Here is a 56,779-nt window from a genome sequence, read left to right as displayed (position 1 = left end):
CTTTTTGCCGGGTTTGTTGAGCTCGCTCAGTGCGCCGTAAAGGGTGGTCGTTTTGCCTGAGCCGGTCGGCCCGGTGACCAAAATCATGCCATGAGGGCGTTTGAGCTGACGGCGGAAACGGGCAAGAATATCGGCCGGCATGCCAATCTGATCCAGACTTAAAATACCGGCTGACTGATCCAGCAGACGCATCACGACAGATTCACCGTACTGCACCGGCATGGTCGACACACGGACATCCACCGAGTGGCCGCGAACCGTCACATTAAAACGGCCATCCTGCGGCAAACGTTTTTCAGAAATATCCAGTCCGCTCATCAGTTTAAGGCGCAGCACCAGAGCAGAGGCAATGGCAGATTCGTTCAGCAGGGTTTCATGGAGCACGCCATCGATACGCTGACGAATCCGCAGTACGCTGGCATCGGGTTCGATATGAATATCCGAGGCGCCCACCTGAATGGCATCTTCGAACAGCGAATTGATCAGCTTAACGACAGTGACTTCTTCATTGTCGTAATTATCGACACTGAAACTGAAGTCACTGTTTGCCTGATGCTCGGCGTGCAACTGCTCGGCAAAAGAGGCAATTTCCTTGGTACGACGATAATAGCGATCAAACGAGGCAATCAGCTGATGTTCCGGGGCAATCACCAGCTCAACCCGGAACTGATGCAGCTGGTTCAGCACCGCTTCCTGGGCGGCCAGGTCGGCCGGATCGCTCATGGCCACCCGGACCGTATCGCCCCGGTGGCTGATCACTAACGCCCTCAGACGACGGGCATGCACTTCCGGTAACAGGCCAACGGCTTCACTGTCGACCGCCACCCGGTTCAGGTCGATCAGCGGGATATCCAACTGACGGGACAGGAAGGCCAGCAATTGCTGCTCGCCCAAAAAACCCATGCTGATCAGGGTGTCACCCAGCTTGCGGCCGGTACTGCGTTGCTGATCCAGTGCCAGATCGAGCTGTTCTTGCCGGACGATGCCTTCTTCAACCAGAAGATCGCCCAGACGTTTGCGTAATCTCAGCTGCATCGGTTCAGCCCTCCTGTGTCTTCAGTGCGGCAAGACGCTGGCGAATGAACTGCTGTGACTGGCCGGAAACCTGCCCCAGTTTCAGCGCCTTGGTATAGGCCGCGATCGCTTTGGCGTTGTCCTGACTGCGGTCAAGGGCTATCCCCAGCCCCAGCCACCAGCGTCCGTCAAACGGTTCGGCATCCACCAGTTGCTGATAGCTGCTCAGTGCCAGTGGCTGATGATTGAGTTGCTGGGCCAGCGCACCGCGCAAGGCCAGGAATTCACTGACAGGCTGCGACGGCAGTTCGCTGAGCACATCCAGCGCCACTTCCGGTTGGGATTCCTGCGTCAGCAGTTTGGCCATCGTCAGGCGCAAGTCCTGCTGGTTGGGCTGCTTGGCCAGTCCCTGCTGCAGTGTCAGCATCGCACGCCTGACATCTCCGCGGCCGTAATACAGGGCCGACAAACGCTGGCGGGCATCAATCCAGCCGGGCTGGTATTCCAGCGCCGATTTCAGATAGTTGGTGGCCTTGAGCGTGTCTCCTTCCGCTAAGGCTTTCATCGCCTTATCGTAATCCGTCTGGGCAAGCTGCGCTGGCGACAGGGCAATGCTTTCAATCAACAAGCCGGACTCACCTTCAGCCAAGGGTTCGGCCATTGCTGTATCCGTGTCGGTGGTTTTGAACTCAGTGTCATCCATGGCCGCCTTATCAGCCGCCGCCGGTGCCGTTTTCGCCGTACGCACAGGGGCAGCAACGCGGGAGACGGTTGGCACCACAGCCGGTTTAACCCCGGGTGTGGTCTCTGTCTGACTGGCGATCGGCGCAACGGGCGTTTTTTTCACAACAGGCAGTACAGTGGCTTGGGTTGGGCCGGCCGGTGCGGGTTTGCTGTCAGGCAGTTTGCTGTCAGGCAACTGGCTCACAGGCGCGGTCTTGGCAGCGGGTTCGGCCTTGGTATACAGAAAATCCCCGACCGGGTCCGGGCCGGATGGGATGGCCGCAGACGCTGCCGGCGTGTCAGCGGGTACCGGTATGCTTTCAGCAGCGGAGCGGCTCTCCGCGCGGCTGTGCCCGAACCACCAGCCTGTCGCACCAGCCGTCCCTGAGATCAGCAATCCGGCAAGCAGCCAGCGCGGCCACAGTGCCTTTGGCAAAGGTTTGACCCGGACAGGCTTCAGATCCGGCGCCTCTTGCTGTGCCTGGCTCTGGCTCAAACTATTGAGCATTTTATTGACTTCACTCATGCTCAGCTCCACCCCCATAAGATTGGATAGTGCCAGCGTGGCTGGCGCGCGGTTTGGGTGTCTGTGATTGCTGCCTGCACCGCTTTGCGGCTGATCATGTCATCACCTGCGCTGCAGGCCATGATCAAGGCTTTATGGCACAACTGGTTGACCAGCCTGGGGATACCGCCACTGGCGTGCCAGATCTCTTTCTGTCGTGCCAGCGGCATTAACTCTGGATCTCCGCCCGCTTTGCTCAGGCGATGCTCGATATAAGACGCCGTTTCCGCCATATCCAGCGGACGGAGCACAGCGCGAAAGGTAATGCGCTGGCGAAACTGGCGCAGCTGCGGGGTGGCTAATCGTTCATCCAGCTCAGGCTGGCCCAGCAGCACGATATGCAAGAGCTTTTCCTGTTCGGTTTCCAGATTGCCCAGCAGCCGTAAGGCCTCCAGCGCCTCGTCCGGCAACGCCTGGGCTTCATCGAGCAACACCACGACAGTGCGTCCGCCGCGCTTGCGCTCGATCAGTGACTGGTGCAGCAATTCGGTCAGGGTCAGCCCGTCACCGTCCGGCTGCAATCCCAGCTCCTTGGCCAGTGCAGCCCGTAGCTCCCGCCCGCTCATGGCCGGCGTCGGCAGATAAGCCAGATCATATTGCTCGGGCAACTGCCGGACCAGCATCCGGCAGACCAGGGTTTTCCCTGTCCCGACTTCCCCGGAGATCTGGATAAACCCTTCCCCCATCGCCAGTGCAGACAGGGTCATTTTGATCGCTTCCAAATGCGGCGGCAGGGCATGAAACAGCCCGGTATCCGGCGTTAACCGGAAAGGAAACTGCTCAAATCCGAAGTGCGACAGATACATGGGGTTATCCTTGATCCGGGAACCATTTCTCAACCAGCGCGCGCGAGCGTTCAATTTCCTGCTGCCAGGTCTGATCGCCCACCACTGTGGGTTTAAGCAAAATCACCAGCTCGGTTTTGGTCTGGACTTTATTGATGTTGCGGAACAAATAGCCAAGCCCGGGAATATCACCAAGCAAAGGTACTTTGGTCTGCTGATCTTTCAGCGACGATTTCATCAAGCCGCCTATCACCACCACATCACCGCTGCTGGCATGAATCACGGAATCAGACTCACGCACTGAGCTTCGGGCCAGCGGCAGGCTGTAGGTGCCAAAGGTGTCACCCAGCGCGATTTCCTTCACTTCTTCGGTGACTTCGACCACAGTCGGGTGAACATGGAGCAGGACGCCGCCGTCATCATCAATCTGGGGCGTCACATCAAGTGAGATGCCCGAGAAGAAAGGCGTCAGCACCACTTCCGGCGAGGCCACGCCGCCATCGGTCACGGCTTCCCCGCCGTCCACTTCAGTGACGAAATACTGATCGCCGCCGACCTTGATCACCGCTTTCTGGTTATTGGCAGCAGTCACACGCGGGCTGGACAGCACATTCAGATCGCCCTGCGTCTGCAGAAAACTCAGGACTGCAGAGAAATTACTGTCTGAGATGGTAATGTTGGTTTGCCCGCCCAGCAAATTGGCAATCTCGCTGCCACCCGGCAAATCACCTGGGCCGGTACGGCCAAAAATAATGCCGGTGCCACCGATGGTTTTGGTAATGTTGCTCCAGTTAATGCCCTGCTGATAACTGTCGTTGAGGGTCACTTCCATGATCTTGGCTTCCAGCACCACCTGGCGCTGAAGACGCTTTTTCGAGACGCCGAGAAATTCGCGCACTTCACGCAATTCATTCGGAAAGGCTTTCACTGTCAGCAAACTGGCCTGCGGCGACACCACAATACTGCGCCCCTGCCCGGTTCCTATCATGGCCTGAACCGCCTTTTGCAACTGGCCCCAGAAATCACTGTCAGAGCGCGTTTCTATCCGGGTGCCGCCTGTGGAGTAGGATGAGCGATCACCGCTATTACTGCCACGGTTGCGGTTGTCGTCGTATTCGTCGTTGTTACGATTGCGGCGATTGTCCGACTGATTATCAATACTGTTATCCGGGCTGCTGATGGAGCCTGTGGTCAGGGATGTCAGAGAGAGACCACGCCGTTGCAGCTGCAGGTAGTCCACAGGAATCACTTCCGTCCGCAATGTAGCAGGGAATACCTGAATCATGTTGCCCTTGCGCTGGATATCATATCCATAGATATCCGACGCGACGTTCAGCACTTCATCTAAGGTCACATCCTGCAGAGTGAGCGTCACCCGGCCGCTGACTTCAGGGTGGATCACCATATTAAATGCCGTACCGCGAACCAGACTGGAGAAAAAGGCGCGGGCGTCCACAGCGCGGGCATTGACTCGGAACCGCCGCTCGTACGCACTGCGGCCAGATCCGGAACGACTCAGGCTGGGCATCAGATCCGCGCTGACGGCCGATGGCAAGTCAGTCAGAGGCCGACTCTGCGCCTCATTTTTAGCCTGATTCAAGGCTTCCTGCACCTCAACCGGTTGATTGTGGCCCATGTTTGTCGCGCAGGCCGTCAGCAGGGTTGTTGTTATCCCAATGAACAATAAGCGCATGTCAAAATTCACTTTTCTGATTCATTTATTTTTATTTCTTCGTTATACAGGGCCAGGCGCCACTGTCGGCTGCCGCGCTGAAGAATCACCGCCTCTCCGTCAACGGCTTTCAGGGTATAACCACTGATCGCCTCACCCGGCAAAACCACCTGATTATTCAAAATCACACTGCACTGATCCTGCTCCGGGCAAACAATTCCCTCCAGTGAGGGTAACCGCTGTGTCGCTGTTTTCTTGACTGATGGCACCTGCCACCCCAAGGGAGCGGTCGGATCGCTTTCAGCGAGAGCCGCGGTACTGACCAGGAGAGATAACAGCAATACAAAGCTTTGTTTAGCCACCGATGAAATCCTTACTTTCGCCCAAAGTATATACATCAATATGTATATCAGAGAGTGGGTATTTGTCGACCTGATAATCCAAACTTCGCCAATAGTATTTCACTGGCAAGGCTTCCAGCTGCTGTAAGTACTTAACCAGGTCAAAATAGCTGCCACGCAGCGTCAGCCGGACAGGGTGGATGTAATAGCCGGCATCTTCACCGTTGATCAACTGGCCCGGCGGCAGAGATTCCAGCGACACCAGTTTCAGGTGCTGAGAATGCTGCAGCACCTGATCCATCAATGTGGCCATCTGGGCCGGGGTGACCAGGCTGGCAACACGTTCTTTCAGCTCTGTGTCCAGCCGGGCATTACTGCCTTGCAACTGACGGATTTTCTCATCCAGCACCTGATCGGGATCATCGCTCAGCAGTCGCCGAATCCGAATCAGATCACCGTCATTTTTGATCAGGCTGGCTTGTAGCGATTGCTGCTGCCTTTCCACCGCTCTCAGTGATTGCTGGATGGGTTCCAGTAAAAACTGATAACCGGCCAGTACCAGCATCAACCAGCCCGTGATAGCCACCAGCCACTGTTCGCGCCGGTTCAGCAATTCGAACCGGGTCACCAGAGAAGACCAGATATTCATGGGTTTTCCTCTGTTTTGCGTTGTGCATGCAACATAAAGGTCACGATGTTTTCTTCATTTCGCCCCAGGGACATCACTTCAAAGCGGCGATCGGCCAGCTCAGGGTATCGGGAAAAACTCTGCAGCCAGCCGGGCACCGCATTGGGGTGCCTGGCCACGCCTTCCAGATCCAGCTGCTGTCCCTGTACATGGATGCGGCTCACCGAGATATCCTGACTGGCAGCCTGAGCCAGCTGCTGCAACATCTTGGCATAGCCGGACTGCAGGCTGTTATCGTGCATGGCTATCGCCTTGAGCGTGGCCTGCTTGGCCGCGAGGTGCTGTTCCAGCTCACCGCTCAGTTTGACTTTTAATTCGCTCGGCAGATGACGGGCCAGCGCGGCTTTGGCGTTATCCAGCTCTGTCTGCTTTTGCGTCAGCTGGGCTTGCTGCTGTGTCAGCAACTGGGTGGCCCTGTATTCCTGCCAGCTTTGCCATCCGGCCAGCGAGCCGATCACCACAGCCCCCGCCGCCCAGCCCGCCACTAAGTTAGGCAGGGTGAGCCAGTTCGACTGGGGTTTCAGACTGTCACTGTACAGATTCACTAGCGGCTGCTGCAGCTGAGCGGCCCAGGCAACCCGGGTATCAAAGTCCGTCAGTTCAGCGGGTGCACCACTGACGGTTGCGACCGGCACATTGAGCCGTTGCCGCAATGCGTCAGCCAACTGCTCATTATCATCGCTGTCACAACTGACCAGCACCTGGGCAATCGGGGCATCCCGCAGCTGGGCACTCAGAAAATCCAGAGAACGCTGCAGTTCAAGCGCCAGTCCGTCTATCTGCAGATCAGCCTGTTCCAGACCAATCAGAGGCTGAGAAAAACCACGCAACTGACGCTGAAAACACATCACTTGCTGTTTGAAGGCGGTCAGGTGCAGGCCAGAATGCTGTCGGGAATGAAGGATCAGCTGGCTCTGTTTTTCTGCCGTCATCTGACCCAGTACCACTTCATCCACAGTGATCAGTTCAGGTTCACAGCCATTTGCCAGGCAAGCCAGTACCAGTTGCTGAACCAGAGAGCGCTGCGCTACCAGCACCTGCAGTCTGTCTTTGATTGGCTCTTCAAACCCATCAGCCACCAGATTTGCGGGCGGTTCAGTCACCAGATCTTTGACCAGAAACGGTAAGGCACTGGCCAGTTCATGGCGGGGTAAAGCCGGCTTATCAATGACCAGGCTTTGATATAAACCATGACCGAGTACCAAACGAATGCTGCAGCCGTTTAACTGGTGTGTGTTGATCAATTGCGCGATGGCAGTCGTCCAGCTTTCACGTGAAGCCACCGCCACACTGTCACTGATCCAGCTTTTTCCGTCTTCAGCCAGACAGACGAGTGTCAGTTTCCCTTCGAAAACAGCAACACTGGCCACTTTACTGACAGTTTTCCGGCTTAGGAGCTTTTTCATCAGCATGGTAATAACCCGTTTTACTTTGCGTTCGTTGTTAACCCGCGACGACATTCTTTGGAGAGATGCTATTGACCAATAATGTCAATAATTTGACCCATGATACTGACAGGAATTTACCGTGTATAGAGAAAATCCTGTAAAAAATGTAAGGTTTCCACTTAGATAACATTATCTGCGCTTTTTGTTACTCATTTGACTCACACTCATCTCCGGGGCAAAAAAGCGCCCCTGCCCGCCATTAATCCCCAACTGCTGCAGCACCTGCCATTCCCGGTCATTTTCGACCCCGACAGCAATCACTTCGACCCCGGAATTGGCGCAGGCGCCCAGCATACTGCGGACAAATAGCTGATTTTCCTGTCGCTGATCTATCTCACGAATCAGGCTTCGGTGCAGCTTAATATACTGGACGTTGACATCCTTGATGTAATGGGTGCTGACGATGGTTCTCCCGGCCTGATCCACACCCAGCCGGCAACCGAGGCCCGTGACCATTTTGAGAAAGGTGCGCACGGCATCAATATGGCGTGACAGGTTCCGCTCCGGGACTTCAATGCTCAGCCGTTTCAGGACAGGTCTGGGGGTTTGCAGCAGTTCATCCCGGAACCAGCGGATAAACCCTTTATCGAGCAGAGATTCGATGCTGACGTTAATCGCAAAATTATCCAGGGTCGGGCCATTTTTGAGCAGATCCAGTGCCTGACTGATGACCTGTTTATCCATACGCACATGAAAGCCCACCTGCTCAACCGCAGGCAGAAAACGGGAAGCTTTGATCATCACACCGTTTTCGTCGTTGATCCGCGCCAATAATTCACGGTGCAGCGGCACATTTTCCCCGGCGAGATAGGCAGGCTGCTGGTACAGAATTGGTCCGCCCTGACTGAAGACAGCATCCAGCAGCGTCCGCCAGCGTACGCTGCCCCGGGTATCTTCGCCCAGCACATCCTTCTGGAAGGCGTACCAGCTGTTCGTGCCCTGCAATTGTGCACTGCGCAGCGCCATATCGGCCTCATCCATGATGCGGCCACGCCGCTCGCCACTGGCAAAATAGGTCATGCCGATATGGCACCAGTTCTCACGCGACAACGGCGCGGAAGGCGTCAGTCGTTCCAGCCCTTTCAGCAGCTGATTCACGAACTGATTGACCTCCTTGCTGGGCTGTTGCAGCAGCATGATGGCAAATTCGGCATCAAAATAGCGCGACAGCACGCTGTCCGGATAGCGCTGGACCATATTTGACAATACCATGCCGACATCCTGGATCAGTTCATCGGCAACAAGCTTGCCCTTTGCCAGCAGCAACTCCTCCCAGTCGGCGATACGGATCAGAATCACAGCGCCATGGTTATCCTGATCCTGAACCACAGATTGCAGCCGGCTGTCGAACAGTACCCGATTGGCCGAGCCTGTCAGCTGATCCAGGAAGGTATGGGTACGAATGAAGGTATCAAAGCGGCTGCGCTCCTGTCTGGCATCTTTCAGCTCGGAGATCAGCTTGTCCAATGCCAGACTTGCCGTATCCGGCCATTCCAGATCGGTGCCTTTGGCAAAATCATCCAGCTTTCCGGCCAGCAACATTCTTCCCCGCTCTTCAAGCAGCTCAGAGCCCTGCAACTGCCGTTTAAGCCAGTTTACGCCCCAGACCAGGCCGGCAATAATGATCATGATCGCCAGACTGATGGAAGACATCGCCCCCAGCGAGTAGGTTAATTCGGTATAGGGCGGCACCGACTGGATACTGACAAAGTAACCTGGGTTCAGGGTCAGCGGGTATTCCGTGTGATAAAGAATGTTGGGATCATCGATCTTCTGTAAACCCTGAAACTGGTAGACAGAGCCGGCATCGTTGCTGACATCCAGCGACACCACATTACTGGCTTTGAGGAGTTTCGGCAGCCAGCGGGCCAGGGATTGCGAGCCTTGCGGATCGGCCATTTCCTGATCGATCACGTCAACCACGCCGCCCAGATAGTGATGCAGATAATCCTGCCCGAGCTGACGAAAACTGACAGCACCGCCAATAAAAATGACAAACATGGCGCAAATGACAATGAGGGTCACGAAAGCAACCAGTCGATTGGTCAGCTTCATCCCTGAGGCTTTTCTCATGCAAGGTCCAACTTTATCTGAAAAACAATTCCAAACCGCCTGGCTCTGTGGTCAACTCTGATACAGAGAACAATAAAAACCAAAACGCCTGTTTATACTGGAAAATACCATCGGCTCTCAAACACTGCAGTGCTCAGACCGACACTTTCCTTACTTGGCTCACCGCCCAGGCAATATGTAACCCCAAAGCGGAGAGATATGGACTGGATCACCTGCACCAAAAGTTTTGTCGCCGTGGTTGAGCAGGGCTCACTGGCCCAGGCTGCAAGCGCCCTCAACACCTCAAGCTCAGCCCTGTCCAAGCGGCTTTCATGGTTGGAAAAACAGCTGGGTGTTCAGCTTCTTAAACGCACGACACGGAATCTGACCGTCACAGACGCCGGCAAGGTGTTTTATCGGCGCAGTGTCCATTTACTTGATGACTGGCAGCAGATACTGGCAGAAACCACCTCCACCTATGGTGAAGTTCAAGGGGTACTGCGTATTGGTGCCCCGCTGGCGACGGGCAGCCGGGTCCTGGTGCATTATCTGGCCGAATTCTTACAGACGTATCCCAATATCCAGGTCGAACTGCATACAGTGACCCCGGGCCAGTTGCCGGATCTCAACCTGGATGTCTTTATCAGCCGCGAGCTGACTGATTTTAACTCCACCAGCTATATTGCCACGAAACTCTTCAGTTTTCAGGCGGGTTTCTATGCCTCACCCAGTTATCTCGAAGACAGGCCGGTGATCGAAACCCCGGAGCAACTGGCGCAGCACAACTGCCTGTTATTCGGCAGTCATGGCCATGAACAGGAACATGTCTTTGAAAATAACCGTCGCTTACGTTTGCGGGGAAATTTTACGACCCAGAACCCGGAAGCACTGGTCGCCGCTGCAGTCGCCGGTATGGGGCTAATTCTGGTGGGAGAAAATACAGTCAAACGCGAGCTCAGCAATGGCTTGCTGATCCCTGTCTTGCCGGAACTCAAGCAGCCGTTAAATGCAGCCTACGCCTACTACCCTAAACTCAATTACAACCACACCAAAACCAAGCTGTTTATTGATTTTATTAAACAAAAAGCCTCACCCGGCCAGACAGCTCAATCGGCCAATCCACACTATCTGTGACCGGCACAGTGCGATCACAAATTTCAGGCAATAAAAAAGCAGCATTAACGCTGCTTTTTTTAACAACTTGTCCCGTCCTAAATACAGGCAAGGATCAGAATGGAATATCGTCGTCGAAATCCATTGGCGGCTCATTATACTGAGGCTGAGCTTGCTTCGGCGCAGACTGCTGCTGAGGCGCATAATTTTGTTGTTGTGACTGCTGAGCCGGTTGCTGAGGTTGTCCCCAGCCGCCCTGCTGCTGCTGGCCACCCATCGGGGCACCCTGGCCCTGGCCACCGGCACGGCCGCCCAGCATTTGCATCACACCGTTGAAGCCTTGAACAACCACTTCGGTCGTGAAGCGGTCCTGACCGCTTTGATCCTGCCACTTACGGGTTTGCAGCTGACCTTCAATGTAAACTTGAGAGCCTTTACGCAAGTACTCACCAGCCACTTCAGCCAGCTTGCCGAACAACGCAACACGGTGCCATTCTGTTTTTTCTCGCTGTTCGCCGGTCGCTTTATCACGCCAGCTTTCAGAAGTCGCGATGGTGATATTTGCGACTGCACCGCCGTTCGGCATATAACGGATTTCAGGATCTTGTCCTAAGTTACCTACCAGGATAACTTTATTTACGCCACGACTGGCCATAGTTCACTCCAGGTTTTCGCTGTTGAGGCTGCCAATCATGACACCCTTCACTCATTCAAAGTTTATACTTAATCGCCGAGTTTAACATGGGCTGCCCTCCGAGTCATCGGGCTACGTCATGCTTCCCGTGTCTTGACCGGACGCATAAAAGACGATCAAAGCACTGTGTTTTTGTACAGTCAAGTCTTTTAAGCCCCTCAGGGCTATGCAATAATGCCAATCCTATTGATTCAAGCGCTGATGACTGCAACTATGGATAAGATCGAAGTCAGGGGTGCACGCACCCACAACCTTAAAAACATTAACCTGACTATCCCCCGGGATAAGCTGATTGTGATCACAGGTTTATCAGGTTCCGGTAAGTCTTCTCTGGCATTCGACACCCTGTATGCCGAAGGTCAGCGCCGTTACGTCGAATCATTGTCGGCCTACGCCCGCCAGTTTCTGTCGCTGATGGAAAAACCGGACGTCGACCACATTGAAGGTCTGTCGCCAGCCATCTCGATTGAGCAGAAATCGACCTCACATAACCCGCGCTCGACGGTCGGTACCATTACCGAAATCTATGACTATCTGCGCTTGCTGTATGCCCGTGTCGGCGAACCGCGCTGTCCGACGCACGATGTGCCCCTCGCTGCGCAAACCGTCAGCCAGATGGTCGACAAAGTACTGGCACTGCCGGAAGGCAGCAAGCTGATGCTGCTGGCCCCTATCGTCAAAGAGCGTAAGGGCGAGCACCTGAAAACCTTAGCCAACCTGTCGGCGCAAGGCTATATCCGGGCCAGGATCGACGGCGAAGTCTGCGATCTGTCCGATCCGCCGACGCTGGAATTACACAAGAAACACACCATAGAAGTGGTGGTGGATCGCTTTAAAGTGCGTGATGATCTGCAGCAGCGGCTGGCCGAATCGTTTGAAACCGCGCTGGAGCTGTCCGGCGGCACTGTGGTCGTCAGTCCCATGGACGACAATGACATGGCCGAGCTGATTTTCTCAGCCAACTTTGCCTGCCCGCATTGCGGCTACAGCATGCGTGAGCTGGAACCGCGTCTGTTTTCCTTCAATAACCCGGCCGGTGCCTGCGGCACGTGCGACGGACTGGGGGTACAACAGTATTTCGACCCGTCCCGTGTGATTCAGAACAGCGAACTCAGCTTGTCCGGCGGTGCCATCCGGGGCTGGGACAAGCGCAATTACTACTACTTTCAGATGCTGACGTCGCTGGCTGAACATTACGATTTTGATGTTGAGGCGCCGTTCAGCAGCCTGCCGAAGAAAGTACAGAACGTCTTGCTGCAGGGTTCCGGCACCACAAATATTGAGTTTAAATACATTAATGATCGCGGCGATGTGACCGTCCGCCGTCACCCGTTTGAAGGCATTCTGAATAACATGGAACGCCGCTACCGGGAAACCGAGTCCAATGCCGTGCGCGAAGAGCTGGTGAAGTACATTTCCACCAAGCCTTGCGCCAGCTGTCACGGCTCCCGACTGCGCGAAGAAGCACGTCATGTCTTCATTGACAGCACCAATTTGCCGGCGATCAGCGAGATGAGTATCAGCCAGGCGCTGACCTTCTTTACCGAACTGACCCTGGAAGGACAGCGTGCGCAGATTGCCGATAAAATCCTCAAAGAAATCAATGACCGCCTGACCTTCCTGGTCAATGTTGGCCTCAACTACCTCAACCTGTCGCGCAGTGCGGAAACCTTGTCCGGCGGTGAGGCTCAGCGGATCCGTCTCGCCAGCCAGATTGGCGCTGGTCTGGTCGGCGTGATGTATGTGCTCGATGAGCCTTCCATCGGCCTCCACCAGCGGGATAACGAGCGCCTGCTGGGTACCCTGACCCGGCTGCGCGATCTGGGGAACACTGTCCTGGTGGTCGAACACGACGAAGACGCGATCCGCAGTGCCGATTACATCATCGATATCGGCCCGGGCGCCGGTGTGCACGGCGGGCAGATCATCGCCGAAGGCACCATGGAAGATATTCTGAATTCAGAAGATTCCTTAACCGGCCAGTACCTGAGCGGCAAGAAACAGATTGAAGTGCCCGTTGAACGCGTGCCTGTCGATCCGGCTAAAACGGTTCTGCTCACAGGCGCCACGGGCAACAACCTGAAACAGGTCGATGTGTCGATTCCGGTGGGCTTGCTGACCTGTGTGACCGGGGTATCCGGCTCGGGCAAGTCCACGCTGATCAACGACACTTTCTTCAAAATTGCGCACCATCAACTCAATGGGGCCACCACAGGCGAACCGGCACCTTATGTGGATATTCAGGGGCTGGAGCACTTTGATAAAGTGATCGATATCGATCAGAGTCCGATCGGCCGGACGCCGCGTTCTAACCCTGCAACTTACACCGGCATTTTTACCCCCATCAGGGAGCTATTCTCGGGCACCCAGGAGTCTCGCTCCCGGGGCTATAAACCGGGCCGCTTCAGCTTCAACGTCAAAGGCGGCCGCTGTGAGGCCTGTCAGGGCGACGGGGTGATCAAAGTGGAAATGCACTTCCTGCCCGATGTTTACGTGCCCTGTGATAGCTGCAAAGGGAAACGCTACAATCGTGAGACCCTGGAAGTGAAATACAAAGGCCAGTCCATTGATGAAGTGCTGGAAATGACAGTGGAAGATGCGCGGGTATTTTTTGATCCTGTGCCAGCCATTGCGCGAAAACTGCAAACCCTGATGGATGTCGGACTATCCTATATCCGCCTGGGGCAAGCGGCGACCACGCTGTCCGGCGGCGAAGCGCAGCGGGTGAAACTGGCGCGCGAGCTGTCCAAGCGTGATACAGGGAAAACCCTGTATATTCTCGATGAACCAACAACGGGCTTGCACTTCCATGATATCCAGCAGTTGCTGAGTGTCCTGCACCGACTGCGCGATCACGGCAACACCATCGTGGTAATTGAGCATAATCTGGACGTCATTAAAACCGCAGACTGGATCATTGATTTGGGACCGGAAGGTGGCAGCGGTGGCGGCGAGATCATCGCAACCGGTACGCCGGAACAGGTTGCCGAGGTCGCCGGTTCGCATACGGCCCGCTTCCTCAAACCCCTGCTGCCTGCTTTAACGGCAAAACAGCAGGCATAATTACACACATTACCCCTGTCAGGCTGAGTGTTCAGCCTGACGTTTTGTCTATTCGCCGAGGGACCGGACACTGTGACCGTCATTCAACTCAGGGGCACGAGACTGGCCGCTGCCACCATCAGTAAACCGCTGACACGGCCTTTTATTCTGGCGCTGACTTTTCTGTTTCTGCTGTCGATGCACTATTTTCAGCATAATCAGGGAGGCGCCGGCCTGGAGTTACCCTTTAATATCAGCAGCTGGATCCCCTTCAGCTTTGCCATTGCCATCGGCCTGCTGGAGATCAGCCGACAGAAAATCTTGCGTTACTCTCGTTTGACGCTGGTTCTCTTATGCTGCTGCGTGATGTTGTCTGTCCCTATGCTGTATCCGGAATCCCGGCCGGAAGGCGCCATCAACAGAGTCCTTGCCCTCTGGGCTGGCTGGTTGTTTTTCGTGGCACTGCAGCAGTTTGCTTTCAGCCAGAAACAGCGTCAGCAAATACTCTGGTTGCTCTTAAAAGCGGTCTGGCTGCAAGCCGCGCTGGCCTGGTATCAGTTTCTGTGGATCTCGCCGGACAATGGCATCGGCTATAACACGGATCTCAACCGGCCCTACGGTATTTTTCAGCAACCCAACGTGATGGCCAGCTTCCTGGCCACCGGGCTCGTTCTTTCAGCTTACCTGCTGGCACGGCAGCCGATGGTTCAGGGCCGCTGGACGCTCTCCCACCTCGGTCTTCAGTTAACGCCTGTCGCGGTGATCCCCATGCTGTTCGTGCTCAGCTCACGAACCGGCTGGATTGCCAGTGTGGCGGGGGTTTTGCTTATCCTGCCCTACCTGATACAGTTTGCTGCCCGTGTACAGTGGCGAGTGTGGCTGATGATGCTGGTCATGGGATTAAGCGTGACCTGGAATCTGACCAGCAGCCTGAACTGGAATCCGCAGCCGGGCAGAGTATCGCTGGAAAGTGCCCGCTCAGTTATCTACCCGCAAGCCATGGACATGTTCCTGCACTCCCCGATCACGGGCGTCGGCTACGGCAATTTTGAGTCCGCTTACCTGATGCAGACAGCACAAGCACATCAGGCTGATCCTGAAACGCCCTATGGTTTACCCGGGCTGGATCATCCCCATAACGAGTTGCTTTTCTGGGCCAGTGAAGGGGGTATTTTACCTGTACTGGCGCTGCTGATAGCGGCGGCGGCAGTGCTGGCCAAAATTCGTCGCGCGCCGGCCAACACCCATCTGGCTCTGGTCGCGCTCCTGTTCCCAATCACACTGCATACCCAGCTTGAATACCCCTTTTACCACTCGCTGATCCACTGGATAATTTTTGTTTTCCTGATCTATTGGGTAGATGCCCTGAGCGCGAAATATTTCAAGCACACACTGCGATTCTATAAACCCTTCAGAATCAGCGCCATGCTGTTGCCTGTTGTCGTCAGCCTCTTTATGGCCTCGACCTTATATTCAGGTGCCATGCTGACCCGCTTTGAATCATCGACGCCACCCGATTTAACAGCCTTGGATAAGGTCAATAACACCTGGGCCTGGCGCAACCGGTTTGAATGGGATCTGTATCAGACTCAGTTGAAAATCGGCATTCAGCAGAATAATCCTGAGCTGCTAACAGACTTCATCCACTGGGCAAACCAAAAAGCCAAAGAGCTGCCCAGACCCATTCTGTATCAGTATCTGATCAAAGCCCATCAGGCATTAGCCAACACCGAGCAAGCTGAACAGGTTCGGGAAGAAGCCCGGTATCTTTTCCCGGGAATGGATTTCAGCGATGAAGCGTCACCGCCGTTTCCCAAGCCAAAAACCGTAACTGCCTCGCCCCAGATAGCACAGGCTCAAGGGCAAGCAGACCAAGACTGAAGACAAGGACATAAGACTTCCCCAAAAAAAGCGGCTGCCCGGGCAGCCGCTTTCTTTCCTGCGCTGATACTTATTTCAGCACCTCTTCCAGCGCTTTCAGGCACAGTGCGATATTCTCTTTACGCGCACCGTATCCCATCAGTCCGATGCGCCATGCTTTGCCGGCCAATGCCCCCAGCCCGGCACCGATCTCCAGGTTGTAATCTTCCAGCAGGGCCTGTCGCACTTTCGCATCATCGGCCCCGTCTGGAATATAAATCGCATTGAGTTGCGGCAGACGGCTTTGCTCATCCACCACAAAGCGGATCCCCATCGCTTCCAGGCCATCGCGCAATAACTGGTGCATCTTGGCATGGCGCTGCCACGCATTCTCCAGCCCTTCATGTTGCAGACGAACCAAGGCTTCGTGCAATGCATACAAGCTGTTGACCGGAGCGGTATGGTGATAGCTGCGCTTCCCTTCACCACTCCAGTAGGCTAACACCAGGCTTTGATCCAGAAACCAGCTCTGAACCGGTGTCTTGCGCTGCTGAATTTTCTCGACCGCCCGCGGCGAAAAAGTCAGCGGTGACAGGCCCGGCACACAGGACAGACATTTCTGGCTCCCTGAGTACACGGCATCCAGTTGCCATTCATCAACCTTCAGCGGCACCCCGCCCAATGAGGTCACCGCATCAACAATGGTCAGGCAGTCATGTTCCCGGGCTAAACGGGATAAGGTTTTTGCATCGCTCAGCGCACCGGTTGAGGTTTCCGCGTGCACAAAGGCCAGTATTTTGGCATCCGGATGAGCTTTAAGTGCCGCTTCAACCGCTTGCGGATCAACCGGTTCTCCCCATGCATTATCCACCAGCACAGCTTCACCGCCGCAGCGCACCACATTCTCCCGCATCCGCTCGCCAAAGACCCCGTTACGGCAGACAATTACCTTCTCACCCGGCTCGACCAGATTCACGAAACAGGCTTCCATTCCCGCACTGCCCGGCGCAGAGACCGCTATAGTAAATGGGTTGGTGGTCTGAAATGCATACTGGAGCAGTTGCTTAAGCTCATCCATCATTCCAATGAACAGCGGGTCAAGATGGCCGACCGTCGGGCGACTGAGCGCCTGCAACACCTGCGGATAAATGTCTGACGGGCCGGGTCCCATCAGGATGCGTTGAGGTGGGTAAAAACTTTGAATTGTCATCAGGCTTCTCCATCTGCACAGACACGTAAGTTACTTATAATTCAGTGCATTATTTATAGTTGGCAACAGTAGCTTTCGCAGGGTATTTCTAACGAGCATAACAGAACAACCCTTACCTGGAACCAGGCAGGCAAATTTATGCAAAGTCAGTAACAATCTTGGCACATAAAAATGCATTCAAGCATTGACAAAGCCCCCCTCTCATATTCAATAAGGGCAATTTTTGTTCACCCTGAGAAAGCTCATTTTTCAGGTGAAAACGGAAGAGGCGCGTTATCCAGGTATCTATGCGGCGGGGCCCCACCCCAAAGCACCATAGAGAGGGGGAGCAACGCCGAGATACGGTAAGACAGGGGGCTTGCCGTATCGGCTTTGAAGGTTGAATCCTTCTGGCTGTCACCTGCATCATCCAGTGCAGGTGGAGAGCTTCTGGTAGCAGCAGTCTTAGTACGTCTCGCCTAATGGCTCTTCTGACACTCAAGTCGGAAAGATTCCCCAAATTTTGCCCCATGTTTACGCTTTGTTAAGTGGGAGATCACATTGAGCCCTGTAATTTCTTCTTCAGCGTTGAACGCTGAAATCACAGTCGCAAAATTTGGCGGCACTAGTGTGGCTGATTTCGTTGCAATGAGCCGTAGTGCTAAGATCGTAATCAATAATCCGACAACCAAACTGGTGTTGATCAGCGCGTGTTCCGGTGTGACTAATATTTTAGTCGAATTGGCCAATGGCGTAGCCGATGCCGAACACCGACACGCTCTGGTAGAGCGTCTGCGCGCGATTCACCAAAGTGTTCTGGCGGATTTACAGCAACCAGAGATGATTGCTGAGCACATTGATGCGCTTCTCGATCAGGTGAGTGAACTGGCCGTTAAAGCTGCGGAGCATAAATCCGCCGAGTTAACCGACCAACTGGTTGCCAACGGTGAATTGCTGTCGACCTACCTGTTTACTCAAATTATGAATGAGCTGGGTGCTGATGCGATACGTTACGATATCCGTGAGGTCATGCGCACAGACAGCCGTTTTGGCAAAGCCAGTCCAGAGCCAGAAATGATTCGTCAGCTGACAGAGGAAAAACTGTTACCTCTGCTGCAATCGAAGATCGTTGTTTCTCAGGGGTTCATCGGCAGTGATGAACAAGGGCGTACCACGACACTTGGCCGCGGCGGCAGTGATTACAGTGCTGCATTGATGGCCGAAGCGGTGGATGCCGGCACGCTGGAAATCTGGACTGATGTCCCTGGCATGTACACCACAGATCCGCGTATTGCACCCAAAGCAACGCCAATCAAAGAAATCAGCTTCAGCGAAGCCTCGGAGATGGCGAACTTTGGTGCCAAGATCTTGCATCCATCAACACTGATCCCGGCCGTTCGCCGTCAGATCCCTGTGTTTGTCGGATCGTCAAGAGCCCCCGAGCAGGGTGGCACCTGGATCCGCAAGTCCGTGACGGAAGCACCGCTGTTCCGTGCGCTGGCACTGCGTTCCAACCAGACACTGATCACCCTGACCAGCCTGAATATGTTCCATGCTTACGGCTTCCTGGCCGAAGTCTTCCGGATTCTGGCTGAGCATAAGGTCTCTGTTGATCTGATTTCGACCTCTGAAGTCAGCGTCTCTCTGACCATGGATCAGACCGATACGGGCGGCGGCGCACCGACGCTGCCTCCGGGAGCGCACGCTGCGCTCAGCGAGCTGTGCCGTGTAGAGATTGAACAGGATCTGTGCCTGATTTCACTGATTGGTAACCGCATGAGCCAGACAGCCGGCTCAGTCAGTACTGTGTTCGATACACTGGACGACTACAAGCTGCGTATGATCTGCTACGGTGCCAGCCCGCACAATCTGTGCTTCCTGGTCAAAACCGAGCATGCCATGCCGATTGCTCAGAATCTGCACCGTAAGATTTTTGAGTAATTTCACCTTCAGTTCCAATGAAAAAAGGCGCTCATTGAGCGCCTTTTTGTCTTCAGTGAACAGCCATCACAGATTGGGCCCCAGCCACTTCTCCGCTTCGAGATCGTCCCAGCCTTTACGCTCGGCGTAGCTTTCCATCTGGTCACGCTGGATCTGTGCGACGGCAAAATAGCGCGATTCAGGATGCGAGAAGTACCAGCCTGAAACGGCCGCCCCAGGCCACATGGCGTAGCTTTCTGTCAGAATCATGCCGGTATTGGCTTCCGCATCCAGCAATTTCCAGATCTCGCCTTTCTCTGTGTGTTCCGGACAAGCAGGATAGCCGGGTGCAGGCCGGATACCCTGGTATTTCTCACGGATCAGATCTTCGTTGCTCAGGTTCTCATCCGGTGCATAGCCCCAGATGTCCTTACGGACCGTTTCGTGCATGAATTCCGCAAAGGCTTCGGCAAGACGATCAGCCACCGCTTGGATCATAATCGCGTTGTAATCATCGCCTTTGGCTTTGAACTGATCGGCAATCTCATATTCACCGATACCGCCGGTTACCGCAAAGGCTCCGATCCAGTCGGCTTTACCGCTTTCTTTCGGGGCAATGTAATCCGACAGACAGTAATTCGGCCCTTTGGGTTTTTCTGTCTGCTGGCGCAGTCCGCGCAAGGTTGTCAGCACCTGGGTTCGGCTCTCATCGGTGTAGACTTCAATGTCATCACCAATATTATTGGCCGGGAACAGCCCACAAACGCCATTAGCCTTTATCATGCCGCTGGCTTCGATGTCGTCCAGCAGCTGATTGGCATCGTCAAATAAGCGCTGGGCTTCCTGACCCACAACTTCATGGCGCAAAATGGTGGGATATTTGCCGCTCAGCGACCAGGTCATAAAGAAAGGCGTCCAGTCGATATAACGGCGCAGGGTCGCGATATCAAAATCCTTGAAGACGTGAATGCCCGGCTTATGCGGTGCGGGCGGGGTGTAGCGATTCCAGTCAATCGCCACTTTATTGGCGCGGGCCGCTTCCAGGCTGACAGGGGCACTTCGTGGACGCTTACGGGCATGTTGCTCCCGCACCACCTCATATTCCTGATCCAGACGCTCAACAAAGGCCGGGCGCTGAGCATCCGACAGAAGTGCCGAACAGACCCCGACAGCACGCGAGGCATTTGAAACATAAACCACAGGGGCATGGTAGTTTTGCTCAATTTTGACGGCGGTATGGGCCTTGGAGGTTGTGGCCCCGCCAATCAGCAGAGGCAGATCAAAACCCTGCCGCTCCATTTCTTTGGCAACATGCACCATTTCATCGAGCGAAGGCGTGATCAACCCGGAGAGGCCGATAATATCGACCTTCTCTTCTCTGGCCACTTTCAGGATCTTGTCGCAAGACACCATGACCCCCAGGTCAATGATCTCGTAGTTATTACACTGCAACACCACACCGACAATATTTTTGCCGATATCGTGCACATCGCCCTTCACCGTGGCGAGCAGTATTTTGCCGTTGGTGCGCCCGGCTTGCTTTTCAGCATTGATGTAAGGCTCGAGATAGGCGACCGCCTGTTTCATGACCCGGGCTGATTTCACCACCTGGGGCAGGAACATTTTCCCTTCACCGAACAGATCACCGACGATGTTCATCCCCGCCATCAAAGGCCCTTCGATGACCTCTAACGGTTTTTCTGCGTTCTGACGGGCTTCTTCGGTATCTTCAACAATAAACTCAGTGATCCCTTTGACCAGCGCATGGGACAGACGCTTATCGACCGGCCAGCCGCGCCATTCTGCGGCCGTTTTATCTTCTACCGCTTCGCCACTGCCCCGGTACTTGTCAGCCAGATCCAGCAGACGTTCGGTGGAATCATCCCTGCGGTTCAGCACGACGTCTTCCACAGCTTCGCGCAGCTCGTCTGCCAGATCATCGTAAATAGCCAGCTGACCGGCATTCACGATGCCCATATCCATACCGTTTTTGAAACAGTGATACAGGAACACGGCATGAATGGCTTCCCGCACCGGTTCATTACCCCGGAACGAGAAGGACACATTCGATACCCCACCCGACACCATGGCATGCGGCAGAGTGCGCTTGATGTCGCCCACGGCCTCAATGAAGTCCACCGCGTAGTTATTGTGCTCTTCAATCCCGGTGGCTACCGCGAAAATGTTCGGGTCAAAAATGATGTCTTCGGGCGGGTATCCCACTTCATCAACCAGAATACGGTAGGCATTGGTACAGATCTCTCTCTTACGCTCACGGGTATCAGCCTGACCCACCTCATCAAACGCCATTACAATCACAGCCGCGCCATAACGACGGATCAGTTTTGCCTGCTCAACAAACTTCTCTTTGCCTTCTTTGAGAGAAATTGAGTTCACAATGGGTTTTCCCTGCACGCACTTCAGGCCGGCTTCCAGTATTTCCCACTTGGAGGAGTCAATCATGATCGGGACGCGGGAGATTTCAGGCTCAGAAGCACACAGATTCAGAAAGCGCACCATGGCCGCTTCAGCATCCAGCATGCCTTCGTCCATATTGATATCGATGATCTGCGCGCCGGCTTCCACCTGCTGACGTGCCACTTCCAGCGCCTCGTCATAAAGCTCTTCTTTGATCAAGCGACGAAAACGGGCAGAGCCTGTCACATTGGTGCGCTCGCCGACATTGACAAACAAGGTGTCTTTTTCAATGGTCAGGGGTTCCAGGCCTGACAGGCGGCAGGCGACTGGGATCTCAGGCAGTTGACGTGGCGGGACATTCGCCGTCACCCGGGCCATTTCACGAATATGCTCTGGCGTGGTCCCACAACAACCGCCCACCAGGTTCAGGAAACCGGACTCTGCCCACTCTTTGATATGGTCGGCCATTTCAGCGGCTTCCAGATCATATTCGCCAAACGCATTGGGCAGACCGGCATTTGGGTGCGCAGAGACCGCACACTCCGAAATACGCGATAATTCTTCGACATACTGACGCAGTTCATCCGGACCCAACGCACAGTTCAGGCCAAATGAGATAGGTTTGACGTGCCGCAGAGAATTGTAAAAAGCTTCTGTGGTTTGTCCTGATAAGGTACGGCCGGAGGCATCTGTGATTGTCCCTGAAATCATCACAGGCAAAGTCACACCCAGCTCTTCAAAGACCGTATCCACGGCAAACGCACAGGCTTTGGCATTCAGGGTATCGAAAATGGTTTCGATCAGAATGATATCGGCCCCGCCCTCAATCAAAGCGCGGGTTGATTCGGAATAAGCAACCACTAACTGATCAAACGACACATTCCTGAAACCCGGATCGTTGACATCCGGCGAAATTGAACAGGTTCGGTTGGTCGGACCGAGTACACCAGCCACAAAGCGCGGCTTGTCCGGGGTTTTTGCCGTCCATTCATCAGCCACCTGGCGGGCCAGCTTCGCCGCTTCGAAATTAATCTCAGCGCTCAGGCTTTCCATGTCATAGTCAGCCATGGCGATGGTCGTCGCGTTGAAGGTGTTGGTCTCAAGAATATCGGCGCCGGCCTCAAGGTAAGCGGAGTGAATATCCTTGATCAGTTGCGGCTGGGAGAGTACCAGCAGATCGTTATTGCCTTTCAGATCCGAATGCCAATCAGAAAAACGTTCACCACGGTAATCCTCTTCATCCAGCTTGTAGCTCTGGATCATGGTGCCCATGCCCCCATCGATGATGAGGATCTGTTCCTTAAGTCGCTTTTGTATTAAATCCGTTCCCTTCGACACTGCTTACTTCCTTACACTTAAACCTATCAGCTGCTAACATCCTATCACAGCCTGATTGGAAATCTAGACGTCCATACATCGTTTGCGGAAACTTATTATCCAAGCGTAAGCCTAAAGTTTTTATGGCTATCAGAGGCCCGAACATTTATATTTTGTCACAATTTTTGCTTAACACTTTAACAACAGATGAGGATCAAGGATGTCGGTATACAGTACCCTCTGTTTTCTCGCCGCCGCCGCGATGGTGATTGCCTTTATTAACCACAAAATAGGCAAGATGCAAACCACTATCGCCATCACAGCCGGTGCTATTATTTTATCGCTCGGGATTGTGATCGCAGGTCACAACGGCTGGTTTCACCTGGAGGAAATCGCTGCGGAACAGCTGGGTCAGATCGACTTCGAAAGCTTTCTGCTAAAAGGCATACTGGGCTTCTTGCTTTTTGCCGGCGGTTTAGGGATCAAGCTGCCACATCTCGAAGATCAAAAATGGGAAATCACCATTCTGGCTCTGGGGGCCACACTGTTCTCCACTTTCTTCATCGGTGGCAGTCTGTGGTGGATTTGCCAGATGCTGGGGATCCAGTTTGACCTGATCTACTGCCTGCTGTTTGGCGCATTAATTTCACCGACAGACCCGATCGCCGTGCTGGCTATCGTGAAAAAACTGCACGCACCGCGCCGCATCTCCACCCAAATTGAAGGTGAGTCGCTGTTTAACGATGGTTTTGGTCTGGTCATCTTTGTGACTTTGTTTACCATCGCCTTTGGCGATGAAGCCCCGACTGTGCTCGGTGTCGGCCATCTTTTCCTGCAAGAAGCCATTGGTGGCATTACTTACGGTTTTGTTTTAGGTCTGCTGTTCCATTATCTGATCAGCTCGACCGACGATCACTCGATGGAGCTTCTGCTGACTCTGGGGATCCCAACGGCCGGTTATGCTTTTGCCGATGTGATTCATGTATCCGGGCCTTTGGCTATGGTGGTCTCCGGGATCATGATTGGTAACTGGACCCGCTATATCGGCTTTTCAAAAGAGAGTGAAGATCATCTGGACCACTTCTGGGAGCTGGTTGATGAGTTCCTGAACGGCGTACTCTTCCTGCTGATTGGTATGAGCATGTTGTCGTTCAGCTTCCATGAGGAAGACTGGACATTGATGGTGATTGCTGTGCCGCTGGTACTGCTGGCTCGTTATTTAAGTGTCAAGCTGTCATATCTTGGCTTTAAACGCTTCCGTCAATACAACCCGGAATCGGTAAAAATCCTCACCTGGGGTGGCTTGCGCGGTGGCCTGGCTCTGGCCATGGCGATGGCAATTCCTGCCGGCGTTATCGTCATTCCGGAGAAGAACATTGATGTCAAAGAACTGATTCTGGTGATGACCTATTCAGTTGTGGTGTTCTCTATCCTGATTCAGGGTTCAACCATCACACCGATGATCGAAAAAGCGAAACTCTGGGAAGCAAATAAAGCAAAAGAAAATGAGCCAGCGGCTCCGGCTCACCCGCAGCCGGAAACCGCTCCCAAGTCTTGAGTATCTGATTTCTGGCATAAAAAAAGACCTGCTGCGGCAGGTCTTTTTGTTTACCAAGACTAAGATGTTCAATCATCTTTGGTAAATTTGTCTTCCGAGAAATGCTCCAGATCATAAGGTGTTTGCTGGTAGACACAATAATTCAGCCAATTGGCAAACAGCAGATGACCATGACTGCGCCAGCTTGCAACTGGCGGTTTATCCGGATCATTATCCTGATAATAATTCACGGGAATCTTGGGCTCCATCCCCTCCCCCAAATCACGCATATATTCATGATGTAATGTATGGGCATCGTATTCAGGATGTCCGGTCACAAAGACATTGCGCTTATCTTTGGTGGCAGCCAGATACACGCCGGCCTGATCAGAAGTGGCCAAAATATCCAGATCCGTATGCTCAGACAAGAACTCCGGGGAAAAGTCTGCATAACGCGAGTGAGGCGCCAGAAAGGTGTCATCAAAGCCTCTCAGAACCGGATGATGAGGATTGTGAACCTGATGGGAATAGATACCTGATAATTTCTCTTTGCGGGTACGCTTAGGTAAGTCGTACATCAGCTTGAGTCCTGCCTGAGCCGCCCAACAGACGTACATCGTCGAAGTGACATGTCCCTTTGCCCAGTTCAATATTGCCTGAATTTCTTCCCAGTACAACACATCTTCAAACTGTACCAGCCCCAGCGGTGCTCCTGTCACAATCAAGCCGTCAAAATTTCTGTGCTTCACCATTTCAAACTGCCGATAAAAGGTATCCAGATGCTCCGTGGGCGTATTTTTCGTCGGCCGATTGTCAATCCGCAGTAACTCAACATCAACCTGCAGAGGGCTGTTGGATAACAAGCGGAGAAACTGAGTTTCAGTTTCAATTTTTTCGGCATCAGGTTCAGCAACAATACCTTCAGCGGGCGAATTTCCTGACTGGCAGCGCGTTTGGCAGACATGACGAAGATATTCTCACTACGAAGAATATCCGTTGCCGGTAACTGATCAGGAATTTTAATGGGCATGTGTTGCTCTCCCTAAGATGTACAGACGTCCAGATACCCAAAAATTATAGAATTTCTACTCACTCTGCAAGCATTAACGCATTAAAAGAATTATAGATAGTTAAGGGAATGATGAAGAATTCTAATGAAAGCAACAGGCTAGCAAATGGGACTGTAAAAATAGCGGAAATCAGAAATGAAAAAACCCAGCCAAAAGGCTGGGTTTTAAAAGGGGTGCTTAGCAATGTCCTACTCTCACATGGGGAGACCCCACACTACCATCGGCGCTGCTGCGTTTCACGTCTGAGTTCGGCATGGGATCAGGTGGTACCACAGCGCTATTGTCGCTAAGCAAATTCTGGTGCTAGTACCCAGATTTGAACTGGGGGCCTCACCCTTACCAAGGGTGCGCTCTACCAACTGAGCTATACCAGCAAATTATTATCTAAACAAAGTCTTACGCTTTACTGCTTTGTTTAAGTCATTTGTCGCTGTGCGATGTCGATTTTGATGCGAGAAGCGCAGTGTACATTCAGTACACGAGCATCGCAGCACTCAAAAGCGGCAAGCTACAGTAGACAAATTGGCAATCAGAACCTGGCGATGTCCTACTCTCACATGGGGAGACCCCACACTACCATCGGCGCTGCTGCGTTTCACGTCTGAGTTCGGCATGGGATCAGGTGGGTCCGCAACGCTATGGTCGCCAAGCAAATTCTTTCTCTACCGCCCACAGGCGATAAATCACAATCTCGGAAATCTGACTAGTGTTCTCAGCACATCATTCAAGTGCTCATGGAGTCCGTAAAACCCCTTGGGTGTTGTATGGTTAAGCCTCACGGGCAATTAGTACAGGTTAGCTGAGCGCCTCACAACGCTTACACACCCTGCCTATCAACGTTCTAGTCTCGAACAGCCCTTCAGGAGGCTTAAAGCCTCAGGGATGACTCATCTCAGGGCTCGCTTCCCGCTTAGATGCTTTCAGCGGTTATCGATGCCGAACTTAGCTACCGGGCAATGCGTCTGGCGACACAACCCGAACACCAGCGGTTCGTTCACTCCGGTCCTCTCGTACTAGGAGCAACTCCCTTCAATCATCCAGCGCCCACGGCAGATAGGGACCGAACTGTCTCACGACGTTCTAAACCCAGCTCGCGTACCACTTTAAATGGCGAACAGCCATACCCTTGGGACCGACTTCAGCCCCAGGATGTGATGAGCCGACATCGAGGTGCCAAACACCGCCGTCGATATGAACTCTTGGGCGGTATCAGCCTGTTATCCCCGGAGTACCTTTTATCCGTTGAGCGATGGCCCTTCCATTCAGAACCACCGGATCACTATGACCTGCTTTCGCACCTGCTCGAACCGTCATTCTCGCAGTTAAGCGGGCTTATGCCATTGCACTAACCTCACGATGTCCGACCGTGATTAGCCCACCTTCGTGCTCCTCCGTTACGCTTTGGGAGGAGACCGCCCCAGTCAAACTACCCACCAGGCACTGTCCGCACCCCGGATAACGGGGCGACGTTAGAACATCAACACGACAAGGGTGGTATTTCAAGGACGGCTCCACAGATACTGGCGTACCTGCTTCGAAGCCTCCCACCTATCCTACACATGTAGGGTCAATGTTCAGTGCCAAGCTGTAGTAAAGGTTCACGGGGTCTTTCCGTCTAGCCGCGGGTACGCAGCATCTTCACTGCGATTTCAATTTCACTGAGTCTCGGGTGGAGACAGCGTGGCCATCATTACGCCATTCGTGCAGGTCGGAACTTACCCGACAAGGAATTTCGCTACCTTAGGACCGTTATAGTTACGGCCGCCGTTTACCGGGGCTTCGATCAAGAGCTTCTCCGAAGATAACCCCATCAATTAACCTTCCGGCACCGGGCAGGCGTCACACCGTATACGTCATCTTTCGATTTTGCACAGTGCTGTGTTTTTAATAAACAGTTGCAGCCACCTGGTATCTGCGACTCTCAGCAGCTCCATCCGCGAGGGACTTCACCGCCAAGAGCGTACCTTCTCCCGAAGTTACGGTACCATTTTGCCTAGTTCCTTCACCCGAGTTCTCTCAAGCGCCTTGGTATTCTCTACCCGACCACCTGTGTCGGTTTGGGGTACGATTGCTTATTATCTGAAGCTTAGAGGCTTTTCCCGGAAGCATGGCATCAATGACTTCATCACCGTAGTGACTCGACATCGGGTCTCAGCCTTAGTGCAGAACCGGATTTGCCTAATTCTGCAGCCTACACCCTTGAACCAGGACAACCGTCGCCTGGCCCACCTAGCCTTCTCCGTCCCCCCATCGCAATAATAAGCAGTACGGGAATATTAACCCGTTTCCCATCGACTACGCCTTTCGGCCTCGCCTTAGGGGTCGACTTACCCTGCCCCGATTAACGTTGGACAGGAACCCTTGGTCTTCCGGCGAGGGGGTTTTTCACCCCCTTTGTCGTTACTCATGTCAGCATTCGCACTTCTGATACGTCCAGCATGCCTTACAGCACACCTTCAACCGCTTACAGAACGCTCCCCTACCCAATACAATAAATTGCATTGCCGCAGCTTCGGTGTATCACTTAGCCCCGTTAAATCTTCCGCGCAGGCCGACTCGACCAGTGAGCTATTACGCTTTCTTTAAATGATGGCTGCTTCTAAGCCAACATCCTGGCTGTCTGAGCCTTCCCACATCGTTTCCCACTTAGTGATACTTTGGGACCTTAGCTGGCGGTCTGGGTTGTTTCCCTCTCCACGACGGACGTTAGCACCCGCCGTGTGTCTCCCGGATAGTACTTACTGGTATTCGGAGTTTGCAAAGGGTTGGTAAGTCGGGATGACCCCCTAGCCTTAACAGTGCTCTACCCCCAGTAGTATTCGTCCGAGGCGCTACCTAAATAGCTTTCGGGGAGAACCAGCTATCTCCAGGTTTGATTGGCCTTTCACCCCTAGCCACAAGTCATCCGCTAATTTTTCAACATTAGTCGGTTCGGTCCTCCAGTAAGTGTTACCTCACCTTCAACCTGCCCATGGCTAGATCACCTGGTTTCGGGTCTAATCCCAGCAACTGTACGCCCAGTTAAGACTCGGTTTCCCTACGGCTCCCCTATACGGTTAACCTTGCTACTGAAATTAAGTCGCTGACCCATTATACAAAAGGTACGCAGTCACACCACGAAGCGTGCTCCTACTGCTTGTACGTACACGGTTTCAGGTTCTTTTTCACTCCCCTCACAGGGGTTCTTTTCGCCTTTCCCTCACGGTACTGGTTCACTATCGGTCAGTCAGGAGTATTTAGCCTTGGAGGATGGTCCCCCCATGTTCAGACAGGATAACACGTGTCCCGTCCTACTCGTTTTCACGCTTAAAGCATCGTCGGTTACGGGGCTGTCACCCTGTATCGCGGCCCTTTCCAGGGACCTTCACCTGACACTAAAAACGCTTAAGGGCTAATCCGGTTTCGCTCGCCGCTACTGCCGGAATCTCGGTTGATTTCTCTTCCTCGGGGTACTTAGATGTTTCAGTTCCCCCGGTTCGCCTCACCAGGCTATGTATTCACCTGATGATAACTGCTTATGCAGCTGGGTTTCCCCATTCGGAAATCGGTGACTCAAGTGGCTCTTACTGCCTCATCACCGCTTATCGCAAGTTAGTACGTCCTTCATCGCCTCTGACTGCCCAGGCATCCACCGTGTACGCTTAGTCACTTAACCATACAACCCCAAGAGGTTTCGTATGTTCAAACAACCAAGGTTGTGTCTCTGACAAAGAGACAATTGGTTTATTCGCCGGACTCATGTTGTCTTCACCGCAGTGAACACAACGAACACAAGACACTTGAATGTGTATTGCTTGAGAACTCTGTTTCTTTCGAAACAGTTTGTATCCAATCTCTAGGATTGAATTTACTAGTCAGCTTTCCAGATTGTTAAAGAGCATGTGTTTCTTTTCTCCTCAGAGAAAAAAGCCACTTTCTAATCACACTCGCAAGTGCAGTTAGAAAGTGGCGTCCCATAGGGGAGTCGAACCCCTGTTACCGCCGTGAAAGGGCGGTGTCCTAGGCCTCTAGACGAATGGGACACTGTTGCGTCTTTACATTTCGACCAGGCAATCTGTGTGGACACTGCGTCAGCGACACAGTCTTTAGGTAAGGAGGTGATCCAGCCCCAGGTTCCCCTAGGGCTACCTTGTTACGACTTCACCCCAGTCATGAACCACACCGTGGTAAACGCCCTCCCGAAGGTTAAGCTATCTACTTCTGGTGCAGCCCACTCCCATGGTGTGACGGGCGGTGTGTACAAGGCCCGGGAACGTATTCACCGTGGCATTCTGATCCACGATTACTAGCGATTCCGACTTCATGGAGTCGAGTTGCAGACTCCAATCCGGACTACGACGTACTTTGTGGGATTCGCTCACTATCGCTAGCTTGCCGCCCTCTGTATACGCCATTGTAGCACGTGTGTAGCCCTACTCGTAAGGGCCATGATGACTTGACGTCGTCCCCACCTTCCTCCGGTTTATCACCGGCAGTCTCCCTGGAGTTCCCACCCGAAGTGCTGGCAAACAAGGATAAGGGTTGCGCTCGTTGCGGGACTTAACCCAACATTTCACAACACGAGCTGACGACAGCCATGCAGCACCTGTCTCAGAGTTCCCGAAGGCACCAATCCATCTCTGGAAAGTTCTCTGGATGTCAAGAGTAGGTAAGGTTCTTCGCGTTGCATCGAATTAAACCACATGCTCCACCGCTTGTGCGGGCCCCCGTCAATTCATTTGAGTTTTAATCTTGCGACCGTACTCCCCAGGCGGTCTACTTAACGCGTTAGCTCCGAAAGCCAGTGTTCAAGACACCAACCTCCAAGTAGACATCGTTTACGGCGTGGACTACCAGGGTATCTAATCCTGTTTGCTCCCCACGCTTTCGCATCTGAGCGTCAGTCTTTGTCCAGGGGGCCGCCTTCGCCACCGGTATTCCTTCAGATCTCTACGCATTTCACCGCTACACCTGAAATTCTACCCCCTCTACAAGACTCTAGCCTGCCAGTTCCAAATGCGATTCCGAGGTTGAGCCCCGGGCTTTCACATCTGGCTTAACACGCCGCCTGCATGCGCTTTACGCCCAGTAATTCCGATTAACGCTCGCACCCTCCGTATTACCGCGGCTGCTGGCACGGAGTTAGCCGGTGCTTCTTCTGCAGCTAACGTCAAAGATGGCATCTATTAAACACCAACTCTTCCTCACTGCTGAAAGTGCTTTACAACCCGAAGGCCTTCTTCACACACGCGGCATGGCTGCATCAGGGTTTCCCCCATTGTGCAATATTCCCCACTGCTGCCTCCCGTAGGAGTCTGGACCGTGTCTCAGTTCCAGTGTGGCTGATCATCCTCTCAGACCAGCTAGGGATCGTCGCCTAGGTGAGCCGTTACCCCACCTACTAGCTAATCCCACCTGGGCCAATCTTAGCGCGCGAGGCCCGAAGGTCCCCCGCTTTGCTCCGTAGAGATTATGCGGTATTAGCCATCGTTTCCAATGGTTATCCCCCACACTAAGGCATGTTCCCAGGCATTACTCACCCGTCCGCCGCTCGCCGCCCATCAACGCACCCGAAGGATTGTTGATGTCGCTGCCGCTCGACTTGCATGTGTTAGGCCTGCCGCCAGCGTTCAATCTGAGCCATGATCAAACTCTTCAATTAAAGTTTTGTTGCCTTCCCGAAGGAAAGCGGCTCAGTGATTACTGATGTTCCAACCGAAGTTGAAACGAATTGACTGTGCCGGTAACCCTTTTAAAAAGTGCTACCAATTGGTCACTCAGTTCACTGATAAATCTTTGATGACTGTATCATTGTCGAGTGCCCACACAGATTGCATGGTCAAATTGTTAAAGAGCTTGTTCCGATGAGAATCTTTGTGATTCACCTCTCGAAACGGGCGGCCATTCTAACCAATCAAACTAAAGTGTCAAACACTTTTTTCAATTTGTTTTTCTAACCGCTCACACTGCCTAGCCGTTCAGTTTTGCTGCTCTGCCGTGTCAGTGAGGCGGCATTATAGAGAGTCCGAACCACATGACAAGTAAAAAAACAGAAAAAACCATCAAGCGAACACTTTTCACCCGAAGACAAGCAAAGCGCACAAGAATAAAGCAAAATAAACCCTAAAGTAGGAGTTGATAGGTTTCAGCGACGGATAAAAACTACAAGGTCGTTGATAGAGAAAGTCTTGGGGGGAAGAAGAACAGTAGGAATATTGACTGAATCAACTGTGGCTAACGCCATAACCACCGCATACTGAATGCGGCCCTGAAGATTTAGCAAAATAAAAGATATAAAAAAAGCCGGGCATAGCCCGGCTTTCTTACGTTTTTAAGCTATTGCTTATTCAGCAGCAGCTTCTTCCTGAGCTTCAGGACGGTCTACCAGCTCAATGTAAGCCATTGGGGCTTTATCACCAGCACGGAAACCGCATTTCATAATGCGAGTGTAACCGCCTGGACGCTGAGCAAAACGTGGACCTAATTCGTTAAACAGTTTAGCAACGACTTCGTTATCACGAGTACGTGCAAATGCCAGACGACGGTTAGCTACACTGTCAGTCTTAGCTAGGGTAATCAAAGGCTCAATTACGCGACGCAGCTCTTTTGCCTTAGGCAAGGTAGTCTTGATAAGCTCGTGACGTACCAGAGAGCTAGCCATGTTGCTGAACATCGCTTTGCGATGACTGCTGTTGCGGTTGAGTTGACGACCACTCTTACGATGGCGCATGACCTAATCCTTCTAACTAGATATCAGTAACTATTAATCTTCAGCGATAGATGCTGGCGGCCAGTTTTCCAGGCGCATACCCAGAGACAGACCACGTGAAGCCAGCACGTCTTTGATTTCAGTCAAAGACTTCTTACCCAGGTTTGGCGTTTTCAGTAGCTCAACCTCAGTACGCTGAACAAGATCACCGATGTAGTGGATCGCTTCTGCTTTCAAACAGTTAGCAGAGCGAACAGTTAGTTCAAGATCGTCTACAGGACGCAGTAGGATCGGATCGAACTCCGGCTTCTCTTCTTTCTCTTCAGGAACTCGTACATCACGCAGATCTACGAATGCGTCAAGTTGTTCTGCCAGAATAGTGGCAGCACGACGAATCGCTTCCTCAGGATCAAGAGTACCATTGGTCTCCATATCGATAACCAGCTTATCAAGGTCAGTGCGCTGTTCAACACGCGCAGCCTCGACTGAGTAAGCGATACGATCAACTGGGCTGAAAGTTGCATCAACTAACAAACGACCAATTGGACGCTCATCTTCATCACTGTGAATACGAGCAGATGCTGGTACATAGCCGCGACCACGTTCTACCTTGATGCGCATGCTGATATCAGCATTGTCATCAGTCAAATGGCAGATCACGTGCTCTGGGTTCGCAATCTCAACATCACCATCATGGGTGATGTCACCTGCAACAACAGGGCCTGCACCAGATTTACTGAGGCTCAAGATGACTTCGTCTTTCCCTTCAACCTTAACGGCCAGGCCTTTCAGGTTCAATAGGATTTCAAGAACGTCCTCTTGGACTCCCTCTTTGGTGCTGTACTCGTGTAACACACCGTCGATTTCTACTTCAGTCACTGCGCAACCTGGCATAGATGACAGAAGAATACGACGTAGAGCATTGCCTAGAGTGTGGCCAAAACCGCGCTCCAGAGGCTCAAGAGTTACTTTTGCATGCGTCGTATTAACTTGTTCAATATCAACAAGACGCGGCTTAAGAAATTCTGTTACAGAACCCTGCATTGTGTCCTCTCTTAACTATAGCCTTACTTAGAGTAAAGCTCGACGATCAGGTGTTCGTTGATGTCGGCAGACAAATCAGAACGCTCTGGAAGACGCTTAAAGGTACCTTCCATTTTGTTGCTGTCTACTTCGACCCAAGTCGGCAGTTCACGCTGAGTAGCAACTTCAAGAGCTGCTTTGATGCGTGCTTGGTTTTTAGCTTTCTCACGAATGCTAACAACGTCGTTTGCAGCCACCTGGAAAGATGGGATGTTAACGACTTGACCATTAACCAGGATCGCTTTGTGGCTTACCAGCTGACGTGATTCAGCGCGAGTTGCACCAAAGCCCATGCGGTAAACAACATTATCCAGACGACCTTCCAGAAGTTGCAGCAGGTTTTCACCTGTGTTGCCTTTCAGGCGAGCAGCTTCTTTGTAGTAGTTACGGAATTGCTTTTCCAGTACGCCATAAGTACGACGAACTTTCTGCTTCTCACGAAGCTGAACGCCATAGTCAGACAGGCGGCCACGACGGGCACCGTGCTGGCCCGGCGCGTTATCAATTTTACACTTGGTATCAATCGCGCGAACACCAGACTTAAGGAATAAGTCAGTGCCTTCACGACGGCTAAGCTTCAGCTTAGGACCCAAATATCTTGCCATGTTCTTTCTCCAATATTCCTAGAAACGAAACGTTATACGCGACGTTTCTTAGGTGGACGACAACCGTTATGAGGGATCGGAGTCGCATCAACAATGTTAGTGATACGGAAACCCGCTGCATTCAGAGCACGGATTGTTGACTCACGACCAGGACCTGGGCCCTTCACCATAACTTCCAGGTTCTTAACGCCATATTCTTTGGCCATTTCACCACAACGCTCAGCAGCAACCTGTGCAGCAAACGGAGTAGATTTACGAGAACCACGGAAACCTGAACCACCGGCAGTTGCCCAAGCCAGAGCATTACCTTGACGGTCAGTAATGGTAACGATTGTGTTGTTGAAAGAAGCGTGGATGTGCGCTACGCCATCAGCAACTTGCTTGCGTACGCGCTTACGAGCGCGAGTTGGTTGTTTTGCCATTGTACTCTACCTTATCCGATTATTTTTTGATCGGCTTGCGCGGACCCTTACGGGTACGAGCGTTGGTTTTAGTACGCTGTCCACGTAGAGGTAGACTGCGACGATGACGAAGACCACGGTAACAACCAAGATCCATTAGGCGCTTGATGTTCATGGAAACTTCACGACGTAGATCACCTTCTACAGTGTACTTAGCTACACCATCACGCAGTTGATCGATCTGCTCTTCAGTTAGTTCACTGATCTTAACATTTTCAGCAATACCCACATCAGCCAGAATAGCTTTTGAACGAGTTTTACCGATGCCATAAATCGCAGTCAGTGCGATTACAGCATGCTTTTGATCAGGAATGTTAATGCCTGCAATACGGGCCACTATTCACTCCTAGTACTTATCAAGAATAACCGCTGCAAAGCCCGTTTAGGATACGCAGCGGTGTCACAATTCTTTTGCACACACAAAAGATGGTTGGCTAATTTAGCCAACCTACCTTCAATTTGCAAGAAATATTTCTGCTGGTTAGCCTTGGCGTTGCTTATGCTTTGGCTCACTGCAAATTACACGCACAACACCGTTGCGCTTGATAACTTTACAGTTACGGCAGATTTTCTTAACGGAAGCACGAACTTTCATTGCTAAACTCCGTAAATGGATAACCAAGCTTATCGGCCGTAGCCTTTAAGATTAGCCTTTTTCAAAACCGACTCATACTGTTGAGACATCAGGTGTGTCTGAACTTGAGCCATGAAGTCCATAATAACCACAACTACAATCAGTAGTGACGTACCGCCAAAGTAGAAGCGAACGTTCCAAGCAATCATCATGAACTCGGGGATCAGACAGATAAAGGTAATGTACAACGCACCAGCCAAAGTCAGGCGTGTCATCACTTTATCAATGTACTTCGCAGTCTGCTCGCCCGGACGAATACCAGGTATGAACGCACCGGATTTCTTCAGGTTATCTGCTGTTTCACGCGGGTTAAACACCAACGCGGTATAGAAGAAACAGAAGAAGATAATCGCAGCAGCATACAGCATAACGTACAGTGGCTGACCAGGACTCAGTGCCAGAGACACGTCAGTCAGGAAACCAAAGGTACCTTCTCCATTTCCACCGAACCACTGAGCCAGTGTGCCAGGGAAAAGAATGATACTGGATGCAAAAATTGCTGGAATCACACCTGCCATATTAATTTTCAATGGCAGATGAGTGCTCTGACCTGCATAGACACGACGGCCTTGCTGGCGTTTGGCGTAGTTAACGACGATACGACGCTGACCACGTTCCATGAACACTACAAAATAGATTACAGCAAAAGAAATTACTGCAATTAACAGTAGAAGAAGTACGTGCAATTCACCTTGACGCGCTTGCTCTACGGTCTGTCCAATAGCTGGTGGCAATCCTGCAACGATACCTGTGAAAATAATCAGAGATATACCGTTACCAATGCCACGTTCTGTAATCTGCTCACCTAACCACATCAAGAACATGGTACCGGTGACCAAACTTACGACCGCAACAAAGTAGAAACCAAGGCCTGGATTATGTACCAGGCCAGGGATCATACTTGGTAACCCCGTCGCAATACCAATTGCTTGGAAGGTTGCCAACACAAGCGTGCCATAGCGAGTATACTGGCTGATCTTACGGCGACCAGACTCACCTTCTTTCTTCAACTCGGCTAAAGCCGGATGAACAACCGTTAGCAACTGAACAATAATCGAGGCCGAAATATACGGCATAATGCCCAGTGCTAAAATGGATGCACGCTCAAGTGCACCACCAGAGAACATGTTAAACAGTTCAATGATGGTACCCTTTTGCTGTTCGAACAGATCGGCTAGTACAGCAGCGTCAATACCAGGAATAGGCACAAAAGAGCCAGCTCGGAAAATTAAGATAGCCCCTATTACAAATAGCAGACGAGTCTTAAGCTCTGCTAGGCCACCTTTTGCGCTACTAAAATCTTGTCCTGGTTGTTTAGCCATCTGTACCTCATCCTCGAGTTAATTATTCCTCGATTTTACCGCCTGCAGCTTCGATCGCAGCTTTAGCGCCTTTAGTTACGCGTAAGCCTTTCACTGTGACAGCGCGGTTGATCTCACCAGACAGAACAACTTTTACAGTTTCCATGTTCTTGGTGATCACGTTTGCAGCTTTCAGTGTTTCCAGACTTACTACGTCACCTTCAACTTTCGCCAGTTCTGACAGACGAACTTCAGCTGTTACCAGGCTCTTGCGAGAAGTAAAACCGAATTTTGGTAGACGCTGTTTCAAAGGCATTTGACCGCCTTCGAAACCTGGGCGAACAGAACCACCAGAACGTGATTTCTGACCTTTGTGACCACGGCCACAAGTTTTACCCAGGCCTGAACCGATACCACGGCCTACGCGCTTCGCAGAAGGCTTAGAACCCGCAGCCGGAGATAGAGTATTCAAACGCATTCTGATTACTCCTCTACTTTAACCATGTAATGAACCTTGTTGATCATGCCGCGAACGCAGGCAGTATCTTCAAGTTCAACAGTGTGGTTGATGCGACGTAGGCCCAAGCCACGCAGTGTAGCTTTATGCTTCGGCAAACGACCGATAGAGCTACGAGTCTGAGTTACTTTGATTGTTTTAGCCATGTCGATTACTCCAGAATTTCTTTAACAGAAAGACCACGCTTCGCAGCGATCATTTCTGGAGAGTTCATACCACTCAAACCATCAATAGTCGCGCGAACGATATTGATTGGGTTTGTAGAACCGTATGCTTTAGCCAGTACGTTATGCACGCCAGCGACTTCCAGCACGGCACGCATTGCACCACCGGCGATGATACCAGTACCTTCTGATGCAGGTTGCATGTACACCTTAGAACCGGTGTGGCGACCTTTAACAGCGTGGTGCAGAGTACCTTCGTTCAGGGCAACTGTAACCATGTTACGACGTGCTTTTTCCATTGCTTTCTGGATTGCAGCAGGCACTTCACGTGCTTTGCCGTAACCGAAACCAACGCGACCATTACCATCACCAACAACAGTTAGTGCGGTAAAGCTGAAAATACGACCACCTTTAACCGTCTTAGATACACGGTTAACAGCGATCAGCTTTTCATGCAGATCTGATTGAGTTTTTTCGTTAGCCATCTTCCGCCTACCTTAGAATTTCAGACCAGCTTCACGGGCAGCTTCTGCCAGTGCAGCCACGCGGCCGTGGTATTGGAAACCGGAACGATCGAATGCAACGTTAGAGATGCCTTTTTCAATCGCGCGCTCAGCGATGATTTTACCCACAACTGCAGCAGCGTCTTTGTTACCGGTGCTCTTCACTTGCTCACGGATCGCTTTTTCTACGGTAGAAGCGGCAGCGATAACCTCGGAGCCATTTGGTGCGATTACCTGAGCGTACACATGGCGTGGAGTACGGTGTACTACCAAGCGAGTTGCACCCAGTTCAGCAATCTTACGACGTGCTCTGGTCGCACGACGGATACGAGATGCTTTCTTATCCATAGTGTTACCTTACTTCTTCTTAGCTTCTTTAATACGCACGACTTCGTCGGCGTAACGAACACCTTTACCTTTGTAAGGCTCAGGGCTACGGTAAGCGCGAATGTCTGCAGCGACTTGGCCAATCAACTGCTTATCAGTACCAGTCAGTACGATTTCAGTTTGAGTTGGACACTCAGCTTTAATACCTGCAGGCAGTTCATGCTCAACTGGGTGTGAGAAGCCCAGAGTCAGGCCAACAGCGTTGCCTTTAATGGCAGCACGATAACCTACACCCTTAAGGATCAGCTTCTTAGTAAAGCCTTCAGTAACACCAACAACCATGTTGTTAACCAGTGCACGAGCTGTACCAGCCTGTGCCCAAGCATCGTTGAAGCCGTCGCGAGGACCGAACTTAATGGTGTTTTCTTCCTGGGTTAGTTCAACTGCTTCGTTAATTACACGAACCAGTTCACCCTTACCACCTTTGACAGTGATTTCCTGACCGTTGAGTTTAACTTCTACGCCGGCAGGAACAACTACAGGTGCTTTTGCAACACGTGACATTTTCCTACTCCTATTAAGCTACGTAGCAGATAATCTCACCACCAAGACCTGCTTTACGAGCAGCACGGTCAGTCATCAGACCCTTGGAAGTGGACACAACGGCAATACCCAGGCCACCCATCACAGTCGGCAGCGCATCTTTTTTCTTGTAGATACGCAGGCCAGGACGTGAAACGCGCTGGATTTGCTCAATTACAGCTTTAGTCTCGAAGTACTTCAGAGTAACTTCGAGTTCAGGCTTAACTTCGCCAGAAACGGCGTAGTCAGCCACAAAACCTTCTTCTTTCAGCAAAGCTGCGATGGCAACTTTCAACTTAGAAGATGGCATTTTAACAGCAACTTTCTTCGCTGCCTGACCGTTACGAATGCGGGTCAGCATATCCGAAATCGGATCTTGCATGCTCATAAGTCAATACTCCGTGATTCTTAATTGGTAATAAATTACCAGCTAGCCTTACGCAGACCCGGAATCTCGCCTTTCATGCAAGCTTCACGAACCTTGATACGGGACAGACCAAACTTACGCAGGTACCCGTGTGGGCGTCCAGTCTGGTTACAGCGATTACGCTGACGAGATGGACTTGAATCACGTGGTAGAGACTGAAGCTTGAGCACTGCATCCCAGCGTTCTTCTTCAGACGCATTCACGTCGCTAATTAGAGCTTTAAGCGCGGCACGCTTTTCAGCGTACTTTGCTACCAGCTTGGCACGTTTTACTTCACGTGCCTTCATAGATTCTTTAGCCATTAGTAACCCTTACTTTTTACTTACGGAATGGGAAGTTAAAAGCAGACAGCAGAGCACGAGCTTCTTCGTCAGAGTTCGCAGTAGTTGTGATTGTGATGTCTAAACCACGTACACGATCTACTTTATCGAAATCGATCTCTGGGAAGATAATCTGCTCACGAACGCCCATGCTATAGTTACCACGACCGTCGAATGATTTCGGGTTCAAACCACGGAAATCACGGATACGCGGTACAGCAATAGAGATCAGACGTTCGAAAAAGTCCCACATACGTTCGCCACGCAGGGTTACTTTACAGCCGATCGGGTAGCCCTCACGGATCTTAAAGCCAGCAACAGACTTACGAGCTTTGGTAACCAGCGGCTTTTGACCTGTAATTGCGGCCATATCAGCAGCTGCGTTTTCCAACAGCTTCTTGTCGTTCAAGGCTTCACCGACACCCATGTTCAGGGTGATCTTTTCGATCCTTGGGACTTGCATGATGCTCTTGTACTCGAACTTGTCAGCAAGTTCTTTTACAACAGACTCTTTGTAGTAATCATGCAGTTTCGCCATAGTACTACTCCAAAATTACTTGATAGTTTCGCCATTAGATTTGAAGAAACGAACTTTTTTGCCGTCTTCAAATCGGAAGCCTACACGGTCAGCTTTACCAGTTGCCGCGTTGAAGATTGCAACGTTAGAAGCATCAAGAGCTGCTTCTTGTTCAACGATGCCACCCTGGATACCCATAGCCGGTACAGGCTTTTGGTGTTTTTTAACCAGGTTGATACCTTCAACAACGATTTTACCAGTTGCCAGGACCTTAGATACTTTACCTTTCTTACCTTTATCTTTACCAGTAAGAACGATAACTTCGTCGTTACGACGGATTTTAGCTGCCATTTTCGTCACTCCTTACAGTACTTCTGGCGCTAGTGAAACAATTTTCATGAATTTCGCAGAGCGAAGTTCACGAGTCACTGGGCCAAAGATACGAGTACCGATTGGTTGCTCTGTATTGTTGTTCAGCAATACGCAAGCATTACGGTCGAAGCGAATGACAGAGCCGTCTGGACGACGAACGCCTTTACGGGTGCGCACAACCACCGCTTTCAGTACATCACCTTTTTTCACTTTACCGCGAGGAATTGCTTCCTTGACAGTAACTTTGATGATGTCACCGATATGTGCATAGCGACGGTGAGAACCACCCAGAACCTTAATACACATTACGCTACGAGCGCCGGAGTTATCGGCTGCATCTAGCATACTTTGCATTTGGATCATGTTAGTGCTCCGCTTATCAAAAACATCTAGACCCATCTCGGGTCGAATTCGCCTTTATTACAAGGGCGGCGAATAATAACACCATTTTTTGAGAATGGGTAGATAAAAAATAAACGGCCCCATTTTTTCAGGGGCCGCTCAGTTATGTAGTTGCTAAAGCTCGCTTAAACGCGCGCTTTCTCAACAACGCGTACCAGAGTCCAAGATTTTTTCTTAGACAGTGGACGACACTCACTGATCTCAACTGTGTCGCCAATGCCACACTCGTTGTTCTCATCGTGAGCGTGCAGTTTAGTCGTACGCTTGATGAACTTACCATAGATTGGGTGCTTCACGAAACGTTCGATAGCAACCACGATAGACTTGTCCATCTTGTCGCTAACAACACGACCCTGCTGAGTACGAATTTTCTCGCTCATTATGCGCCAGCCTTCTCATTCAGAACGGTTTTAACACGTGCGATATCGCGACGTACTGCTTTCAGAGTGTGAGTCTGTTGCAGTTGGCCAGTTGCAGCCTGCATACGCAGGTTGAACTGCTCGCGCAGCAGGTTCACAAGCTCAGCATTCAGTTCTTCAACGCTTTTTGCGCGCAGATCTTGTGCATTCATCACATCACCGCCTTAGTTACGAAAGTGGTTTTTACAGGAAGCTTACGCGCGGCCAGTTTAAAGGCTTCGCGAGCAAGATCTTCTGAAACACCATCCATTTCATAAAGAACTTTACCTGGTTGGATTTGGGCTACCCAGTACTCAACGTTACCTTTACCCTTACCCTGACGAACTTCCAACGGCTTGCTTGTAATAGGCTTGTCCGGGAAGATACGAATCCAGATTTGGCCCTGACGTTTGATATGACGAGTCATAGCACGACGAGCAGCCTCGATCTGACGAGCAGTAATACGGCCACGGCCAACTGCTTTCAGACCGAAAGTACCGAAGCTTACATCAGTACCGTTCGCCAGACCGCGGTTACGACCCTTATGAGTCTTGCGGAATTTAGTGCGTTTAGGTTGCAGCATCAATAAACTCCTTATTTACGGCCTTTGCGTTGCTTCTTAGGCTTGTTATCAGCCTTAGGCTCTTCAACTGGCATACCACCCAGAACTTCGCCTTTGAAGATCCAAGTTTTAATACCAATTACACCGTATTGGGTGTGAGCGGAAGAAGTCGCATAATCAATGTCAGCACGCAGAGTGTGCAAAGGCACACGGCCTTCACGGTACCACTCGGTACGTGCAATTTCAGCGCCGCCCAGACGGCCACTTACTTCAACTTTGATGCCTTTAGCGCCCAGACGCATAGCATTCTGTACCGCACGCTTCATCGCGCGACGGAACATAACACGGCGCTCAAGCTGAGAAGCGATGCTGTCACCAACAAGCTGTGCATCCAGCTCTGGCTTACGAACTTCAGCGATGTTGATCTGAGCTGGAACACCAGCGATCTTCGCAACGCGAGCGCGCAGTTTCTCAACATCTTCGCCTTTCTTACCGATAACAACGCCTGGACGAGCAGTGTGAATGGTTACACGAATGCTCTTAGCAGGACGCTCGATAACGATACGAGACAGAGACGCTTTTGCTAATTCCTTGGTCAGGAATTGACGTACCTTGAAGTCGCCGTCTAGGTTGTCAGCGAATTCGTTGCTGTTAGCATACCAAGTGGTATTCCAAGGCTTCACGATGCCAAGACGAATACCATTAGGATGTACTTTTTGACCCATTGCTTTGTCTCCTACTCTCTTAGCGATCCGCTACAACAACAGTGATGTGGCTAGAACGCTTCAAGATGCGATCGGCACGGCCTTTAGCACGAGGCATAATACGCTTCATGGTTGGGCCTTCATCAACGAAGATTTTCGCAACATTCAAGTCATCGATGTCTGCGCCTTCGTTGTGCTCAGCATTAGCGATAGCGGATTCCAGAACCTTCTTAACCAGGTCAGCAGCTTTTTTGTTGCTGAAAGTCAGAATTTCCAGAGCTTGTGCAACCGTTTTACCGCGCACTTGATCCGCAACCAAACGAGCTTTCTGCGGTGAGATGCGAGCAAAGCGATGTTTAGCGATAGCTTCCATTACCTATACTCCTCTTAGCGCTTCTTAGCTTTCTTATCTGCAGCGTGGCCGCGATAAGTACGTGTTGGTGCAAATTCGCCCAGCTTGTGACCGATCATTTCTTCAGAAACGAAAACGGGTACGTGCTGACGACCATTATGGACAGCGATGGTCAAACCGATCATCTGAGGGATGATCATTGAGCGACGGGACCAAGTCTTAACAGGCTTCTTGTCACCGCTTTCCACCGCTTTCTCTACCTTCTTCAGCAAGTGCAGGTCAATAAAAGGACCTTTCTTGAGAGAACGTGGCATGGCTTATCCTCTGATATAAATTACTTATTACGACGACGTACGATGTACTTGTCGGTACGTTTGTTCTTACGAGTTTTGTAACCCTTAGTCGGTACGCCCCATGGTGTCACTGGGTGACGACCACCAGAAGTACGACCTTCACCACCACCGTGTGGGTGGTCGATTGGGTTCATTACAACACCACGTACGGTTGGACGAACACCACGCCAACGTGAAGCACCGGCTTTACCCAGTTCACGCAGCATATGCTCACCGTTACCAACCTCACCCAGAGTCGCACGACCTTCGGCAAGAACTTTACGCATTTCGCCAGAACGCAGACGAATAGTCACGTATGCGCCAGCACGAGCTACGATTTGTGCGTAAGTACCAGCTGAACGAGCCAGCTGAGCACCTTTACCAGGCTTCAGTTCAACACAGTGTACAGTTGAACCAACTGGGATGTTGCGCATTGGCAGGGTGTTACCTACTTTGATCGCAGCATCTGAACCAGACTGGATAGTATCACCAGCTTGGATGCCTTTTGGTGCAATGATGTAACGACGCTCACCATCTGCGTAAAGAACCAGAGCGATGTTTGCGCTACGGTTTGGATCGTATTCCAGACGCTCAACTTTCGCTGGGATACCATCTTTATTACGCTTAAAGTCAATCAGACGGTAATGTTGTTTGTTACCACCACCGATGTGACGAACAGTAATACGACCGTTATTGTTACGACCACCAGTCTTAGAGTTTTTCTCTAGAAGTGGTGCATACGGCTTACCCTTATGCAGGTCAGAGTTAACCACTTTAACAACGTGGCGACGACCTGGGGAAGTCGGCTTACATTTTACAATAGCCATTCTTCTTTGCTCCTAGCCTTACTCTGCACTACCAGCGAAGTCGATGTCTTGACCTTCTTTCAGGATCACGTACGCTTTCTTCCAGTCACTACGACGGCCTTGGCGCATACCTTGACGCTTAGTTTTACCTTTAGCAATCAGAGTATTTACAGACTTAACTTCAACCTCGAACAGTTTTTCAACTGCCGCTTTGATCTCACGCTTCGTTGCGGTCATCGCTACTTTGAAAACGATAGTGTTACCGTTCTCAGCAGCCATGGTCGCTTTTTCAGAGATGTGCGGAGCACGCAGAACTTTTAGGATACGCTCTTCGGTGATCATGCCAGCATCTCCTCAACTTGCTTAACTGCCGCAGCAGTCATCACTACTTTGTCGAATGCGATCAAGCTAACTGGGTCGATTGCAGCGGCATCGCGAACGTCAACCTTGTACAGGTTGCGTGCTGCCAGGAACAGATTCTCATCCAGTTCACCGGTCACGATCAGAACATCGTTCAGTTCCAGTTCTTTCAGCTTTGCAGCCAACTCTTTCGTTTTTGGTGCTTCTACTGAGAAGTTATCAACAACGATCAGACGCTCTTGACGAACCAGCTCAGACAGGATGCACTTCATCGCACCGCGGTACATTTTCTTGTTAACTTTCTGGCTGTGGTCCTGTGGACGAGCTGCGAAAGTTACACCACCTGTACGCCACAGTGGGCTACGGATGGTACCCGCACGGGCACGACCAGTACCCTTTTGACGCCATGGCTTAGCACCGCCACCAGATACGTCAGAACGGGTCTTTTGTGCACGAGTACCTTGACGGGCACCTGCTGCATACGCAACAACTACTTGGTGCACCAGCGCTTCGTTAAACTCACGCCCAAAAGTAGTTTCGGAGACAGCTAGCGCATCAGCGCCTTTGACTACCAATTCCATTACTAACTCCTCGACGTTACGCTTTAACAGCTGGTTTTACGATCACGTTGCCGCCAGTTGCGCCTGGTACTGCACCTTTGATCAGAAGCAGGTTGCGCTCAGCGTCAACACGTACGATCTCTAGGTTTTGAGTCGTTACACGCTCAGCACCCATGTGACCAGCCATTTTCTTGCCTTTAAATACGCGACCTGGAGTCTGACATTGACCGATAGAACCAGGAGCACGGTGAGACAAGGAGTTACCGTGGCTCATATCTTGAGTACGGAAGTTCCAACGCTTAACAGCGCCTTGGAAACCTTTACCCTTTGAAGTGCCAGTAACGTCTACTTTCTTAATTTCGTTGAACAGTTCTACGTTCAGCTCAGCGCCTACTGCGAACTCTTCACCATTGTCTAGGCGGAATTCCCACAAACCGCGGCCAGCTTCAACACCTGCTTTCGCAAAGTGACCAGCTTCAGCTTTGTTTACGCGGCTTGCTTTCTTAGCACCAGCGGTAACCTGGATAGCGTTATAACCATCAGTGTCTACAGATTTAACCTGAGTAACACGGTTATTTTCTACTTCAACCACAGTAACTGGGATAGAAGCGCCATCTTCGGTAAAGATGCGGGTCATGCCCACTTTACGACCGATTAGACCAATCATTCTCTTATCTCCCCTTAACCTAGGCTGATCTGTACATCAACGCCAGCAGCTAGATCCAGACGCATCAGAGCATCAACAGTTTTGTCTGTTGGCTCAACGATGTCGATAAGGCGCTTGTGGGTACGGATTTCGTACTGATCACGGGCGTCCTTATTCACGTGTGGAGAAATAAGAACAGTGAAACGCTCTTTACGAGTAGGCAGTGGGATTGGACCACGAACCTGCGCGCCAGTACGCTTAGCTGTTTCAACGATCTCCGCAGTAGACTGATCGATCAAACGGTGATCGAAAGCCTTCAGGCGGATACGAATACGTTGGTTCTGCATGAGACAGAGCTCCAATTCAAAAAAATTTACACAAACAATATCGCCACTCAAACTCGTTAAGACGAGAGAATGTCGATTGATTTATGTGAACGTAGCACCCCTTTTGGGCGCATTGTCAGCCAATTGAATGACTGCGAACATAAGTCAGAGTATACATTACCGAATCAGTGAACTGATTCCTTCCTCAACGCTTATTGGTTCACAACCGTCTTCTCGAGACAGTGCCGGGCATTATACCGATCACAAAATGAAAGGCAAGGGATGATGGGAAATTAAGCAGAAAAATGAAAAAGCCTTCATCCATTGTGTACTGTGGGCAAATGAAGGCCAGAGGTGCTGATGATATCGGCGAACTAGTCTTCGTCTACAATCTGGGCCTGATTGTAATTGTTAATACCCATACGCTCGATCAAACCAAGCTGAGTTTCCAGCCAGTCGACATGCTCTTCTTCGTCTTCCAGAATGTCCTGGAATAGATCCCGGGAGACATAATCCCGTACTTCTTCAGCGTACTGAATTGCGTCCCGTAAATCCGGAATGGCATCCATTTCCAGAGAGAGGTCACACTCGAGCATTTCTTTGGTATCTTCGCCAATACGCAGCTTACCCAAGTCCTGGAGATTCGGAATCCCCTCCAGAAACAGGATCCGCTCAATCAAATGATCGGCATGATTCATTTCATCGATAGATTCGTGGTATTCCTTGTCGGCAAGATGCTTGAGGCCCCAATCCTTGTACATACGGGCATGGAGGAAATACTGGTTGATTGCCACCAGTTCATTGCCCAGGATTTTGTTGAGATGTTGAATGATTTTCGGATCGGCTTTCATTAGCTAACACTCCTCTCTCGGTCCCTTTAAGCTTAGAACCGATCTGAAGAGTGTCAAAAAAGAGACGTTGTTAAACTGAAGATTAGCTCGCTTTTTTGAGCGTAACCTCAGTCACGTCAATCACTGTAATATCCAGGGCAGTATCCCGCTCCAGAACCACATGTTGAATGATGCCTTTTGCCTGACGAATACACTTACCGCATTGAGAACCGAGAGGGGTGATCGCTTTGATCCCACGGATATCTGAGACACCTTCCTCTTCTACCAATTTCACAATCTTTTTGTCAGAAATTCCGTGACACAGGCAAACGTACATAACAACTCTCTGCAACTGATCTGACTCAAATATAAACGAGAACCGTTAGCATTACCACTTAAGATCCGTCACTTTGCTAGATGAATTAGTTATCAATAATGAACAAAATTGCGTCTACAGAATATGTAGAAAAGATAAGCGGTTAGCTGCGGGATTTTGCGAAGGGAATCAGAATCTGAGGATAAATGAGCGATTGCAGAGTCTTAAATACACAAAAAGGGAGCCTGAGCTCCCTTTTTTCGTGTTGATTCAATCTTTGCTAATTAAGCAACGATCTTAGCAACAACACCAGCACCAACGGTACGGCCACCTTCACGGATTGCGAAGCGCAGACCTTCGTCCATTGCGATAGGTGCGATCAGAGTAACAACCATCTTGATGTTGTCACCTGGCATAACCATCTCAACGCCTTCTGGCAGTTCGATAGTACCGGTCACGTCAGTTGTACGGAAGTAGAACTGTGGACGGTAGCCTTTGAAGAATGGCGTGTGACGGCCGCCTTCATCTTTAGACAGAACGTATACTTCAGACTCGAAAGTCGTGTGTGGAGTGATTGAACCAGGCTTAGCCAGTACTTGACCACGCTCAACTTCGTCACGCTTAGTACCACGCAGCAGAACACCAACGTTCTCACCAGCACGGCCTTCGTCCAGAAGCTTACGGAACATCTCAACACCAGTACAAGTCGTAGTGATGGTGTCTTTGATACCTACGATAGCAACTTCGTCACCTACGCGAACGATACCTTGCTCAACACGACCAGTTACAACAGTACCACGGCCCTGGATTGAGAATACGTCTTCGATTGGCAGGATGAACGGCTTGTCGATCGCACGCTCTGGCTCTGGGATGTAGTTGTCCAGCGCTTCAGCCAGCTCAACAATTTTCTCTTCCCACTGAGCTTCGCCATTCAGCGCGCCCAGAGCAGAACCCATGATTACTGGGCAATCGTCGCCTGGGAAGTCGTACTCAGACAGAAGTTCACGCACTTCCATCTCAACCAGCTCCAGCAGCTCTTCGTCATCAACCATGTCACACTTGTTCATGAACACGATGATGTAAGGGATACCAACCTGACGACCCAGCAGGATGTGCTCACGAGTCTGAGGCATTGGGCCATCAGTCGCAGCAACAACCAGGATACCACCGTCCATCTGAGCAGCACCGGTGATCATGTTCTTAACGTAGTCAGCGTGTCCTGGGCAGTCAACGTGCGCGTAGTGGCGAGTCGGAGTATCGTACTCTACGTGAGAAGTAGAGATAGTGATACCACGCTCACGCTCTTCTGGCGCATTATCGATAGATGCGAAGTCACGTGCAGCACCACCGTATACTTTAGCCAAAGTAGTACAGATAGCAGCAGTCAGAGTGGTTTTACCGTGGTCAACGTGGCCGATAGTACCAACGTTAACGTGCGGTTTCGTACGTTCAAATTTTTCTTTAGACACGATCGTGTTCCTTCCTAGTTGTGATTCGCCCCACATATTGGCGGGACGCGTCAGAAGTTGTATTTTATGCGGCAACCGAAGCTGACGCAATATTTCTGCTAATGTTTAGCCGCGTTCAGCGATGATTCCATCGGCGATATTCTTCGGAACTTCAGCATATTCGCTGAACTCCATCGAATAGGAAGCACGGCCTTGGGTAGCAGAACGAAGATCCGTTGCGTAACCAAACATCTCAGAAAGCGGAACATGGGCACGGATAATCTTCAGCCCAGCCGGGCCTTCATCCATACCGCCAATGATGCCGCGACGACGGTTCAAGTCGCCAACCACATCACCCATCCAGTCTTCCGGCGTGGTTACTTCAACTTTCATCATAGGTTCAAGAATGACAGGTTGCGCATCAAGTGCACCCTTCCTGAACGCCATAGAACCGGCGATCTTAAACGCCATTTCGCTCGAGTCAACATCGTGGTATGAACCATCGAACAGCGTCGCTTTGACGTCCAGTACCGGGTAACCGGCAAGCACACCATTTTTCATCTGCTCTTCGATACCTTTGGCAACTGCACCGATATATTCTCTCGGTACTGTGCCACCGACGACTTCGTCTACAAAGACGAAACCTGCATTCGGCTCGGAAGGCTCAATCTTCAGCCAGACGTGACCGTACTGGCCGCGACCACCAGATTGACGTACGAACTTTCCTTCCACTTCCGTTTTGCCACGGATAGTTTCACGGAAAGCAACCTGAGGCTTACCAACGTTACATTCAACGCTGAACTCACGCTTCATACGGTCAACGATGATATCCAGATGAAGCTCACCCATACCCGAAATCAGGGTTTGGCCAGATTCTTCATCGGTTTCTACCCGGAATGATGGATCTTCTGCAGCCAGTTTACCCAGTGCAATACCCATTTTTTCCTGGTCGGCTTTCGACCTTGGTTCAACAGCAATCTGAATCACTGGCTCTGGGAATTCCATCCGCTCCAGAATCACTTTGTGTTCTGGATCGCAAAGAGTATCACCGGTAGTAACGTTCTTCAGGCCAATTGCTGCCGCGATGTCGCCAGCTCGAACTTCTTTAATTTCTTCACGCTTATTGGAGTGCATCTGAACGATACGGCCAAAGCGCTCACGCTTATCTTTCACCGTGTTGTAGACGCTATCGCCTGAATTCACAACACCGGAATAAACACGCATAAATGTCAGGGTGCCTACGAACGGGTCAGTTGCGATCTTAAACGCCAGCGCAGCGAAAGGTTCTTCGTCGCTTGAGTGGCGGATCACTTCATTGCCATCCATATCTTCACCACGGATTGCTTTTACTTCCGTTGGCGATGGCAAGAATTCCACAACCGCATCCAGTACAGCCTGAACACCTTTGTTCTTAAATGCAGAGCCACAGGTTGCCAGTACGATTTCATTGTTCAACGTACGTTGGCGCAGACCGGCTTTGATTTCATCTTCTGACAAAGTACCTTCTTCAAGATACTTATCCATCAGCTCTTCTGTTGCCTCAGCCGCTGACTCAACCAGATTCGTGTGCCATTCTTCGGCCAGCTCTTGCATGTCTGCCGGAATGTCTTCATAAGTGAAGCTCATGCCCTGATCGGCTTCATTCCAGTTGATCGCTTTCATTTTAATCAGGTCGATCACACCTTTGAATTCTTCTTCCGCACCAATATTCAATTGAATCGGCACCGGATTTGCGCCAAGACGAACTTTGATTTGCTCAATCACACGCAGGAAATCAGCGCCTGCACGGTCCATCTTGTTAACGAAGACCATACGCGGCACTTCGTATTTGTCAGCCTGACGCCATACTGTCTCAGACTGAGGTTCAACACCGGATGAGCCACAGAAGACAACCACTGCACCATCAAGTACGCGTAGGGAACGCTCTACTTCGATCGTGAAATCAACGTGTCCTGGGGTGTCGATAATATTGATGCGATGCTCAGGAAACTGAGCGTCCATACCACGCCAGAAGGTTGTAGTGGCAGCAGAGGTAATGGTGATCCCACGCTCCTGCTCCTGTTCCATCCAGTCCATGGTAGCTGCACCATCGTGTACTTCACCAATTTTATGGGAAAGACCTGTGTAAAACAGGATACGCTCGGTCGTGGTTGTTTTACCGGCGTCTACGTGAGCGCAAATACCGATGTTACGGTAACGCTCAATAGGAGTTTTGCGAGCCACGGTTGAATCCTCTTACTAAGGTTATCCTTAGAAAATGGTACGGGCGCAGCAGGCCAAGCCTGCTGCGCCCATTCGCTAATAATGAAATTACCAGCGGTAGTGTGCGAACGCTTTGTTCGCTTCTGCCATACGGTGAACGTCTTCACGTTTCTTAACAGCAGAACCTTTGTTGTCGGCAGCGTCCAGCATTTCAGCAGCCAGGCGAGCAGCCATAGATTTTTCACCACGCTTACGCGCAGCTTCAACCAACCAACGCATAGCCAGAGCATTACGACGCACAGGACGTACTTCTACTGGTACCTGGTAAGTTGAACCACCTACACGGCGAGATTTAACTTCTACCGCTGGGCGAACGTTATCAAGAGCTTTTTCAAAAATTGACAGGTGCTCTTCACCAGAGCGCTCAGCCATTGAATCCAGTGCAGTGTAAACAATTTTCTCTGCAGTAGATTTCTTACCGTCAACCATCAGGATGTTGACGAATTTTGCCAGCAATTCAGATTTGAATTTAGGATCTGGAAGGATCTTACGCTGACCAATTACGCGACGACGTGGCATGGAAATTCTCCGTTGTCTTCTTCAGGTTTTATCCAAAACTTTTCAGTTTTTTCAAAATTACAAATAATTTAGTGTTTGGCCTTACTTAACGGATTCCATTAAGACTTAGGACGCTTCACACCGTACTTAGAACGACCTTGTTTACGGTCGTTAACACCCGCACAGTCAAGTGCACCACGAACAGTGTGGTAACGAACACCTGGAAGGTCTTTAACACGACCACCACGGATAAGAACAACACTGTGCTCTTGCAGGTTGTGGCCTTCACCGCCGATGTAAGACGTGACTTCAAAACCGTTGGTCAGACGTACACGACATACTTTACGCAGTGCGGAGTTTGGTTTTTTTGGAGTAGTAGTGTATACACGAGTACATACACCACGTTTTTGTGGACACGCTTCTAGCGCAGGCACGTTGCTCTTAACAACTTGCTTTGCACGTGGTTTGCGTACCAGCTGGTTAATAGTTGCCATTAAATAGCTCCTGATTATTTACTTTCGTAAAGGTGAAAAATCTGCCTCCCAACAACAGGAGGACGCGAAATTTTAGGCGTCGGACTATAAGGTGTCAAGATATATACAGCGATCACATTGATGATCATTTCTTAACCAGCCTCTTTACGGCCGGTTGAAACCTTTTTCACCGCGTTTATTCAGGCCCATTTCATGCAGTTAGGATGGCGTACCGTCAAGGTCACTAACATGTTGTGATCGATCACTTCGACCTCCGCGGCAACCCGACCTGTCAGGCCTCTCGCCTGTAAATCCGTCTCCAGTGCGTACACGGCCGCCGCTTGCTTCAACGCAGATTCAAGTTGTCCCGGCGATGTGGCGGCGACAACGCCATCTTGCAGCAACACAATTTCATCACCGGGCAAAAGTTGAGCAACGCACTGCTGTAATGCCCGATTTTGAAAAGGAGAAGAAAAAATCATGTGTAACATAGAAAGTCCTGAATGCTGCACACAGCATAAGTCGCTGGCAATTAGTAGCTGAGAATTTTCTGGCAACGGTGAAGTCTGGCGGCCAAATCCTGCGGTGAAAGCGGCTCCGCTTCGATCAGTAAATCATCCAGAGTAAGCCCGCGCTCAGCCATGGACTCGCAGCACACAAACACCTCTTCAAGATCATACAGCGGCAACATTTTAAAGGCCGCGCTGTATTCACGCCCCAGTACCGCCGTCCCCTGCTGGCCTTTGACCAGTTGCCATACGCCATCGCCCATGAAGAACAGTTGCAGCTCTTCACTGTAAGCAGAAGTTGCCAGTACAGCATCTAACCCTTCACGGCCACTGTTACTGCCATGGGGGACGGAACGAAAAACGAACCCAATCGACATAAGGATTTCCGAATTGATTAAAACTGAATGACGCGATCAGCGCTCAATAACACTTCGGCCAGTCCGCCCAGCCCGGCCTGTTCAAAGCCAGCGGCCAGATTATGACCCGGCAGCGCATTCTGACTGGCTTCGAGTTCGCTGACCACGCCACGGCGCAACGCGGCAGCCACACAAGTTTGCAACTCGACCTGGTGCTCACAGCCCAGTTGCTGCCAGGCGGCCAGTAAATCAAATTCATCCGACGCCGGTGCGGTCAGTGCCGATCCGTTGTGAACCCCATCCTGATAGAAAAATACCCGCTGCAACCTGTGCCCGTTGGCGATGACGGCCTGCGCAAACTGAAAGGCACTGCGCGCATTCTGCGAACCGTAGGCCGGCCCATCAACCACCAGAGCAAATGTCAGGCTCATTTTTCGCCATCCTCCGTTTTACGCTGGCGTATATATAAGTAGACAGTGTGTTTGGAAATGTTCAGGCGGTCAGCAACCCGGTTGATGGCATCTTTAATATCGAAGATCCCTTTGTCGTACAGCTCCATCACTATCTGACGGTTTTTGGCATTATTCGAAACATTCTTGTCGGCATTGATTTCTTCAATCGTGCGCTCAACCGTCTGATCCACCAGCTCATCGACGTCGCTGGCAAAATTCACGCTGGAAGCGGCCTGCTTGGCTTCATCGGTCGGCATAAATGACTGCAGAATCTGAGAAAAAGGGGCATCCAGGTTCACGTTGATACACAGTAACCCGATGATATTGTCATCGGCATTGCGAATCGCAATGGTGATGGACTTCATTAATGCGCCACCCTTGGCACGGGTGAAGTAGGCCCGGGAGAAGTTGCGCTCAGACCCTTCAATGTCACGCAGCATACGCAATGCCAGATCAGTGATCGGCGAGCCCACTTTGCGGCCGGTATTTTCACCATTGGCAATTTTGATCGCCGAGGTATTCAGATCAGCCAGTGAATGCAGCACAATTTCACAAAAAGGCCCTATCAGGGTAGCCAGTCCATCAACCACGGCTTCGTATGAGCGCAAGATAACAAAGTCGTGCTCAGTAAAAGTACGGGTCTCTATTAAGTCACTTTCCACCATGACGTCAGTGCCAAAGTTATCGGTCGATACCACTTTCAGTCTTCCTTGCTTGTTCCCGCTCCACTGGTGTTGAAGGCAAGCTTCGGTTTCAACGAAACGGGGAAAAATTCAATTCTTGCTTGCAAGTTTATCAGAATATGGAAACAGGTCTTCAGAAAATGAAATTTGCAGCGCACAAAAATGATCCTAAATCAGCGCCGTAAATGCAAAAAGCCCGGCATCAGCCGGGCTCAAATATCTGATCAACGCAAGGCTTACTGCTCTGCAGTGGCCTCTGCGTCCTGATCCGCTTTGACGATATCCAGCAGCTCAACTTCAAACACCAAGGTAGAGTTTGCCGGAATACTTGGGTTTGCTTGCGAACCGTAAGCCAGCTCTGGCGGAATCACAAACTTGAACTTAGAACCGACCGGCATCAGCTGCACGCCTTCCGTCCAGCCCGGAATCACCTGATTCAGCGGGAAAGTGGCCGGTTGATTGCGCTTATATGAGCTGTCAAATTCCGTGCCGTCAATCAGCGTACCGCTATAGTGCACTTGCACTGTATCGGTGGCTTTTGGCATCTCGCCTTTACCTTCAGTCTCGACCTGATACAGCAGGCCTGATTCAGTTTTCTTCACGCCTTCTTGTTTTTCGAATTCCGCACGGAAATCATCGCCAGCTTTGGTGTTCTTTTCAGCTTCTTCTTTGGCTTTGCTTGCCATCATGTCAGAGACACGCTGATCCAGATCCTGCAGCGCCTGCTGTGTTTCTTCCTGGCTCATACGGCTGTTACCGGCAAAAACATCGCTCACCCCAGCCAGTACATCTTCTTTTTTCAGATCCAGACCCAGCTCTTTTTGCTGTTCCAGGTTCGCTGACAGGTATTGTGCCAGTGAAGCCCCAATCGCATAAGCCGCTTTCTGATCATCAGACTCGAATGCCATTGCAGCGTCTGTCGCAGCCGCCTGTTCAACTTTTGCCGGCTCTGCTGTCTCTGCCGGTGCTGACGTTTTCTCATCCTGGCAGCCAACGGCCAACAGAATCGTTGCTGCCAACACAGACATTTTTAGAACGGGTTTCAGAACTGGTTTCATGTATCTCTCCATTTATTCAGAGTCTAAGCTCTTAATTTTACGCAAGGTTCTACACAGCTATGTTAAAACCATGCCATATCAATATACTAATACCAACTATTTTCTTACCGTCATTCACTGCGTCGGACACAAATGCGTCACAGTCGGAACGCAAGAGTCTTAAAACGGAAAGTATGATCCATGCGCCAATCATTTTTAGCAGCAACTTTCATTCTGGCACTCTTTACCCTGGCCGGTTGTGATATTTCCGGCCCGGAACGCCAGCGCTGGGATCTGGCCGCTGACGGCGCCACCACATTCAGCCTGAGCCGGGATGGTCGATTTGCGCTACTTTATTCAGTCCAACAAGGTATCGTGCTCTGGGATCTACAGCAAAACAAAAAGTTAGCTGATTTAGGTTCTCAAGATCCACATCACACAACCGTGACAAACAGCGAGATATCCGACAATCAGCGGTTTGCCATTACCGTGACCGCACAAAACTTTGCGGTCTGGGATCTGGCCTGGAGCCAGGCACAGGGATTATGGTCTGTTTCTGACGGCATCATACGTGATGCGGCGATCGCCAATGACGGTAAACAGATACTCCTGGCATTGTCAAACGGCAAAGCGCTGTACGTCGACTTGGGCAACGGAAGACGACTGGAGTTCCTTGCCCACAGAGAAAAAGTCAATGCGGTCGCCCTCTCCCCCAACGGCCGTTATGCCCTTTCCGGTGGCGATGACAATCTGGCCTACCTCTGGGATACGGCCAGCGGTCAGATTCTTTACCGGTTTGAGCACCCGACACGAGTCAACCAGGTCGCCCTGCAGCGAGACGGCAAGCTGGCCTTCACTGCAGACAGCGGTAATCAGGCGTTTCTCTGGGATTTGTCCGACGGCCATCAACAGTCGGCACTGGCCATACGCCTGAGACAGCAAAACTTTTCCAGTGCACGGTTTTCTGATGATGGCAGCTATCTGGCAACCGGTACCCCTTCCAAACGGGTAGAGCTGTGGAACACTGCAACCGGGGAGAGAGCCGCTTACTGGAAAGCCGCCACACAAGAAAACGAGCGTCCGGGGTCGGCGGTGGTGTATGATGTGGCCATCACACCAGACGGTGACGTTCGCTCAGGCAGCTCAGCCGGCATCGCCCAGGACTGGTATATCACTGACTGAACACAGTAAACAGCAGCCGACATTGACAATGACAGATATCGAACAAAAGCTACAGGCTCAGATTGATGAGCTGGAAATGAAACAGGCTTTTCAGGAACAGACCATTGAAGAGCTGAATAGCGCCTTGACCCAGCAGCAGTTTGTGCTCGACAAACTCGTGGTACAGGTGCGCTATTTAGCTGGCAAAGTGCAAGGCTCTCAGGTGTCCAATATCGCCAGTGAAAGTGAAGAGACCCCGCCACCGCATTACTGATGCCGAGCAGAAAGCTCTGATACACTGATGAGACAAAAACGGGAAGCCTGAGCTTCCCGTTTTGTTGTCATGACAAGATGACTTAGTGGTTGCAGCAACCGCCATCATGATCGTGATCATGATCGTGATCATGACCACAACCGCCTTCCTGATGGATATGGCCGTGTGCAATCTCATCTTCAGTTGCCGCGCGGGTAGCAACGATTTCGACGTTGAATGTCAGCGTCTGACCCGCCAGCATGTGGTTACCGTCAACCACCACTTCATCGCCATCCACTTCGGTCACTTCAACAGGGATAGGACCCTGATCGGTATCGGCCAGGAAACGCATGCCCACGGTAATCTCGTCAACACCCTGGAAGACTTCAGCCGGTACACGCTGAACCATTTCTTCATGGTGCTCGCCATAAGCTTCTTCTGGCGCCACAGTCACTTCGAACTTGTCGCCAACTTCACGACCTTCCAGCGCATTTTCCAGACCAACGATCAGGTTGCTGTGGCCGTGCAGGTAATCAAGTGGCGCCTCAGTGGTTGACTCGTCAACAACGACGCCCTCTTCAGTTTTCACTTGATAAGCCAGGCTTACTACTGTGTCTTTAGCGACTTTCATGTTTACTCCGAATTTGAGCAGGGATTTAATCCGCCATCATACCGGATCTGCCCGCGATGACGCCAATTTTGTTCGCGCCGACTTTTTACTCCGGCTTGAAAATACCAATCACCTGCTCGGATGTCGTACCTGCAACATGTTTGCTGTCTTCAACCGATTTAGGCAGGCGCGTATCGGTATGGTGGCATGCCACACACTCGACTTTCTCTACCTCATTTTCCAGCCACCAGCGAAGGGTATCTTGCTGCTGGCATGCCGGACACACAGCCCCGGCGATAAAACGTTTCTTACTCATGGTTCTTTTCCTGCTCCTGCCAGGTTCTGCTGACCTGTCGGCCGGTCAGTCCCAGCCATTGTGTCGCTCACGTTCGCCCCGCATTTCCCGATCGAAGATCTCTTCCAGTTCTTTCCGGGCTTCTCTGGCCCGGGTCGCTAAGTGGACATCTTCCGAGTGCTGGGGCAATAAGTCCCGC

59 protein-coding genes, 2 tRNA genes, 4 rRNA genes, 2 pseudogenes and 1 riboswitch (2 of these 68 only partly in view) are annotated in these 56,779 nt (G+C 51.4%); of the genes and pseudogenes, 7 read left to right on the top strand and 60 right to left on the bottom strand.

Annotation, left to right across the window (positions count from 1 at the left end; translation table 11 throughout):
- The 8 genes from P4S53_RS11035 to csrD form a co-directional block, all read right to left on the bottom strand.
- Positions 1 to 1,035 carry the 5' portion of a GspE/PulE family protein gene (locus P4S53_RS11035; protein WP_337112717.1) on the bottom strand. The gene continues 708 nt to the left of window position 1, outside the view, so only the first 1,035 of its 1,743 coding nucleotides appear in the window; it begins with the start codon at positions 1,033 to 1,035; its stop codon lies off the left edge, out of view.
- Between the two features lie 4 nt (positions 1,036 to 1,039).
- The gene (locus tag P4S53_RS11030; protein ID WP_337112716.1) at positions 1,040 to 2,263 is read right to left on the bottom strand and encodes a tetratricopeptide repeat protein; all 1,224 of its coding nucleotides are present in this window, start codon (positions 2,261 to 2,263) and stop codon (positions 1,040 to 1,042) included.
- A 2-nt stretch (positions 2,264 to 2,265) separates the two neighbouring features.
- On the bottom strand, positions 2,266 to 3,108 hold the full coding sequence (locus P4S53_RS11025) for an ExeA family protein (RefSeq protein WP_337112715.1): 843 nt from the start codon (positions 3,106 to 3,108) through the stop codon (positions 2,266 to 2,268).
- 4 nt (positions 3,109 to 3,112) lie between these two features.
- Positions 3,113 to 4,780: a pilus (MSHA type) biogenesis protein MshL gene (gene mshL / locus P4S53_RS11020; protein WP_337112714.1), complete on the bottom strand. Its 1,668-nt coding sequence runs from the start codon at positions 4,778 to 4,780 to the stop codon at positions 3,113 to 3,115.
- A gap of 8 nt (positions 4,781 to 4,788) precedes the next feature.
- Entirely contained in the window at positions 4,789 to 5,121 is a 333-nt protein-coding gene (locus P4S53_RS11015; protein ID WP_337112713.1) for an MSHA biogenesis protein MshK, read from the bottom strand.
- A complete protein-coding gene (gene gspM / locus P4S53_RS11010; protein WP_337112712.1) occupies positions 5,114 to 5,749 on the bottom strand; it encodes a type II secretion system protein GspM in 636 nt (211 codons plus the stop codon). The genes P4S53_RS11015 and gspM overlap by 8 nt, the downstream gene beginning before the upstream one ends.
- Positions 5,746 to 7,194 (bottom strand): PilN domain-containing protein, encoded by a 1,449-nt coding sequence (locus tag P4S53_RS11005; protein WP_337112710.1) that lies wholly within the window; start codon positions 7,192 to 7,194, stop codon positions 5,746 to 5,748. The genes gspM and P4S53_RS11005 overlap by 4 nt, the downstream gene beginning before the upstream one ends.
- A gap of 171 nt (positions 7,195 to 7,365) precedes the next feature.
- Entirely contained in the window at positions 7,366 to 9,309 is a 1,944-nt protein-coding gene (csrD, locus tag P4S53_RS11000; protein WP_337112709.1) for an RNase E specificity factor CsrD, read from the bottom strand.
- 198 nt (positions 9,310 to 9,507) lie between these two features.
- On the opposite strand from csrD, the gene P4S53_RS10995 reads away from it, so the two are divergent.
- A complete protein-coding gene (locus P4S53_RS10995) occupies positions 9,508 to 10,422 on the top strand; it encodes a LysR family transcriptional regulator (protein ID WP_337112708.1) in 915 nt (304 codons plus the stop codon).
- Positions 10,423 to 10,516: 94 nt separating this feature from the next.
- Here P4S53_RS10995 and P4S53_RS10990 read toward each other — a convergent pair whose 3' ends face one another.
- Positions 10,517 to 11,056: a single-stranded DNA-binding protein gene (locus P4S53_RS10990; protein ID WP_337112707.1), complete on the bottom strand. Its 540-nt coding sequence runs from the start codon at positions 11,054 to 11,056 to the stop codon at positions 10,517 to 10,519.
- A 252-nt stretch (positions 11,057 to 11,308) separates the two neighbouring features.
- On the opposite strand from P4S53_RS10990, the gene uvrA reads away from it, so the two are divergent.
- Both uvrA and P4S53_RS10980 read left to right on the top strand, forming a co-directional pair.
- Positions 11,309 to 14,158: an excinuclease ABC subunit UvrA gene (gene uvrA / locus P4S53_RS10985; RefSeq protein WP_337112706.1), complete on the top strand. Its 2,850-nt coding sequence runs from the start codon at positions 11,309 to 11,311 to the stop codon at positions 14,156 to 14,158.
- Positions 14,159 to 14,230: 72 nt separating this feature from the next.
- The gene (locus tag P4S53_RS10980) at positions 14,231 to 16,018 is read left to right on the top strand and encodes a PglL family O-oligosaccharyltransferase (protein WP_337112705.1); all 1,788 of its coding nucleotides are present in this window, start codon (positions 14,231 to 14,233) and stop codon (positions 16,016 to 16,018) included.
- 70 nt (positions 16,019 to 16,088) lie between these two features.
- On the opposite strand, the gene P4S53_RS10975 is transcribed toward P4S53_RS10980, so the two are convergent.
- The gene (locus P4S53_RS10975; protein WP_337112704.1) at positions 16,089 to 17,207 is read right to left on the bottom strand and encodes a pyridoxal-phosphate-dependent aminotransferase family protein; all 1,119 of its coding nucleotides are present in this window, start codon (positions 17,205 to 17,207) and stop codon (positions 16,089 to 16,091) included.
- Between the two features lie 255 nt (positions 17,208 to 17,462).
- A riboswitch (Lysine riboswitch) is annotated at positions 17,463 to 17,644 on the top strand.
- 103 nt (positions 17,645 to 17,747) lie between these two features.
- Here P4S53_RS10975 and lysC point away from each other — a divergent pair.
- Positions 17,748 to 19,127: a lysine-sensitive aspartokinase 3 gene (gene lysC / locus P4S53_RS10970; protein WP_337112703.1), complete on the top strand. Its 1,380-nt coding sequence runs from the start codon at positions 17,748 to 17,750 to the stop codon at positions 19,125 to 19,127.
- Positions 19,128 to 19,193: 66 nt separating this feature from the next.
- Here lysC and metH read toward each other — a convergent pair whose 3' ends face one another.
- The gene (metH, locus tag P4S53_RS10965; RefSeq protein ID WP_337112702.1) at positions 19,194 to 22,862 is read right to left on the bottom strand and encodes a methionine synthase; all 3,669 of its coding nucleotides are present in this window, start codon (positions 22,860 to 22,862) and stop codon (positions 19,194 to 19,196) included.
- Between the two features lie 199 nt (positions 22,863 to 23,061).
- On the opposite strand from metH, the gene P4S53_RS10960 reads away from it, so the two are divergent.
- The gene (locus P4S53_RS10960) at positions 23,062 to 24,399 is read left to right on the top strand and encodes a cation:proton antiporter (RefSeq protein ID WP_337112701.1); all 1,338 of its coding nucleotides are present in this window, start codon (positions 23,062 to 23,064) and stop codon (positions 24,397 to 24,399) included.
- A 68-nt stretch (positions 24,400 to 24,467) separates the two neighbouring features.
- On the opposite strand, the pseudogene metA reads toward P4S53_RS10960, so the two are convergent.
- The 46 genes and pseudogenes from metA to fkpA form a co-directional block, all read right to left on the bottom strand.
- A pseudogene (gene metA, locus P4S53_RS10955) lies at positions 24,468 to 25,408 on the bottom strand (homoserine O-succinyltransferase MetA).
- 215 nt (positions 25,409 to 25,623) lie between these two features.
- Positions 25,624 to 25,739, bottom strand: a 5S ribosomal RNA gene (gene rrf / locus P4S53_RS10950).
- Positions 25,740 to 25,746: 7 nt separating this feature from the next.
- Positions 25,747 to 25,822 (bottom strand) — tRNA-Thr (locus P4S53_RS10945).
- A 160-nt stretch (positions 25,823 to 25,982) separates the two neighbouring features.
- Positions 25,983 to 26,098, bottom strand: a 5S ribosomal RNA gene (gene rrf, locus P4S53_RS10940).
- Positions 26,099 to 26,212: 114 nt separating this feature from the next.
- Positions 26,213 to 29,103 (bottom strand): 23S ribosomal RNA (locus P4S53_RS10935).
- 291 nt (positions 29,104 to 29,394) lie between these two features.
- A tRNA-Glu gene (locus P4S53_RS10930) sits at positions 29,395 to 29,470 on the bottom strand.
- 68 nt (positions 29,471 to 29,538) lie between these two features.
- Positions 29,539 to 31,089: ribosomal RNA gene (locus P4S53_RS10925) — 16S ribosomal RNA — on the bottom strand.
- The 16S, 23S and 5S rRNA genes sit together here with 2 tRNA genes alongside, the layout of an rRNA operon.
- Positions 31,090 to 31,770: 681 nt before the next feature.
- Positions 31,771 to 32,157 (bottom strand): 50S ribosomal protein L17, encoded by a 387-nt coding sequence (gene rplQ, locus P4S53_RS10920; protein WP_027251964.1) that lies wholly within the window; start codon positions 32,155 to 32,157, stop codon positions 31,771 to 31,773.
- 33 nt (positions 32,158 to 32,190) lie between these two features.
- Positions 32,191 to 33,180, bottom strand: coding sequence for a DNA-directed RNA polymerase subunit alpha (locus P4S53_RS10915; RefSeq protein WP_027251963.1), 990 nt, complete (start codon positions 33,178 to 33,180; stop codon positions 32,191 to 32,193).
- Positions 33,181 to 33,203: 23 nt separating this feature from the next.
- Complete coding sequence (gene rpsD / locus P4S53_RS10910; protein WP_027251962.1) at positions 33,204 to 33,824, bottom strand: 30S ribosomal protein S4; 621 nt, start codon at positions 33,822 to 33,824, stop codon at positions 33,204 to 33,206.
- Positions 33,825 to 33,856: 32 nt separating this feature from the next.
- Entirely contained in the window at positions 33,857 to 34,246 is a 390-nt protein-coding gene (gene rpsK, locus P4S53_RS10905; RefSeq protein ID WP_027251961.1) for a 30S ribosomal protein S11, read from the bottom strand.
- A 19-nt stretch (positions 34,247 to 34,265) separates the two neighbouring features.
- Positions 34,266 to 34,622: a 30S ribosomal protein S13 gene (rpsM, locus tag P4S53_RS10900; protein ID WP_027251960.1), complete on the bottom strand. Its 357-nt coding sequence runs from the start codon at positions 34,620 to 34,622 to the stop codon at positions 34,266 to 34,268.
- Positions 34,623 to 34,766: 144 nt separating this feature from the next.
- Complete coding sequence (gene rpmJ / locus P4S53_RS10895) at positions 34,767 to 34,880, bottom strand: 50S ribosomal protein L36 (RefSeq protein WP_000868186.1); 114 nt, start codon at positions 34,878 to 34,880, stop codon at positions 34,767 to 34,769.
- Positions 34,881 to 34,909: 29 nt separating this feature from the next.
- Positions 34,910 to 36,241 carry a preprotein translocase subunit SecY gene (secY, locus tag P4S53_RS10890; protein ID WP_027251959.1) on the bottom strand — a complete coding sequence of 444 codons (1,332 nt, stop codon included), beginning with the start codon at positions 36,239 to 36,241 and terminating at the stop codon, positions 34,910 to 34,912.
- Between the two features lie 22 nt (positions 36,242 to 36,263).
- The gene (rplO, locus tag P4S53_RS10885; protein ID WP_027251958.1) at positions 36,264 to 36,698 is read right to left on the bottom strand and encodes a 50S ribosomal protein L15; all 435 of its coding nucleotides are present in this window, start codon (positions 36,696 to 36,698) and stop codon (positions 36,264 to 36,266) included.
- A gap of 5 nt (positions 36,699 to 36,703) precedes the next feature.
- Positions 36,704 to 36,883 carry a 50S ribosomal protein L30 gene (gene rpmD / locus P4S53_RS10880; protein WP_211646405.1) on the bottom strand — a complete coding sequence of 60 codons (180 nt, stop codon included), beginning with the start codon at positions 36,881 to 36,883 and terminating at the stop codon, positions 36,704 to 36,706.
- A 5-nt stretch (positions 36,884 to 36,888) separates the two neighbouring features.
- Positions 36,889 to 37,386 carry a 30S ribosomal protein S5 gene (rpsE, locus tag P4S53_RS10875; RefSeq protein ID WP_027251956.1) on the bottom strand — a complete coding sequence of 166 codons (498 nt, stop codon included), beginning with the start codon at positions 37,384 to 37,386 and terminating at the stop codon, positions 36,889 to 36,891.
- 12 nt (positions 37,387 to 37,398) lie between these two features.
- On the bottom strand, positions 37,399 to 37,752 hold the full coding sequence (rplR, locus tag P4S53_RS10870) for a 50S ribosomal protein L18 (RefSeq protein ID WP_027251955.1): 354 nt from the start codon (positions 37,750 to 37,752) through the stop codon (positions 37,399 to 37,401).
- Between the two features lie 9 nt (positions 37,753 to 37,761).
- Positions 37,762 to 38,295, bottom strand: a complete 534-nt coding sequence (gene rplF, locus P4S53_RS10865) for a 50S ribosomal protein L6 (protein WP_192017802.1) — start codon at positions 38,293 to 38,295, stop codon at positions 37,762 to 37,764.
- Between the two features lie 13 nt (positions 38,296 to 38,308).
- Positions 38,309 to 38,701: a 30S ribosomal protein S8 gene (gene rpsH, locus P4S53_RS10860; protein WP_027251953.1), complete on the bottom strand. Its 393-nt coding sequence runs from the start codon at positions 38,699 to 38,701 to the stop codon at positions 38,309 to 38,311.
- Positions 38,702 to 38,736: 35 nt separating this feature from the next.
- Positions 38,737 to 39,042: a 30S ribosomal protein S14 gene (rpsN, locus tag P4S53_RS10855; protein WP_027251952.1), complete on the bottom strand. Its 306-nt coding sequence runs from the start codon at positions 39,040 to 39,042 to the stop codon at positions 38,737 to 38,739.
- Between the two features lie 16 nt (positions 39,043 to 39,058).
- On the bottom strand, positions 39,059 to 39,598 hold the full coding sequence (gene rplE, locus P4S53_RS10850) for a 50S ribosomal protein L5 (protein ID WP_027251951.1): 540 nt from the start codon (positions 39,596 to 39,598) through the stop codon (positions 39,059 to 39,061).
- A 15-nt stretch (positions 39,599 to 39,613) separates the two neighbouring features.
- Complete coding sequence (gene rplX / locus P4S53_RS10845) at positions 39,614 to 39,928, bottom strand: 50S ribosomal protein L24 (protein WP_027251950.1); 315 nt, start codon at positions 39,926 to 39,928, stop codon at positions 39,614 to 39,616.
- A 12-nt stretch (positions 39,929 to 39,940) separates the two neighbouring features.
- Positions 39,941 to 40,312 (bottom strand): 50S ribosomal protein L14, encoded by a 372-nt coding sequence (gene rplN, locus P4S53_RS10840; RefSeq protein ID WP_027251949.1) that lies wholly within the window; start codon positions 40,310 to 40,312, stop codon positions 39,941 to 39,943.
- A 164-nt stretch (positions 40,313 to 40,476) separates the two neighbouring features.
- A complete protein-coding gene (rpsQ, locus tag P4S53_RS10835; protein WP_027251948.1) occupies positions 40,477 to 40,731 on the bottom strand; it encodes a 30S ribosomal protein S17 in 255 nt (84 codons plus the stop codon).
- The gene (gene rpmC / locus P4S53_RS10830) at positions 40,731 to 40,922 is read right to left on the bottom strand and encodes a 50S ribosomal protein L29 (protein ID WP_027251947.1); all 192 of its coding nucleotides are present in this window, start codon (positions 40,920 to 40,922) and stop codon (positions 40,731 to 40,733) included. Before rpmC ends, rpsQ begins: the two co-directional genes overlap by 1 nt.
- Positions 40,922 to 41,332, bottom strand: coding sequence for a 50S ribosomal protein L16 (gene rplP, locus P4S53_RS10825; protein ID WP_027251946.1), 411 nt, complete (start codon positions 41,330 to 41,332; stop codon positions 40,922 to 40,924). Before rplP ends, rpmC begins: the two co-directional genes overlap by 1 nt.
- A gap of 11 nt (positions 41,333 to 41,343) precedes the next feature.
- Complete coding sequence (gene rpsC / locus P4S53_RS10820) at positions 41,344 to 42,036, bottom strand: 30S ribosomal protein S3 (RefSeq protein ID WP_027251945.1); 693 nt, start codon at positions 42,034 to 42,036, stop codon at positions 41,344 to 41,346.
- A 19-nt stretch (positions 42,037 to 42,055) separates the two neighbouring features.
- Entirely contained in the window at positions 42,056 to 42,388 is a 333-nt protein-coding gene (rplV, locus tag P4S53_RS10815; RefSeq protein ID WP_027251944.1) for a 50S ribosomal protein L22, read from the bottom strand.
- 14 nt (positions 42,389 to 42,402) lie between these two features.
- Complete coding sequence (gene rpsS / locus P4S53_RS10810) at positions 42,403 to 42,681, bottom strand: 30S ribosomal protein S19 (RefSeq protein ID WP_007469141.1); 279 nt, start codon at positions 42,679 to 42,681, stop codon at positions 42,403 to 42,405.
- A gap of 20 nt (positions 42,682 to 42,701) precedes the next feature.
- A complete protein-coding gene (gene rplB / locus P4S53_RS10805) occupies positions 42,702 to 43,526 on the bottom strand; it encodes a 50S ribosomal protein L2 (RefSeq protein ID WP_027251943.1) in 825 nt (274 codons plus the stop codon).
- 18 nt (positions 43,527 to 43,544) lie between these two features.
- Positions 43,545 to 43,847 (bottom strand): 50S ribosomal protein L23, encoded by a 303-nt coding sequence (rplW, locus tag P4S53_RS10800; protein WP_027251942.1) that lies wholly within the window; start codon positions 43,845 to 43,847, stop codon positions 43,545 to 43,547.
- Complete coding sequence (rplD, locus tag P4S53_RS10795; RefSeq protein WP_027251941.1) at positions 43,844 to 44,446, bottom strand: 50S ribosomal protein L4; 603 nt, start codon at positions 44,444 to 44,446, stop codon at positions 43,844 to 43,846. Before rplD ends, rplW begins: the two co-directional genes overlap by 4 nt.
- A gap of 16 nt (positions 44,447 to 44,462) precedes the next feature.
- Complete coding sequence (gene rplC, locus P4S53_RS10790) at positions 44,463 to 45,092, bottom strand: 50S ribosomal protein L3 (protein WP_027251940.1); 630 nt, start codon at positions 45,090 to 45,092, stop codon at positions 44,463 to 44,465.
- Positions 45,093 to 45,106: 14 nt separating this feature from the next.
- Entirely contained in the window at positions 45,107 to 45,418 is a 312-nt protein-coding gene (rpsJ, locus tag P4S53_RS10785; protein ID WP_005501283.1) for a 30S ribosomal protein S10, read from the bottom strand.
- A gap of 353 nt (positions 45,419 to 45,771) precedes the next feature.
- On the bottom strand, positions 45,772 to 46,248 hold the full coding sequence (gene bfr, locus P4S53_RS10780) for a bacterioferritin (protein ID WP_046222538.1): 477 nt from the start codon (positions 46,246 to 46,248) through the stop codon (positions 45,772 to 45,774).
- Positions 46,249 to 46,330: 82 nt separating this feature from the next.
- On the bottom strand, positions 46,331 to 46,564 hold the full coding sequence (locus P4S53_RS10775) for a (2Fe-2S)-binding protein (RefSeq protein ID WP_337112698.1): 234 nt from the start codon (positions 46,562 to 46,564) through the stop codon (positions 46,331 to 46,333).
- Between the two features lie 263 nt (positions 46,565 to 46,827).
- Positions 46,828 to 48,012, bottom strand: coding sequence for an elongation factor Tu (tuf, locus tag P4S53_RS10770; protein WP_337112697.1), 1,185 nt, complete (start codon positions 48,010 to 48,012; stop codon positions 46,828 to 46,830).
- Positions 48,013 to 48,117: 105 nt separating this feature from the next.
- A complete protein-coding gene (fusA, locus tag P4S53_RS10765; protein ID WP_337112696.1) occupies positions 48,118 to 50,214 on the bottom strand; it encodes an elongation factor G in 2,097 nt (698 codons plus the stop codon).
- A gap of 87 nt (positions 50,215 to 50,301) precedes the next feature.
- The gene (gene rpsG / locus P4S53_RS10760) at positions 50,302 to 50,772 is read right to left on the bottom strand and encodes a 30S ribosomal protein S7 (RefSeq protein WP_027250668.1); all 471 of its coding nucleotides are present in this window, start codon (positions 50,770 to 50,772) and stop codon (positions 50,302 to 50,304) included.
- A gap of 98 nt (positions 50,773 to 50,870) precedes the next feature.
- On the bottom strand, positions 50,871 to 51,245 hold the full coding sequence (gene rpsL / locus P4S53_RS10755) for a 30S ribosomal protein S12 (protein WP_004399892.1): 375 nt from the start codon (positions 51,243 to 51,245) through the stop codon (positions 50,871 to 50,873).
- A 179-nt stretch (positions 51,246 to 51,424) separates the two neighbouring features.
- Positions 51,425 to 51,715 (bottom strand): sulfurtransferase complex subunit TusB, encoded by a 291-nt coding sequence (gene tusB, locus P4S53_RS10750; RefSeq protein WP_337112695.1) that lies wholly within the window; start codon positions 51,713 to 51,715, stop codon positions 51,425 to 51,427.
- A 41-nt stretch (positions 51,716 to 51,756) separates the two neighbouring features.
- Complete coding sequence (gene tusC, locus P4S53_RS10745) at positions 51,757 to 52,110, bottom strand: sulfurtransferase complex subunit TusC (RefSeq protein WP_337112694.1); 354 nt, start codon at positions 52,108 to 52,110, stop codon at positions 51,757 to 51,759.
- Positions 52,111 to 52,127: 17 nt separating this feature from the next.
- On the bottom strand, positions 52,128 to 52,520 hold the full coding sequence (gene tusD / locus P4S53_RS10740) for a sulfurtransferase complex subunit TusD (RefSeq protein ID WP_337112693.1): 393 nt from the start codon (positions 52,518 to 52,520) through the stop codon (positions 52,128 to 52,130).
- Positions 52,517 to 53,206 (bottom strand): helix-turn-helix transcriptional regulator, encoded by a 690-nt coding sequence (locus tag P4S53_RS10735; protein WP_202602059.1) that lies wholly within the window; start codon positions 53,204 to 53,206, stop codon positions 52,517 to 52,519. The genes tusD and P4S53_RS10735 overlap by 4 nt, the downstream gene beginning before the upstream one ends.
- Positions 53,207 to 53,460: 254 nt before the next feature.
- Positions 53,461 to 54,270 carry an FKBP-type peptidyl-prolyl cis-trans isomerase gene (gene fkpA / locus P4S53_RS10730; protein WP_337114465.1) on the bottom strand — a complete coding sequence of 270 codons (810 nt, stop codon included), beginning with the start codon at positions 54,268 to 54,270 and terminating at the stop codon, positions 53,461 to 53,463.
- A 192-nt stretch (positions 54,271 to 54,462) separates the two neighbouring features.
- On the opposite strand from fkpA, the gene P4S53_RS10725 reads away from it, so the two are divergent.
- Entirely contained in the window at positions 54,463 to 55,443 is a 981-nt protein-coding gene (locus P4S53_RS10725) for a WD40 repeat domain-containing protein (RefSeq protein WP_337112692.1), read from the top strand.
- A gap of 28 nt (positions 55,444 to 55,471) precedes the next feature.
- Complete coding sequence (locus P4S53_RS10720; protein ID WP_337114464.1) at positions 55,472 to 55,696, top strand: SlyX family protein; 225 nt, start codon at positions 55,472 to 55,474, stop codon at positions 55,694 to 55,696.
- Between the two features lie 91 nt (positions 55,697 to 55,787).
- Here P4S53_RS10720 and slyD read toward each other — a convergent pair.
- From slyD to kefB, 3 genes and pseudogenes are all read right to left on the bottom strand, one after another.
- Positions 55,788 to 56,306, bottom strand: a pseudogene (gene slyD / locus P4S53_RS10715) (peptidylprolyl isomerase); the annotation flags it as partial.
- Positions 56,307 to 56,391: 85 nt separating this feature from the next.
- Positions 56,392 to 56,601, bottom strand: coding sequence for a YheV family putative zinc ribbon protein (locus P4S53_RS10710; protein ID WP_337112691.1), 210 nt, complete (start codon positions 56,599 to 56,601; stop codon positions 56,392 to 56,394).
- Positions 56,602 to 56,646: 45 nt separating this feature from the next.
- A protein-coding gene (kefB, locus tag P4S53_RS10705; RefSeq protein WP_337112690.1) for a glutathione-regulated potassium-efflux system protein KefB crosses the window boundary here: on the bottom strand, positions 56,647 to 56,779 show its 3' end. The gene runs 1,673 nt beyond the window's last position; only the last 133 of its 1,806 coding nucleotides appear in the window; the start codon falls outside the window, past its right edge; its stop codon occupies positions 56,647 to 56,649.

The sequence above is a fragment of the Photobacterium sp. Hal280 genome, assembly GCF_037162255.1.
Lineage (GTDB): Bacteria > Pseudomonadota > Gammaproteobacteria > Enterobacterales > Vibrionaceae > Photobacterium.
Note: the sequence above shows the minus strand (reverse complement) of the source record. Positions and strands in the feature narration are given on the sequence as shown.

Excerpts from the sequence above, each read along its gene's own strand:
- P4S53_RS11030 (WP_337112716.1), bottom strand. The coding sequence starts at position 2,263 with ATGAGTGAAGTCAATAAAATGCTCAATAGTTTGAGCCAGAGCCAGGCA.
- P4S53_RS11025 (WP_337112715.1), bottom strand. The coding sequence starts at position 3,108 with ATGTATCTGTCGCACTTCGGATTTGAGCAGTTTCCTTTCCGGTTAACG.
- mshL (WP_337112714.1), bottom strand. The coding sequence starts at position 4,780 with ATGCGCTTATTGTTCATTGGGATAACAACAACCCTGCTGACGGCCTGC.
- gspM (WP_337112712.1), bottom strand. The coding sequence starts at position 5,749 with ATGAATATCTGGTCTTCTCTGGTGACCCGGTTCGAATTGCTGAACCGG.
- P4S53_RS11005 (WP_337112710.1), bottom strand. The coding sequence starts at position 7,194 with ATGAAAAAGCTCCTAAGCCGGAAAACTGTCAGTAAAGTGGCCAGTGTT.
- csrD (WP_337112709.1), bottom strand. The coding sequence starts at position 9,309 with ATGAGAAAAGCCTCAGGGATGAAGCTGACCAATCGACTGGTTGCTTTC.
- P4S53_RS10995 (WP_337112708.1), top strand. The coding sequence starts at position 9,508 with ATGGACTGGATCACCTGCACCAAAAGTTTTGTCGCCGTGGTTGAGCAG.
- P4S53_RS10990 (WP_337112707.1), bottom strand. The coding sequence starts at position 11,056 with ATGGCCAGTCGTGGCGTAAATAAAGTTATCCTGGTAGGTAACTTAGGA.
- uvrA (WP_337112706.1), top strand. The coding sequence starts at position 11,309 with ATGGATAAGATCGAAGTCAGGGGTGCACGCACCCACAACCTTAAAAAC.
- P4S53_RS10975 (WP_337112704.1), bottom strand. The coding sequence starts at position 17,207 with ATGACAATTCAAAGTTTTTACCCACCTCAACGCATCCTGATGGGACCC.
- P4S53_RS10960 (WP_337112701.1), top strand. The coding sequence starts at position 23,062 with ATGTCGGTATACAGTACCCTCTGTTTTCTCGCCGCCGCCGCGATGGTG.
- rplQ (WP_027251964.1), bottom strand. The coding sequence starts at position 32,157 with ATGCGCCATCGTAAGAGTGGTCGTCAACTCAACCGCAACAGCAGTCAT.
- P4S53_RS10915 (WP_027251963.1), bottom strand. The coding sequence starts at position 33,180 with ATGCAGGGTTCTGTAACAGAATTTCTTAAGCCGCGTCTTGTTGATATT.
- rpsD (WP_027251962.1), bottom strand. The coding sequence starts at position 33,824 with ATGGCAAGATATTTGGGTCCTAAGCTGAAGCTTAGCCGTCGTGAAGGC.
- rpsK (WP_027251961.1), bottom strand. The coding sequence starts at position 34,246 with ATGGCAAAACAACCAACTCGCGCTCGTAAGCGCGTACGCAAGCAAGTT.
- rpmJ (WP_000868186.1), bottom strand. The coding sequence starts at position 34,880 with ATGAAAGTTCGTGCTTCCGTTAAGAAAATCTGCCGTAACTGTAAAGTT.
- secY (WP_027251959.1), bottom strand. The coding sequence starts at position 36,241 with ATGGCTAAACAACCAGGACAAGATTTTAGTAGCGCAAAAGGTGGCCTA.
- rplO (WP_027251958.1), bottom strand. The coding sequence starts at position 36,698 with ATGCGTTTGAATACTCTATCTCCGGCTGCGGGTTCTAAGCCTTCTGCG.
- rpmD (WP_211646405.1), bottom strand. The coding sequence starts at position 36,883 with ATGGCTAAAACAATCAAAGTAACTCAGACTCGTAGCTCTATCGGTCGT.
- rpsE (WP_027251956.1), bottom strand. The coding sequence starts at position 37,386 with ATGGCTAACGAAAAAACTCAATCAGATCTGCATGAAAAGCTGATCGCT.
- rplR (WP_027251955.1), bottom strand. The coding sequence starts at position 37,752 with ATGGATAAGAAAGCATCTCGTATCCGTCGTGCGACCAGAGCACGTCGT.
- rplF (WP_192017802.1), bottom strand. The coding sequence starts at position 38,295 with ATGTCACGTGTTGCAAAAGCACCTGTAGTTGTTCCTGCCGGCGTAGAA.
- rpsH (WP_027251953.1), bottom strand. The coding sequence starts at position 38,701 with ATGAGCATGCAAGATCCGATTTCGGATATGCTGACCCGCATTCGTAAC.
- rpsN (WP_027251952.1), bottom strand. The coding sequence starts at position 39,042 with ATGGCTAAAGAATCTATGAAGGCACGTGAAGTAAAACGTGCCAAGCTG.
- rplE (WP_027251951.1), bottom strand. The coding sequence starts at position 39,598 with ATGGCGAAACTGCATGATTACTACAAAGAGTCTGTTGTAAAAGAACTT.
- rplX (WP_027251950.1), bottom strand. The coding sequence starts at position 39,928 with ATGGCAGCTAAAATCCGTCGTAACGACGAAGTTATCGTTCTTACTGGT.
- rplN (WP_027251949.1), bottom strand. The coding sequence starts at position 40,312 with ATGATCCAAATGCAAAGTATGCTAGATGCAGCCGATAACTCCGGCGCT.
- rpsQ (WP_027251948.1), bottom strand. The coding sequence starts at position 40,731 with ATGAGCGAGAAAATTCGTACTCAGCAGGGTCGTGTTGTTAGCGACAAG.
- rpmC (WP_027251947.1), bottom strand. The coding sequence starts at position 40,922 with ATGAATGCACAAGATCTGCGCGCAAAAAGCGTTGAAGAACTGAATGCT.
- rplP (WP_027251946.1), bottom strand. The coding sequence starts at position 41,332 with ATGCTGCAACCTAAACGCACTAAATTCCGCAAGACTCATAAGGGTCGT.
- rpsC (WP_027251945.1), bottom strand. The coding sequence starts at position 42,036 with ATGGGTCAAAAAGTACATCCTAATGGTATTCGTCTTGGCATCGTGAAG.
- rplV (WP_027251944.1), bottom strand. The coding sequence starts at position 42,388 with ATGGAAGCTATCGCTAAACATCGCTTTGCTCGCATCTCACCGCAGAAA.
- rpsS (WP_007469141.1), bottom strand. The coding sequence starts at position 42,681 with ATGCCACGTTCTCTCAAGAAAGGTCCTTTTATTGACCTGCACTTGCTG.
- rplB (WP_027251943.1), bottom strand. The coding sequence starts at position 43,526 with ATGGCTATTGTAAAATGTAAGCCGACTTCCCCAGGTCGTCGCCACGTT.
- rplW (WP_027251942.1), bottom strand. The coding sequence starts at position 43,847 with ATGATCACCGAAGAGCGTATCCTAAAAGTTCTGCGTGCTCCGCACATC.
- rplD (WP_027251941.1), bottom strand. The coding sequence starts at position 44,446 with ATGGAATTGGTAGTCAAAGGCGCTGATGCGCTAGCTGTCTCCGAAACT.
- rplC (WP_027251940.1), bottom strand. The coding sequence starts at position 45,092 with ATGATTGGTCTAATCGGTCGTAAAGTGGGCATGACCCGCATCTTTACC.
- rpsJ (WP_005501283.1), bottom strand. The coding sequence starts at position 45,418 with ATGCAGAACCAACGTATTCGTATCCGCCTGAAGGCTTTCGATCACCGT.
- bfr (WP_046222538.1), bottom strand. The coding sequence starts at position 46,248 with ATGAAAGCCGATCCGAAAATCATTCAACATCTCAACAAAATCCTGGGC.
- P4S53_RS10775 (WP_337112698.1), bottom strand. The coding sequence starts at position 46,564 with ATGTACGTTTGCCTGTGTCACGGAATTTCTGACAAAAAGATTGTGAAA.
- rpsG (WP_027250668.1), bottom strand. The coding sequence starts at position 50,772 with ATGCCACGTCGTCGCGTAATTGGTCAGCGTAAGATCCTTCCAGATCCT.
- rpsL (WP_004399892.1), bottom strand. The coding sequence starts at position 51,245 with ATGGCAACTATTAACCAGCTGGTACGCAAACCACGTGCAAAGCAAGTT.
- tusB (WP_337112695.1), bottom strand. The coding sequence starts at position 51,715 with ATGTTACACATGATTTTTTCTTCTCCTTTTCAAAATCGGGCATTACAG.
- tusC (WP_337112694.1), bottom strand. The coding sequence starts at position 52,110 with ATGTCGATTGGGTTCGTTTTTCGTTCCGTCCCCCATGGCAGTAACAGT.
- tusD (WP_337112693.1), bottom strand. The coding sequence starts at position 52,520 with ATGAGCCTGACATTTGCTCTGGTGGTTGATGGGCCGGCCTACGGTTCG.
- P4S53_RS10735 (WP_202602059.1), bottom strand. The coding sequence starts at position 53,206 with ATGGTGGAAAGTGACTTAATAGAGACCCGTACTTTTACTGAGCACGAC.
- P4S53_RS10725 (WP_337112692.1), top strand. The coding sequence starts at position 54,463 with ATGCGCCAATCATTTTTAGCAGCAACTTTCATTCTGGCACTCTTTACC.
- P4S53_RS10720 (WP_337114464.1), top strand. The coding sequence starts at position 55,472 with ATGACAGATATCGAACAAAAGCTACAGGCTCAGATTGATGAGCTGGAA.
- P4S53_RS10710 (WP_337112691.1), bottom strand. The coding sequence starts at position 56,601 with ATGAGTAAGAAACGTTTTATCGCCGGGGCTGTGTGTCCGGCATGCCAG.